We start from the raw sequence: 57,671 nt of genomic DNA, 5'->3' as shown, positions 1-57,671 counted from the left end.
ATCGATGTTCTCAGGAATATCCGGATCGACAAGCCGTAGTCGGATACGATCCGTCTCTACGTAGATGTGCGGCGGAAAAACCATCAACGTCTTTTCGGGAAATAGTGCTTGAAGCTGTTGTTGGATTTGATCCAGTTTTTCCGCATTGTCAAGTAAATTGACCTTTTTGTCTTCCGACGTTACATCCTCCTGTTTGTCGTATATATTTTCCGATGATATGTTGTCTCTTGCGATCTTCCGATTCTTCTTGCTATCATCCTGTAGACCAAATGTTTCCTTATAGGCCTGCGTGATAGCGTCACATGAAAACAGTAAAAATGAAAAGCCAATAATAAATAAAATGTTTCTTGATCTCATGTCTTTTTTCTTTCATGAGAAGTAAATCTATCAAAAAAAATCGTTTTGCAAGACTTTCTGTTGTTAAAAGGACGATTAAATTTACGCTAACACCCCGCTCCTTTTCAGCCATATTCTTTCTCGGTGAGGTACTTCCAGTACCGTTTGGGTACATGCCGCAGATGGAGTCTGAGATTACGACGTGACTCGATATTGGTACTGCTGTAGTACTGCTTCCACAACCGCTGAAAATCCCTGTCCCTGTCATCGAGGGGTATTTCTAGTGCACGTGTGTCGCCTACGCTTGTTCTTCGCCTGTTGGCTGCATGCTCTTCTTCCATAAGATGTACTTCAGTGACCTGACATTGGTCATAGAGCAGTCCATATCCCCGCTTGACATCGTAGATCAACCAGTGTTGGTCTGCGTAGCGCTTGCGGAAGAAATCAGAAATCAAGGGCAGTACATTGAAATCTGGCTCGATGGATGCTACATATAGACCATCTCTGCTCTTGTGAAAACGTACGAACGCCTTCATACGGTGCCGTTCGCGGTTTACCTTTTTGAGGGTCTGCACGAGGTAAAGCACATCGGGATGACCATAGTTTTGCCATATCTCTGGACTATACCGAAACACATACTGTATAATACTGAACAACGCTCTCCATGCCTCTCGGTCTTCCGAAAGAAATATCTTAAAGAAATCCAATGCTGTTTGCCGTCCCACCTTCTGCAACAAGGCCTGTTGTACGCGGCCCGCCTTTTCCGGTACGGTGACAATCTTCCGGGTATGGCTGAAAAAATCCGGCTGAAATTCCTCTTCCAACACCGGGGTGATCTCAAATTCCTTGCGTTCAAAACTTTCAAAAACACAACAGAGCAATCCCGGAAAGGTATGATCAAATAGATAATACATCACGAAAAAAGAAGCAATTGTCCTTGGCCGATCTTACCTTTATATTTGCTGTTGCCCTTACTGAGAATATGCCCCCTTACGGTCTCCATGCTTGGAGTGCCGAGGGAAACAACCGAATCGGCACAAACCATAAAATGCCGGGCACGATTGAAGGCTATGCCCATTTTCTTCAATTGGTACTCCCGCAGTTTTCCAAATTTTCGGGCCTGCATGATTTTCAATGCCGACTGCCGACCAACCCCCGGTATACGGATGATCATCTTGTAGTCGGCGGTATTGATGTCGATCGGAAAGTATTGGGGATTTCGCAGTGCCCAGCTCAACTTGGGATCCACCTCCAGATCAAGGTGGCTATGCTCGGCATTTAGGATTTCATCCAATCGAAAATCATAAAAACGCAGCAGCCAGTCCGTTTGGTAGAGGCGGTTTTCACGCAATAGTGGAGGTGCACTGCCTATGCTTGGCAGCAGACTGTGCTCTTGATGTATAGGCACAAAACCACTGTAATACACTCTTTTCAGCTTATAATCTTGATAGAATGTATTAGCCACGGACATAATCTGCAGATCTGTCTCCGGTGTTGCGCCGATGACCATCTGTGTACTTTGTCCTGCCGGGACAAACGAAGGGGTGTGTTTGATCATCTTGGCTTCGGATCTGAGTTGCTGTATCTGTTCTTTGACAAAAGCCAAAGGCTTCTTGACCGAATCGTGATCTTTCTCTGGAGCCAATAATTTTAACCCTTCCTCCGTGGGCAATTCCAGATTGATGCTCATCCTGTCCACATACAGCCCGGCTTCCCGGATCAGCTCCTCGCTTGCTCCGGGGATGGTCTTCAGATGGATATATCCATTGTAGCGCTGCTCGGTTCGTAGTTTTTTGACGATCAACAGCAGTCTTTCCATTGTAAAATCAGCATTCTTGAATATGCCCGAACTCAAGAATAAACCTTCTATATAATTGCGCCGGTAGAAATTCATGGTCAGATCCACGACTTCCTCTACGGTAAAAGCCGCACGTTTGACATCGTTGCTCCGACGGCTTACACAAAACGCACAATCATAAATGCAATGATTGGTCAACAGGATCTTCAACAAGGAAACACATCGGCCATCCTCGGTATAGGTATGGCAGATCCCTCCAAATGAGGCATCCCCTATCCCACCTGTATTTTGTCGTTTACTTCCGCTGGAACTACAGCTCACATCGTACTTGGCTGCATCAGCCAATATTTTCAGTTTTTCCTCGATCCTATCCATAAGACAAAAATATGAAAAGAAAAATATTTTACTAAATATTTTAGTAAATAAGTAAAGGCGCGATTAATCGCGCCTCTACATGATAATAATAGATACCGTTTAAAAGCAAAAAAAGCAATCTTACGATTGCTTTTTTTGCTCTTTCTTGGGGAACCCCGATCTAAAGATCACATCCCATATGGCCGAACTGACCCCGAATCCTTTCTCCGGATCCGAATAATGATGAAGCATATGATGGTCTTTTATTTTTTTGAACCAGCCTGATTTGAAATTGGCATGGTGCATGGCATAGTGGCACTCGTCGTAGATTAGGTACCCCAATAGGAAACCTGCGAAAAAGCCCGCCAATACGAATTCGGAAAGGAAGATATAAAATATAAAATAAATAATAGTAGCCAACGGAATACTGGCGGACAAAGGCATGACCAAACGTAAGCGATCTTTCGGATAATCATGATGTACCCCATGAAAGATAAAGTGGATACGTTGCCCCCAATTGCTCTTGGGTTCATAATGGAAGATCCAGCGGTGTAGTACATATTCTGCCAAGGTCCAAAATGCCAAGCCAAGTAAAAAATACAGCACGATATTGCTTGGGGACATCTCACCCACAGTATAGGCTTTCCAGATGAAATATATAATCACAGGTACCCAAAAGATAATCGGCACCATATAATGTACTTTGGTCAATGCCTCCAAAAAATCATTCTTAAACATCCGAGTCGATTCCGTAGAATTCGAAACATAATTCCGCTTTGCCATAACTATTCTTCTCTGTTAAGTAATTCCGGTAGACTGGTTACAAATACCGTCAGTACAAAATTAATATTATATCCCTAGACAAAAAAAGTACATTCGTCATTTTTTTGTACAAATTTTGACTTTTATACTGAATTGTTCAAAAAATATATATGTTATTTGGAGTTTCTTATTGTCATACTGAACCTTGGTGAAGTATCTGTTCGTATAATTTAACAGATTGGAGTTGCATCAGCCCCGCAACCCCCAACACATCCCTGATGCCTGCTTAGCAGTCGGCAAGCCTCAACATGACAATCTTTACATTTGTAAAATATAAAGTGACGGAGGTGATGATAGTGATGTAGTTATGAAGGCAAAACGTATACCTTCATAACCTACTTCACCCCCATAACTTACATAACTTTAAAATAAAGTTGATAATGGTTATGGTCGTTGCGGAGGTTATGAAAGTGACGAAGGCTCATGGCCTCTATAACCACTGTAACCTTTGTCACCATCATAACTTTAAAATAAAATTTAGAAAATCAAACAGGCTTTAAGATAACAACGATTTTTTTCCTTTCACATTCGTGAATGCAAAGCATTTTATCTAAGTTTGCATAATTGCAAAAAAAGTTTCTTTTACCGTATACACAATCAATTAAAGTAGCTTAGATGATTGACGAAACGAACAATTCAGAAGAAAACAACATAGACGACACACCGGATACAGAACAAACCAGCAACACTATCCCACTTTCGGGATTGTATGAAAACTGGTTTTTGGACTATGCGTCCTATGTCATTTTGGATCGTGCTGTACCGCATATCAACGACGGCTTCAAACCGGTACAACGCCGTATCCTCCATTCGCTAAAGGAAATGGACGACGGACGTTTCAACAAGGCGGCTAATGTCATCGGCAACACCATGAAATACCACCCGCATGGAGATGCCTCTATTGGGGATGCCATGGTACAACTGGGCCAGAAAGACCTGTTGATCGATTGTCAGGGCAACTGGGGCGATCCCGTCACTGGAGATTCGGCAGCAGCCCCCCGCTATATAGAAGGACGTCTTTCCAAATTTGCCAACGAGGTTGTGTTCAATCCCGATACCACAGAGTGGCAGCTCAGCTACGACGGCCGAAATAAGGAACCCATTACCTTGCCCGTAAAATTCCCTTTATTACTGGCGCAAGGTGCTGAGGGTATAGCCGTAGGGTTGGCGACCAAGATCATGCCGCACAATTTTATTGAATTGATAGACGGTTCGATCCAGGTGCTTCGGGGCGAGCGTCCAAATATTTTCCCCGATTTTCCTACAGGAGGATTGGCCGATGTATCCAATTACAACGAAGGACAACGTGGGGGTAAGATCCGTGTTCGGGCCAAGATCGAAGAACGGGACAAAAAGACATTAGCCATTACCGAGATACCTTTTGGCACGACCACGGGTGCACTGATCGAAAGTGTCGTATCGGCCAATGATAAAGGGAAGATCAAGATCAAGAAAATCGAGGACAACACGGCCGAAAATGTCGAGATCATCATACACCTTGCTCCCGGCATATCGCCCGATGTCACCATCGATGCCCTATACGCCTTCACTTCCTGCGAATCGTCCATCTCACCCAATACATGTGTCATCAAAGACAACAAACCTCATTTCATGAGTGTCAACGATGTATTGATCGAAAACACGAAGCAGACCAAGGCCTTATTGAAGCAGGAACTGGAAATTCGCCTACGCGAACTACAGGAAAAAATCTTCTTCAGCAACCTCTTGAAAATATTTATCCAAGAGGGTATGTACAAACATCCCGACTATGAAAATGCAGGAGATTTCGAAACGGTGGTGCAGGTATTGAATACACTATTCACACCGTTTTTTGACCAGTTTTATAGAGCAATCGTTGCCGAGGACTACAAAAAATTGATCGATAAACCCATGAGCAGCATCACCCGCTTTGATATCAAAAAGGCGGATGAGCAGATGAAAGCGCTGGAAGATGAGATCAAGGAGGTCAAGAAAAACCTGAGACATCTGACCGAATATGCTATAGCTTGGTTTGAACGTCTCCGTACCAAATACGCCAAAGGACGCGAAAGGAAAACGGAACTTCGGGTATTCGACAAGGTAGAAGCAGCCCACGTAGCTTTGGCCAACGCCAAATTGTATGTCAATCGGGCTGAAGGCTTTATCGGTACAGGCATGAAGAAGGATGAATTCGTGACCGAATGTTCGGATATAGACGATATCATTGTTTTCCGTGAGGATGGTAAATACAGCGTGACCAAAGTACAGGACAAGGTCTTTGTCGGAAAAGACATTATCCATGTAGCCGTATTCAAAAAAGGCGACGAGCGGACGATTTACAATACCATATATAGAGACGGCACAAACGGTACGACCTATGTCAAACGTTTTGCCGTGACAGCCGTGACCCGAGACAAAGAATACGATGTCAGCAAAGGAACCAAAGGCTCGAAAATACTCTATTTTACGGCGAATCCAAACGGCGAGGCCGAAACCGTCAACATTCAGCTCAAGCCACATACCAAACTCAGAAAACTGAATTTTGATCTCGATTTTGCCGAAATAGCCATCAAGGGAAAAGGCTCTCTGGGCAATATAGTATCCAAATATCCCGTCAAGAAGGTTATGTTCAAGAGTGCGGGAGTCTCTACGCTGTCCGGACGCAAAATCTGGTATGACGATGTCCTAAAACGCCTAAATGCGGACGAAAGGGGCAAATATTTGGGCGAATTTGACGGAGACGACAAGATACTGATGGTCTTCCAGGATGGTTCGTACGAACTTTCCAACTTCGACTTGAACAATCATTTCGACGAGAAGATGATACGTATCGAAAAACATCTTCTCGACCATGTATATGCTGCTGTACATCAAGACGGAAAGTCCGGTACGTATTATGTCAAGCGGTTTACCTTTGACGATATCCCCTTGGGAAAACGGGTTACATTCATCAACGACGAGCCAGGTTCCAAACTCATCCTGTTGACCAACAATCCTGAACCTGTCGTCAAGATAGACCAACTCAAAGGAAAGTCGCAAACGCCGGAAACCATCGAACAGCCTTTGAATGAGCTGATCGATATCAAAAAGATCAAAGCCCAAGGTAATAGATTATCATTCCATAATGTACAGGAAGTACAATTGTTGACAGCCGATATTGATCTGACTGTGGAGAAGGAAACAGAAACGACAGCACAAGAGTCTCTGTCTACAGAGACAGCTTCTGCTAGTGACAGTTCTTCTGTTTCTTTCGAAATAACCAATCCCGACGATATACAAGTTGATGATGGTGGACAGATCGGTCTGTTTTAATCTGAACACATGACAAAAATAAATTCCATTCTGGAGCGACTGCGTATCGAACAACTGAATGACATGCAACAGGCTGTCATTCAGTCATTCGACACGGAGAAAGATTTCATTCTTCTATCACCCACGGGATCAGGTAAAACACTGGCTTTTGCCTTGTTGATAGAACAACTGCTCCAAGAGCAAAAACAGGGAATCCAAGTCATTATCGTCATTCCTACCCGGGAGCTGGCCCTGCAGATCGAGTCAGTGATCCGAAAGGTCACCAAAGGGCAAAAGATCGTATGTTGCTATGGTGGCCACGACAGCCGGTCGGAAAAGAAATCCTTGGTCGATCCACCGAGCATCTTGATCGGTACTCCCGGACGGATCATCTATCACATCGAGAAGGGGCATATTCAAACCGCAGATGTCCATACTTTGGTTTTGGACGAATATGACAAATGTCTGGAACTTGGTTTTCAGGAGCAATTGGAAATCATCATGACTGCTTTACCACAAGTCAGCCGGAAGATTTTGGTTTCAGCCACGAAATTAGTAGAGCCTCCTCCCTATTTTTCGCTCCAAACACCTGTTACGGTCGATTTTCTAAACCACGAACAAGGTCAGCCAAACATACAATTCAAAAAAGTCATCAGCCCTGCCCAATACAAGCTCAAAACTTTGTTCAGATTGATATGTAGTCTGGGCAACAAGAAGATATTGATCTTTTGCAATCATAGGGATGCCGTAGATCATATCAGCGAGTTGCTGGATGATAGAAATCTGATCCATGATATATTTCACGGTGGGCTGGAACAACGGGATCGTGAACTATCCTTGCTCAAATTCCGGAACAACAGCAACAGGATACTCATCACGACAGATTTAGCTGCCCGCGGTCTGGATATTCCCGAAGTCGATACCATCATCCACTACCAACTTCCGATCAAAGAGGAAGCCTTTGTCCATAGAAATGGGCGTACAGCTCGTATGCATGCCTCCGGAGAGGTCGTACTCCTGCTAAAACCGGACGACAGTTTCCCTTATCTTCCTCATGACACCGAAGAAATTCTGCTTGAAGAAGAATACGATTTGCCACCGAATACACCTTTTTCTACCTTATATATCCCATTGGGACGTAAAAACAAAGTCAATAAGATCGACATTGTCGGTTACCTACTTCAATCCAAAGATATCCAAAAGGAAGATGTCGGATTGATAGAAGTCAAGGACAAAGAGAGCTTTATTGCCGTACGTCGGGAAGTCGCCTCCAAGATCATCCAGCAGTATAGCAATGGTAAGATAAAAGGAAACAAGGTCAAGTTTTATCGGACTTAATAGGCTGCCTCAAAAAAAGGAATCTATATTAGACAATATCATGATATTTTCCTTTTCGCTTTAACATATTATAATGGCTATCTTTGCCGAGTTTCAATGTTGTCGACAATATTCAGGACATATATTGGGACTTTTGCAAGATTGGAAATTAAGAGATGAAGACTATTTTTTCGACGAAAGCCGTACCTACACCTGTAAACCAAACGGTTTATGCTATTTTGTTTGCCATCAGTTTTTCACATTTATTGAATGACTTGATCCAGTCAATCATTCCGTCCGTGTACCCGATGTTCAAGGAAAACTTTTCCTTAACCTTTTCCCAGGTAGGTTTGATCACGATGACTTCGCAATTGTCTGCCTCGGTGCTCCAACCTTTTGTTGGGCTCTATACGGACAAGCATCCCAACTCAAAATCCTTGGCCATCGCCATGAGCATTACATTGATTGGACTTATCTGTATTTCATTAGCGCCAACCTTTCCTATATTATTGGCATCCGTAGCTTTGATCGGTGTTGGATCAGCTATTTTCCATCCCGAAGCTTCACGGGTCGCACATTTGGCTTCAGGAGGAAAAAAAGGATTGGCACAATCTGTTTTCCAGGTTGGAGGCAATGCAGGTACTTCTATAGGCCCGCTATTGGCTGCTCTGATCATTATCCCCTACGGACAACAATATATCGGTTGGTTTGGGGTTGTAGCTTTGTTGGGAATTGTACTATTGAGCCTGATCGGAAGATGGTATGGAGCAAACCTGGCCAATAATACGGTACTGATTTCCAAGACTGCTCAAAATAAGGAGTCTTCGTTAAGCCGTAGCAAAATACTTATATCCATGCTTATCCTGATGTTGTTGATCTTTTCAAAATACATCTACATGGCCTCGATGACCAATTATTTCACGTTCTATCTGATAGATAAATTTGGTATATCCATCCAACAATCCCAACTGTATTTATTTGCCTTTTTGGGCGCTATTGCAGCAGGTACAATTATCGGAGGGCCGTTAGGCGATCGATACGGACGAAAACTCATTATCTGGATATCTATACTGGGAGCCGCTCCATTTACGTTGTTGCTGCCCCATATGGATCTGGTCGGAACGGTCGTACTGGCGATCATCATCGGGATCATTATTTCATCTGCGTTCTCTGCGATTCTGGTGTATGCCACAGAACTTGTCCCCGGCAAGGTTGGTATGATATCCGGTATGTTTTTTGGTTTTGCGTTTGGTATAGCGGGTATTGGCTCGGCTATATTGGGCGAACTGGCCGACCATACGAGCATAGCACATGTTTTCTCACTGTGTGCGTACCTGCCTTTGATCGGTATCATTACGGCTTTTCTGCCCAATATCGAACCCAAAAGAAAGATGATAAATGCTCAGAACAATGAAAAAGTATAATCACCTGCTGTTTGATCTGGACGGGACATTGACAGATCCTTCCGAGGGGATCACCAAATGTATTGCCTATGCTCTGCAACATTTCGGTATTGAAACATCCGATTTGACAGCCTTGCAATCGTGGATAGGCCCTCCCATCAAACAGTCATTGATGGATATACACCATTTTGATGAGGCAAAAGCTGATCTTGGAGTAGAGAAATACAGAGAACGCTTTGCCGAAATAGGGCTCTACGAAAACAGGCTTTTTGACGGAATACCCGAGTTATTGGAATCACTAAAGAAACAAGATTATAGATTATATCTCGCCACATCAAAGCCGACCATATTTGCTGAGCGTATCCTCGATCATTTCGAAATATCCTCTTATTTTGATTTTGTTGGTGGCAGCTGTCTCGATGATTCACGCCCCACCAAAGCCCATGTGATCCGCCACGTGCTTGATGAAACAGGAATAACCGATACGGACAAAGCTTTAATGATCGGTGATCGAAAATACGATATACTCGGAGGAAAGACGTTTGCTATAGATACCGTGGGCGTACTGTATGGATTTGGCTCCCGACCTGAGCTAGAACAGGCCGGTGCGACGTATATCGTCGATAGCATTGCTGAGTTGGAAGATTTGTTAGTGGTATAATGTATCTTTTACTATGTGCAGTGTTCAGCGGAGCCATTTCTCTGAACTTCCTTGTCTGAAGATATAGGAAGAGTATCCTGTACTATAGCTGAAGAAGAATTGCTGTCATAATATCGTCTGCTCATAATAAGTACTCTTCCTCTTTTGTTGTATCTATTTTCGTATGGACAATAATGATACAAATTTATATTACCCAATATACGCATATGTAATCCCATCTCCTCCACGGTCGGCATGTTCGTCCTCAAAACGGCTCACATGATTATACTTACGTAGATAGTCCCGTATAAATCTACGCAAGATACCATCTCCCTTGCCATGGATGATCTTGAGGGAAGGATAACCTATCATGACAGCCCTATCCAATACCAATTCTATTTTCTGCAACGCATCTTCTGTACGCATCCCACGCACGTCCACTTCGGGATGAAAGTCTGCTATGGATTCGGATGATAGGATAGTCTGGCGTTTGACAGCCTTGGATTTTTCCTTGCTTTTTAGTTTAGTTACACGGTTCTTTTTAATGACAGTACGAAGGCTACCTAAAGATATGATTAAACTATTGTTGCGTGTGATTTCCAAAATTTCTCCTTCGGAACCTGTATCCTCTATCCGAACCCAATCTCCTACCTCCAATTCAGTATTGGTAACATGTTTACTCGATTTAGGAGATACGCTACTCTTTAAAGCCTCCGCATGCTGGTCAAGGGTCTGGTTCAATTTTCCACGTATTTCTTTTGTTTTTTCCTTATCAGCTTTGACGGATTTGATTTCGGAGATTGTGTTTTCAATCAGTTTATTTGCATCTTGGAGGATTCCTTTAGCTTCTTCTTTCGCTTTACGGAGTATCTCCTTTTTGTTTTCTTCTATATGGCTTTTCAGCTCTTCATACTTCGCTTTGAGTTCTTCCAGTTCCTTTTCTCTTTTGTCTACGGCCACCTTGGTCTGATAGATTTCCTTCTTGTCCCGTTCGAGATCCACCAAAAGGCTATCCACCCTATTCTGTTGTTTTCCGATCTTTACCTTAGCCGAATCCAAAATTTCCTTGGGCAAGCCTATCTTTTGGGCAATTTCGAAAGCATAGGAGCTACCGGGTTTACCCATCTGGAGGATGTAAAGAGGCTTCATCTGCTGATTGTCAAACAGCATGGAGGCATTCTGGATCCCCTCCGTATTGTTGGCATAGAGCTTTAGGTTGGAATAATGTGTCGTGATCACTCCCCTAACCTTCCTTTTGTTCAGCTGTTCCAATACAGCCTCGGCAATAGGCCCTCCAAATTGCGGATCCGTGCCTGTACCAAACTCGTCGATCAGCACCAACGTCTTCGCTTGGGCGAATGTGGAAAAATACTTCATTTTTGAAAGATGCGCACTGTACGTACTCAGATCACTTTCTATGGATTGGTCATCCCCTATATCGGCAAATATCTGTTTGAAAATGCCTATGGACGAAGTTTCATCTGCCGGTACCAACAATCCCGATTGTACCATCAACTGGAATAGACCTACCGTTTTCATACAGACCGATTTACCACCGGCATTGGGGCCAGATACCAATACGATCCTATCCTGTTGATCGATTTTGATATTCAGTGGAACTACCGGATGCGAAGCATCCTGCTTACTGTTGAGATACAATAAAGGGTGCCGCGCATTGACAAGGCTAAGCTCGGGTGCGGCAAGCAAGATTGGCATCGTAGCCTCAATGTCTATTGCAAAAAGTGCCTTTGCCCGTACAAAATCGAGCTTGGCGATCAGTCCATGGTAGGAGAGCAACAAGGGCACATGTGGACGTATCTCATCGGTCAATTCGACCAATAACCGAATGATCTCCCTTCTTCTTTCGAATTCCAGATCGCGAACCTTGTTGTTCAGGTGGAACACTTCTTCCGGTTCAATAAAGGCTGTCTGTCCTGTAGCCGATTCGTCGTGAATAAGTCCTTTGACCTTACGTTTGTTTTCGGCCAGAATCGGGATACACAACCTTCCCTCCCGGATCGTAATACCTCCATCGGCTGTCCAACCATTGGCCTGAGCATTCTTGAATACCGTATCCAGTTTCTTACGTGCTTCCTGTTCGCTCTTAGCGATCTGTTGGTTCAGATCCAACAGCAACTTGGAAGCATTTTCTTTGACCTTACCCCGATCATCGATGACCTGCTCAATAGACCGTACCAAAGACTTTTCAATAGGTAGGTGCTCAAATAACAATTCTAGATAAGCATACTGTCCTTCCCTTTCGTTGAAATAACGAATGATAGCGTAAACTGTCCGCAGGGATAACAGCAGACGGAAAAATTCTTCTTCGGACAAAAAGGCTCCCTCTACTTTGGCCTTTTGGGCCAGGGGTTTGATGGCATAGATATGATCCACAGGTAGCGGCGTATCGTGCAACAGCAAATTCTTGAATTCCTGTGTCTGCCGCAGAAACCGATCGATCTGCTCATATTTGGTCTGTGGTTGTATTTTGGCAACCATAAGCCGACCTGCCTCACTCAGACACTTTTCTTGAATGAGGTTCCTGATTTCCGAAAACCCCAACTTATCTACCGCATTATCCGGATATATCACAGCTTTGATCTTTGTTTTATTTCTTTCAATCGCATCCTTCGTTGTACTTCCTTGGCATCTATTCTCCTTTCGATGATCTCATCGTGCAGAGGTGCCACGGATTGATTCGAATCTATGCTTATATGTTCCTGTTCCGAAGCCTCATTCTCCTCGTCCTCGCTGACCTCCGCTGCATCTGCTTCTTTAGGCATAGGCTTAGTCAATTCATGACGCTGTACAGATAGGCCTGTATATTGGAAGAAAGCCGAATTATTTGCTTCAAAAGTGTATTCGGTCGTATCCAGATGAACCTCCAAAATCAGCCTTTTCATCTCATCTGCCTGCTGCTGCAACTTCATTACCCTATGTGTACTATCGCGGATATGGGCTTGTTCTATGGAATCGACACGCAAAGCTTCTTTTTCATAACGGCTTAATACATCCTTGACCTTGTCGTTTACCTTTTCCAGTTCGACAGGGTTGCCGTAATAATAATCAAGATTCTTTATGAATGTGGTCGAATCCATCTTGAACTTGTCAAACAGCTGTTGATAAAGTACCGGCATAACCTTACGGCCACTGTCAATGGGCATATTGTTCAGGTAACTGTCCAAGATATACACCTCGGTCATCAGATCGGACATTTCCTTGTCCGAAAGAATCCCCTTCGGTCTGGACTTGGAACAAGCCACAACCAAAAAAAACAGCGCTGCTATGACGAAGAATAAGCGTTTCATTTTGTAATTTTGCACAAAAATACAAAATGCCGCTGTATTCGGCGTCTTTATTAGGAGTATTCTACACGAAATGAGATATAAATGAGTATTGCATCGAATATACAAACCTTACAACAAGAACTAAATCCCATCGGCGTACAACTGGTAGCGGTCTCCAAGACCAAGCCTATCGAAGATATACAGGAAGCCTACGAAGCCGGACAGCGTGTGTTCGGAGAAAACCTCGTGCAGGAATTGGTCGAAAAACAAGAAGCACTGCCCAAAGATATCTCCTGGCATATGATAGGTCACTTACAGACGAATAAAGTCAAGTATATTGCTCCTTTCGTCACACTGATACACGGTGTGGACTCGTACAAGCTGTTGAAGGAAATCAATAAGCATGCCCTCAAAAACAATCGGATAATAGACTGTCTTTTACAAATCTATATCGCCGACGAGGATTCCAAATTCGGTCTGGACCATGTAGAGCTCATCGAGCTGTTAGAAAATCCGGAATTCAAGACATTGGAAAACATATGTGTACGAGGACTCATGGGGATTGCTACCAATACGGACAATCCAAAGGTGGTCAAAGAAGAATTCTACGAGCTGAAAATGTTGTTTGACGGGATAAAAGTCAGCTATTTCCGTCAAGAAAGCAGCTTTGACACACTATCTATGGGTATGTCGTCAGATTACAAGATCGCTATCGAACAGGGAAGCAATATGGTCAGATTGGGGAGTACCATTTTCGGAAAACGGGTCATCAAACATTATAAAGCACAGTAAATGGAGTGTCAGATACGTCCGGCCAATGCCGCAGATTGTCTCCAAATGATGGAACTGATCCACGAACTGGCCCTTTTTGAAAAAGCACCCCACGAGGTCACGGTAAGCCTCGAAGAGTTTGTCGATGCAGGATTTGGCAAAAATCCGGTATGGGGAGCCTTTGTTGCGGAGATCCAGGGAATGATTGTCGGTATGTCGCTATACTACATACGATATTCTACCTGGAAAGGACGAAGGCTGTATCTGGAAGATCTTATTGTGAATGAGCCCTATCGCGGCAAAGGGATTGGAAAACTCCTTTTGGACAAAACCATAGCTTATGCCCAGGAAAAAAACTATAGCGGTATCATGTGGCAGGTACTGAACTGGAACGAACCGGCTATCAAATTTTATGAGAAATACCAAGCAACGTTCGATGGAGAATGGATCAATGTAAATTTAAATTTTGACAAAAAATGAAATACTTACCCTTTGTATTCCTATTTCTGATCTATGCTTGTACCCATACGAACGAACAAACTTCAAAAAAAAGTTTGTCCAATGCTTTAGATAATGACACACTATCGTATACATATCAAGAGTTTGCAAAGTCGAGTAGGTATCTTGTGGAGCACGACACCTCTGTCGACAGCACCTACTTCCGTGTTTCTTATCCCAAATTTCCAGACTCCACCATCATGGGATTAGTTCACCCTGCCATTTGGCTTGAAGGAGAAGATGGTTTTGAACAAGCAGCCCAAACTTTTATAGAGGGCTACGACGAGTTTGTGGAGGAAGAGTCTACACACCATGTTTCTATGGCTTGGTTTAAGAACATACAAAGCTCCGTCTGCTTGAATACCCCAAGACTGCTTACCCTCAAAACCACCTATCAGCAATATACGGGAGGAGCACATGGCAACACCGTAGTTGTATGGTCCAACTTTGATATTGTACAGCACCAGAAAATTCAGCTTTCGGATATCATTATCAAAGAGAAACTCCCTGCGCTAACCAAAATGGCTGAGCAGCAGTTCCGAAAGATGGAAAACCTTGCCGATACAGCCTCATTGGAAAAGGATTTTTTCTTTGAGCGCGGAATATTCGCTTTAAATGATAACTTTGGCTTGACAAAAGATGAGTTGCTGTTTTATTACAACGAATATGAAATAAAACCTTATTCGGAAGGATCTACAACGATCAAGCTTCCTTATGCTGATTTAAAGGATTTTTTAAGCAACCGAGGCAAGGAGTATGTTAAAGAAATAGAGAGAGCCGTAATAGATGGCAAAAAATGACATCCTAAAAAATATTATATTAACCATTTGAATACAATAAATGCAGGTTTTTAAATTTGGTGGAGCTTCGGTGAAAAATGCGGAAAACATCAAAAATGCAGCTTCGATCATCTCGAAATATAAATCTTCCGAACTGTTGGTCGTCGTATCTGCGATCAATAAAACTACGGACAGGTTACAAGAGGTTGTCAACAACTACACGAAGGGTCAAGGAGATCCTTTTCTGGCATTGGATGTCGTCAAGCAAGAACATAACCAGATCCTTTGTGAACTGTTTGAAGATCGCCAAGCTCCTGTCTTTGATGATATTGCCAATTGTTTTGTCGAGATTGAGTGGATCCTGGAAGAAGAGCCATTGGATAGTTACGACTATCTCTATGACCAGATCGTTTCCGTCGGCGAGCTGCTGTCTTCAAAAATACTGGCTGCTCATTGTAATCAGATAGGCATTCCGACCAAATGGGAAGACGCCAGAGATTATATCTCCACGGACAATACCTATCGTGAAGCTGTCGTGGATTGGGAACTTACCGAAGCCAAGATCCGCAGGGAGTTCCCCTTGATATTGGATGAATATGTGGTCATCACGCAGGGATTTATCGGTTCTACATCAGAGAATTTTACGACGACTTTAGGTCGGGAAGGTTCGGACTATTCAGCAGCGATCTTTGCGGCCTGTCTCAATGCCGAAGGCATCACGATCTGGAAGGATGTACCGGGTGTGCTGAATGCCGATCCAAAATGGTTTGAAAAAACCGAATTGATCCCTGAGCTGTCCTATACCGATGCCATTGAGTTGACATATTATGGGGCTACCGTCATACATCCGAAGACAATCAAGCCGTTGCAAAATAAAAAGATCACATTGAATGTACGTTCGTTTCTGCAACCGGAGCAACCGGGAACACAAATCCGTACAACCAATCAGACATTGCCTGTCCCCTCTTTTATCTTCAAGATCAATCAGGTACTGATCAATATACAGCCACGGGATTTTTCGTTTATCGTAGAGGACAATCTGAGCCATATATTCAATCTGTGTCACCTGCACCGCATAAAAATCAACATGATGCACAACAGTGCCATATCCTTTTCCGTGAGCATAGATGATACAGGTGAGAATGTCGACATGCTATTGGAAGATCTCGAAAAAAGGTATAAGGTCAACTACGAAAAAGGTTTGGAATTGATCACGATCCGGTATTATAATCAAGAAACTATTGATCGGGTATTGGTAAATAAGAAAATTATTCGCGAACTTAAGGACAGTTATACCTGTCAGATGTTAGTGAAAGAATTGAATGAATAAACATATTCTAGATAAAGACGTTCAAGAATTTATCAAAGCCAATAGGGAGCTTTCGCCAAGTACTATAGCTTTGAAAAGATCCCCTTTTTCCCATGTGACCTCCGCCGAGCTGGCCTCCCAAATTGATGGATGGCAGCGTAGCGTGCGAAAATTGCCTACATGGGCATTTTCCCCCAACATCTACTACCCCGACAAGATCAATCTGGAACAATGCTCTTCCGAACACACTGCACTCATCAAACAGACCCTTATCCATACCGGCAGCAAAGTCGTAGACGTAACCGGAGGATTTGGTGTGGACAGTTGCTATATTGCGCAAGAAGCGGAGATCGTCATTCATTGTGAGCTTAATGAAAAACTGTCCAAAATCGTTCAGCATAATGCGGCAGAACTGGGGGTCAACAACCTTGTATGCCTCGCCACAGACGGTGTAGAATATATCCGACAACAAGAGGACGATGTCTTGGATTATATCTACATCGATCCCTCACGTCGGGTCAATCATGCCAAAGTATTTTTGCTAGAGGACTGCGAACCCAATATCGTCGACTTGCAGGATCTCTTTTTCAAGAAGTCAAGATATGTCATCTGCAAACTGTCCCCACTCATGGATATTTCCACGGCATTGGGCAAACTGCGTCATGTAAAATATGTCTTTGTCATCTCTGTGGATGGCGATTGCAAGGAATTACTATTTGTACAGGACAAGTTATTTGATGGCACACCCAAAATATCCGCCATACGCCTGTTTGCCGATCAGATACAAGTGCATACATTCGGTATCGAAGAAGAAAAAAGTACCTTGATCCGAACCTCGGATCCCCTCACCTACCTCTACGATCCCGATGTATCGGTCACCAAAGCCGGAGCTTTCAAGACCATCAGCAAACGGTTTAGTCTGTTTAAGCTGCACACCAATACACATCTGTATACTGCGGAGATATTGGATGAGGAATTTCCCGGCAGGATCTTTAAAATCCAAAAAGTACAAAGTATACCCTCCTTCAAAAAGAACAATAGTCTTACCAAAGCCAATGTGGCTACCAAAAATTTTCCCATCAAGGTAGACGAAATCCGCAAAAGGTACAAGATCAAGGACGGTGGGTCAGACTTTTTGTTTTTTACTACAGATCCCGCCGGCAATCATATTGTGATACAGGGAGTGAAAGTTGTATGATTTGTCACACAAACGCCAAAAATCAGATAAAGACAATTTCCTTACAATGTCCTCCACTATTCATTGTATTTTTATGGCATGAGTAATGTCAAAATATCCCTGCTCGAGCTAGCGACGATCTGTAAAGGAAGCAATGCTACAGAAGCGATTGCTCGGGCCGTAAAAGGTGCACAGCATATAGAAGAATTGGGTTTTCATCGCATTTGGCTGGCCGAACACCATAATATGCCACATATCGCCAGTTCGGCCACAGCTGTTCTTATCGGCCATATCGCCGGACAGACGAAACATATCCGTGTAGGTTCGGGCGGTATTATGTTGCCCAATCATACACCCTTGGTCGTCGCTGAGCAGTTTGGTACATTGGAAAGCATCTATCCGGGGCGAATTGACCTTGGCCTCGGCCGGGCACCTGGTACGGATCAACTGACAGCCATGGCACTGCGCCGCAACAATCTCAATACCTCCTTCTACTTCAAAGAAGATGTCCTCGAACTACAGCAGTATTTGGACGAAAACAACTTTAACGCCAAGGTACGGGCTTTTCCGGGAGAAGGTTTGGATATTCCGATATATATTCTGGGGTCAAGTACAGACAGTGCTTACCTCGCTGCCGAACTGGGACTACCCTATGCTTTTGCAGCCCATTTTGCGCCGGCGATGCTCGATCAGGCTATGGAGATATACCGCTCCCATTTCAAACCCTCCGATGTGCTTAAAGAGCCGTATACCATCATCTGTATCAATATCGTAGCAGGTGACAGTGTGGAAGAAGCACAGTTTCTTTCCACCAGTCTGTTCAATATGTTTGCCGGAATATTGACCAATCTGAGAAAACCGCTCTCTCCTCCTACTGAAAAACCTATCTATCACGGTATTCCGGAAATAGAACAAGCTGTTCAGAATATGGTCAACTGTACCTTTATCGGGACGGAAAAGGAGATGCGTGAGGAAGTATTGGCATTTGCCGAGAAGCACCAAGCCAATGAAATCATGACCACCAACTACATCTTTGATGAAGGGAAAAGACTACATGCTTTTGATATTATCGCAAAGGCATTGATGTAAAATAAGTAGATCCGTTTTTATGCTATACCGGATCTGCTTTGAAGCCTTTACTCTTTACGATAGCTATTACTTCTTCTTCGGTAATACCTTTAGAACTTACCGTAAGGATTTTATCGGCATTGTCCGTATCCACATTCCAATGGCAGATACCCTCTGCATTATCCAGATCGGATTGCACTTTGGATACGCATCCGCCACAATTTAATGTTGTTTTGAATTTTAATTCTTTATTTTCCATGATCTTTAAAATTTACGAGTTATTTAATAGTACAAATTTCCGTACAATTCTGTTCTGTACGCTTACATAATTTTGAAAATATTTTGTAAGATTTAGGGATGCACAAGCAATGTCATTAAGTTAAGGATATATACGCCGTTCATGTCAGCTTGTGACCGAAAGTAAAGGATTCCTCCTAAAACAGCGGTTCCCCATTTAAATCGGTCGTAAGCACTTCACTCATATAATCGAAAAAAGGACGCATTGCCAAAAATGTAGCGATTACTTCTTTCTGGAAATCAGAAGAAAAAACCTCATTATCAGAAAGAGCTCTCATGACTACATACTGTTTTTTCTTAATCAGATCAATAGCAGGATGATTTTTGTCAAATCCTTTCGGAGCCATTTTTACGCCATCTTCTCCTTTGAGCACCCCGAAATATTTTATGAAAGTTTTATCCGAAGTGATTTTTTCGATTTCGGTTGTATCCATTTCAAACTCTTTGCGGACACGAAATAAATCCTCACTGTTCGGCGCCCAAAAACCTCCTCCGACAAAACTGTGACCGGGTTCCAAATGAAGATAGTATCCTCCTCTGAGCATAGGTTTTGTTCTAGAAAAACTGACTCCAAAATGGGTTTTATAAGGTGTTTTGTCCTTGGAAAAGCGAACATCTTTATAAATCCGGAAAATATGGATTCCTTCTAAGCTATCGTGCTTTTGAAGCTCGGTATAAATTCGGTTGAAAAAAATCTTGTTTTCTGCTACGACCGAATCAAATTCCGATTTATGTACGGAGAACCACTCGCGGTTGTTGTTTTCTTGGACCTGTTTCAGAAATTCAAATGCTTTTTTCATAATATTGTAACCGAATAAATTTACGTTGGACATGTTCGTTGTTGTGATTCTCGGAATGGGTGCAGATAAAGCTACTTATCGCGGTCTGTTTTGAGGGTGTCTAAAAAGGTCTGGCAATTCATATAATCGTCATTTCGAACGAAGAGAGAACCGAGTGAAACGAGCTCTCCGCAGGAAAATCTATGGATGAATTAGAATTAACTAATTTTCAACAAGTTGAAAAACTGCTTAACCATAGATTTCTCCTCGTACCTCGTCGAAATGACGGTATGATTGGCTTTTTAGACACCCTCGTTTTTCTCTTTCATTTTTAAGAAATTCAAAGGTGTCATCACCGCGATTGAAGAATTTCTGTAATCTTTTATATTTCGGGCAATAATCGTATCCAAACCTTTTATGGTTAGCGCGGATGAATATTGAACAGAATCTTCATAATCAGCAAAGTCATTTTTTAATGCCTGTATGATTTCTGATTTGGTTGTTCCGATTATCTCGGTCATTGCGGTCAGAGCCTCGACACCTTCCAATGTTTTCTTGTTGCCTAAAAATTTTCTTACGATACAGTAAATGTTATTAATACTTACAGCCGAAAGATATAATTTCACACTTCCTTGTTCGCTGAGTTCAAAAAGTTCACTTGCAGGATTTGCGTGAGGCTCTCTGTCTGTGAAAAAGTACAAAAAGCTTATACCCCATATTTTTTTGAAAGTTCCTCTGTTAAGATTTGTTTATAGTCAAGATTGTCATCTGTTTTGATTATTCCTTTTAGTTTTCTGACTTTGGGAGAAAGTTGCTTTTCTTTGATTTTTTTTCGATCTACGGTGACAAATTTGAAATAGTTTTCAACCATTTCAGAAAGGCTTTGGCCTTTTTCTTTTGCATATTCTTTAGCAATATCTATGACTTCCTTTTCAATTGTCAATGTCAATTTTGTATTCATTTCACTTTCTTTTACAACAAATATACGTGTTCATTTTTTACTTTATAACACGCTCTCAATTACTTCTTCCACTTCAACCTCAAACTGTTACTGACCACACTGACACTGCTCAATGCCATGGCCGCACCGGCGATCATCGGATTGAGCAGGAAACCGTTTATCGGATAGAGAATACCCGCTGCAATCGGAATACCGATGAGGTTATAGATAAATGCCCAAAACAGGTTTTGTTTAATTGTCACAACGGTCTGTTTGGACAAACGTATAGCTTGCGGTATTTTGGTCAGATCGGAGGATATGATGGTCATTTTGGCCACGTCCATTGCGATGTCCGAACCTTTGCCCATTGCTATACTGACATCTGCTGTCGCGAGTGCCGTACTGTCATTGATACCGTCCCCGACCATAGCCACCACCCTGCCTTGTTGCTGTAGTTCCTTGACAAAATCAGCTTTGCGCTGTGGCAACACCTCGGCTTTGTAATGCTTGATACCGGTCTCCTCCGCAATGGCTTTTGCTGTGGCTTCGTTATCGCCTGTAAGTATATACAGATCAATGCCCATTTCCTGCATTTCCTTGATAGCTGCTACCGAGGTTTCTTTGATCTTGTCGGATATGGCCAGCACGGCCAAAGCTTGTCTGCTGTTCGAAAACCAGATGACGGTATTAGACTGTCTGCTCCATTCATCCGCCTGCTGCTGCAGATCCGCTGTAATAGCTATGGCTTTTTCGGTCAACAACACCCTATTGCCTACATAATAAGTTTCGTTGTCGTGGACAGCTTTTACGCCTTGACCGGTGATGCTGTCGAAATCAGACATTTCAGCGTTTCCTGCATCAACTTTGGAAAAGTTTTCGTTCTCGAAATGTTTGACCACAGCCTCTGCCAAAGGGTGTTCCGATTGTCTTTCTATACGCAACAGGATATCTTTGGTAGCATTGTCATTATTCAACCATCGGATACCGGTGACTTCGGGTCTACCTTCGGTAATGGTTCCTGTTTTGTCCAATATAACAGCGTCCACTTTCTTGGCCAATTCCAGACTTTCGGCATCTTTGATCAGTATACCATTCTCTGCCCCTTTGCCCACACCGACCATAATGGCCGTAGGCGTAGCCAATCCCAAAGCACATGGGCAGGCGATAACCAAGACCGTCACTGCAGCCAATAATCCTTGTACCAAGCCATTGTCCCCACCTAAAGCCAACCATAAGGCAAATGTCAAGACAGCGATACCGATCACCGTAGGAACAAAGATACCCGCGATCTTATCGACCAATTTCTGAACAGGTGCTTTGCTTCCTTGTGCATCCTGTACCATTTTGATGATTTGGGCAAGCATGGTTTCTTTGCCCACCTTAACGGCTTTGAACCGGAAACTGCCTTTTTGATTGATCGTTCCTGCAAATACTTTTTCGTTTTCTTTTTTCAGTACCGGAACGGGTTCTCCGCTCAGCATACTTTCGTCCACATACGAATTGCCCGATATGACCATACCATCCACCGCAATTTTATCTCCGGGTTTGACTAAGATCACGTCTCCTACATTTACCTCCTCTATAACGGTTTGCTTTTCTGTACCATCTGCCTGCACGACTGTAACGGTTTTGGGCTGCAATCCCATGAGTTTTTTGATAGCCGTAGAAGTATTGCCCTTGGCTTTTTCTTCCAATAGCTTCCCTAATAGAATAAACGCGATGATGACGGCAGCAGCTTCAAAATAAACATGGGCATGTAATCCCCGCTGGTGCCAAAAGTCGGCAAAAAACATGTTAAACACACTGAATATGTAAGCAATACCTGTACTCAATGCCACCAAAGTATCCATATTGGCCGAACGGTGTTTGGCCTGTTTCCACGCATTGATAAAGAAGTCTCTACCTAGCCATAGCACCACAGGGGTAGAGAATGCCCACATGATTTCATTGCCATAAGGCATATCCATAAAGAACATACCGATAATGACTACAGGCAAGGACAGTATGATTGCCCAGATGGTTTTGGTCTTTAATTGTTGAAATTTCTTCTCGTGGAGAGCTTCCAGGGTTTCCTGCTGTTTGGTTTCATCTTCGATCAATAGATCGTACCCAACACCTTGCACCGCTTTTTGCAATTGGGAAGCATTGGTCATATTGGGAAGATATTCTACCGTCAGGTTTCCCGTCGCAAAGTTGACCGAGGCATTGACTACGCCAGGTTGATGACGGACAATACTTTCGGCACTTCCGGCACAAGAGGCACAGGTCATTCCCAAAACCAGAAAAGTGCCTTTGGCCGTCGTAACTCCATAACCGAGATCCTTGATAGTTTTTGTTGCTTCGGCAACAGTTTCATTATTTTCTACCGTAATAGCAGCTCTACGATTGTTCAGCTCTACCTTGTGGCTTTCGATACCTTTGACCTCTGCCAGTCCTTTATCGACGATCAGGGCGCAGTGTTCACTTTCTACCCCTTCCAGGGGAAGATAGATAGTTTCTTTATTGTCGTTATTCGTTGCCATATTTCGATTGCTTTAAATATACAATACAAAGGTGGCCATAAAAAGAGAATGCTGTGTTGTAGTTTTATGGAATTGGTTTGTAAGATTTACCTTTTTTGTGAACCATTAAGAAGTTAACATCAAGACTTAACTCTCCTTCATTCCTTAATGGTTCTTTTTTTACACCTCATCCAGTGGCTTCCTTTTGTCTGCGCGGATCTGTTTGAAATGGCTAGGCGTCAATCCCGTTACTTTCTTAAATTGGTTACTTAGGTAGGCTACACTTGAATAATTCAGACGGAAAGCGATTTCACTTAAAGTCAATTCATCGTACACCAACAGTTCTTTTACCTTCTCCACCTTTTGGGCAATGTAATATTTCTCAATGGTTGTGCCTTCCACCTCCGAAAACAGATTGGACAGATAGTTGTAATCGTGTTGCAATGTATTACTGAGGATATCGGATAGATTGTATCTTGCTTCATTGCTATCTTGATAATGCACCAGATCGATGATAACATTCTTTATCTTCTCGATGATACGGCTTTTTTTGTCATCTATCAGTTCAAAGCCCAACGGGATCAATGCTTCTTCAAACCTTTTCTTTTCTTCGGGTATAGGTTCTTCTTCGAGGGTAACCTCTCCCAGTGTGATGTTTTTAACACCCAATCCTAATTTATCCAGTTCATTTTTCACCACCAGGATACAGCGGTTGCAGACCATATTTTTGATAAAAAGTTTATGCATGTTCAATCCTATTTGATAGTTTATATTTCAAACATAAAACCAAAGTCTTTGTTTGACAAATGTAGGTTATTTATGCCAAGGTGCTGATGATCAAAATCACACTGACACCGATTAATCCCCAATACACATATCGGAAAAATGTATTGTCTTTCAACCGATGATTGAGGTATCGACCTAAGAATATCGCAGGAATAGTCGTAAGCAGAGAGAGCAAGAAGTACATATTGACCTCTGCGGTAATAAGGCCCTTTGCATAGTACCCAACAACACTTATCAGACTGACGGGCAAAAAATACGCTTGAAGCGTAGCCCTAAAATGTTTTGCACTCCACTGTCTCAGATTCCCGTAGACAACCAACGGTGGGCCATTCAGCCCATATGCTCCACCCAATACTCCGGACAGAAACCCACAGACAAAGGACCAGAGTGTATTGTCTTCCTTTAGCACCTTCTTGTTTTTAGAGAAAAGCGAGTAAAGGGAATACAATATAATGAGTACACCAAGTCCTGTCTTTACAAATATCTCATTCCCATATAGAAGCATCACAATACCCAGAGGTACACCAAGTATAGCGTAAAAGATCAGCCATTTGGCACTCTTGAAGTGAATCTTGCTATGGTCTTGCACGACGATAATGAGGGCTATGACGACCGATAGCATAACAGATAAGGGAACGGCAATATTGACCGGCAAAAAAAAGAGAAATAACGGTACGGCAATCAATGACTCGCCAAAGCCTAAGGTAGAACGAACCAAAGAAGCAATAAAGCTAATGATAAGAATGAATAAAATCGTCAATATAGAATATCTTTTGAGGATGATTTGTTGAAACGTCAAATGTATAAAAAATCGGGAAGAATAATTAAATCAGTAAGGGCGAAAGATTTTTCGCCCAACTGACGCATAGTATTTTTCTTAACGTCTCTGCGAGAGATTCTGAGGTGCAGAGGTGTATTTGTCGTATACCTCAACATTTTATAATAAAAAGGTTCTTAATCGTTTTGCTTATCTTTGTGTGTTAATCATATTTTTGAAAAAGTACGCACATATGAAAGCAAATCTGAAATCTCTCCTAGTAGCAGCAGTCCTTATATCGTCCATCTTTAATTTTTCCGCCAAAGTACCTGACGAAGGGATGTTCCCTTTGAGCGAGCTCAGCCGTGCGGGATTGAAACAAGCCGGACTCAAAATCAGCGAAAAAGACATATACAATCCCGGACAGATAGGATTGGTAGATGCTTTGGTACAGGTCAGCGGATGCTCAGGCTCTTTCATTTCACCAAATGGGCTCGTCATTACCAACCACCACTGTGCCTTTAGCGCTGTACAGTTGGCTTCCACACCAGAGCACAATTACCTGGAAAACGGTTTTGTGGCCCACTCCCGCCAACAGGAAATCGAGGCCAAAGGATTGACTATACGCATTACCGATTCATACGAAGATGTTTCGGACAAAATATTGTCTGCTGTAGCGCAGGTGAGCGATCCTGTCGAACGTATTCAGATCATCAACAAAAAGAGAAAAGAATTGGCCAGTGATGCTGAGCAAAAAGACCCTAGCATAAAAGCTGAGGTTTCAGAAATGTTTATCGGCAAAAGTTACGTACTCTTTCGGTACAAGACGATAGAAGATGTCCGTTTGGTCTATATTCCCAGACAGGATATCGGCGAGTTTGGAGGAGAAACAGACAACTGGGTTTGGCCACGTCATACCGGTGATTTCTCTTTCTTAAGGGCTTATGTCGCTCCGGATGGTTCTTCAGCCAAATATTCCAAAAATAATGTACCCTATCAACCCAAAAAACACCTTAAAATCAATCCAAAGGGTGTAGATGAAAATGACTTCGTCTTTATCCTCGGCTATCCGGGACGAACATTCCGTCATAGACCGTACCAATATTTGGAATATCAACAGCAATATTTATTACCTTTTACTTCCGAACTGTACGATTTTCAAAACCAACAGCTCTATAATGCAGGCAAAAACGACAAAGCAATCGAGCTGGCATTGGCCACCCGGATCAAACGCAATGCCAATGTGATGAAAAACTATCGTGGTAAATTGAAAGGTCTGCGGAATATCGACCTGGTCAAACAAAAACAACAGGAAGATCAGGCTCTGGCCGAATTTATTGCCAAAAGTCTGGATCTGAAAGCACGTTATGGCACATTGCTGCAAGATATCGACGCTCATTATAAAACCGTATTTACAGATGCAGAAAAAGAATTATGGTTCAACAACTTATACTCCGGTATTCGAAGTATTCATATAGCAAGATTGCTCAATTCGTTCAAAGATGCATTGGCCAAATATCCTGCCAAGCAACAGCGAAGCAAGATCTTCACGCTCAACATCGCTAAGGTCAAAGAGCAACTAGAAAAAATCTATGAAAGCTATCATGCAGAAGCAGATAAAAATATAGCCAAACATCAATTTGCTTTGGCCTATCAGTTCAAGGATCAAAATACCGTTTCGACGATACAGCGTAAAAATTTCAGTAACGTAGAAGCAGCGCAAGCGTATATTGAAAAAGCCATTGATCAATCCAGGATAAACGATAAAAACAAACTGTTTTCCGAAGTACTGAACGATGCGGAATCATTGGTAGCCTATCAAGACGAACTGCTGACGCTTCAAAAGCAATTTGCAGAAGAAATCGAACCTTTCAGCACCGAACTGATCAGAAGAGAAGGTGTGTTGAATAAGTTGATGGCCGACTATGTCGCTGTAAAGGAAACGTTCCAATCGAAGAATTTTATTCCCGATGCCAATTCTACCTTACGACTGACCTTTGGTTATATCAAAGGCTACAGTCCGGCCGACGCAACTTACATGACTCCGTTTACAACCATCAAGGGGTTGATCGAAAAAGGTAATTCTGGTGATGCCGAATTCCGCTATCCCGAAGCTATTAAACAAGCCTGGTTGGCAAAAAACTTTGGGGCTTACTACAAGAAAGAAATAGACGATGTGCCTGTCAACATCCTGTACAACATGGACACCACCGGTGGCAATTCGGGCTCTCCTATCATGAATGCTTATGGCGAACTGATCGGTGTCAATTTTGACCGTGCCTACGATGCCACGATCAACGACTTCGCATGGAACGAAAGTTACAGCCGTTCGATTGGGGTGGATATCCGCTATGTATTGTGGATTGCAGATAAGATCGACAATGCACAATTTATATTGAAAGAAATAGGAATATGATTTTTTAGATAGGTGTCTAAAAAGCCGTCATCCGCCGGTAGTCGGACAAGTTGTTGAGCGAAGTCGAACACATCTCATTTTAGTACAGCATTTACTATAACAAGATCCTTCTCCGCCAGTTGGCGGATCGAGGATGACGAATTAAAATCGGGACTTTTTAGACACCTCCAATAAACACCATCACATGAACACAACCACACTCATCCTAGCCGTGCTCTTCGGGAGTACAGGCATTACCCTCGGTGCCTTTGGTGCCCACGCCTTCCGAAAAATCCTTTCAGAAGAAAAACTGGCCTCTTTTGAAGTTGGCGTGCGTTATCAGATGTACAGTGCCTTTTTTCTGCTGATCGTAGGATTTCAGTTTGATTTTGTGCAATATGCAGAACGTCTAGCCGTGTACGGTGTCGCCATAGGTACCCTACTGTTTTCCGTAAGCATCTATTTCCTGTCCTTTGCCGAATACTGGAAAAAGAACCTAAGGTTCCTTGGCCCGATCACACCATTGGGTGGACTGTTGATGATCATAGGTTGGCTAGCAGCATTGGTATCCTTTCTTTAATACCTGGAGCAAATGTTCGAAACACTTTCTCTATCAAAAAAAGACATACTCGTTTGGATAGCAGTCCTTTTGCTAGTATCGTTATGCGCAGGTGCTACATCAGCTTTGTTTTTACATGCATTGCAATGGGTAGGTGAGTTTAGAGAAAGCCACCTTTGGATTATCTGGGGGTTACCCGTAGCCGGTATTCTTATCGTCTACCTGTACAAAACATACGGTTCGGAGGCCAACAAGGGCAATAATCTCTTGTTTGAAAAATTCTACCGTCCCAAAACTGCTATTCCTTTTATCATGGCTCCGCTCGTGGTCGTCGCTACGTTGTTGACACATTTATTTGGTGGATCTGCCGGTCGCGAAGGTACGGCTGTACAATACGGAGCGACTTTTGCCGATTATTGGGCCAATAGGTTTCAGCTCGATAAGCGAAAACAAAGGATAATACTCATTGCAGGTATCTCTGCTGGATTTGCCTCCTTATTTGCTACCCCTTTGGCGGGGGCTATATTTGCTGTCGAGATGTTTCGCATGGGTAAAATTCGCTATACAGCGCTCATTCCTGCTCTATTGACGGCCTATCTGGCACATTACGGCTGTACGCTCTTTGGCGCACCACATACCCATTATCCTACCATACAATATCAATTGGGATTTTCCATGGATATACTATGGGCTATCGTCGTAGGAATGCTCTGCGGTTTGGCTACCAGATTGTTTGTCGCAAGTGATTATGTATTCAGCAAGCTGTTCAAACGTATTGCCCATCCTTACCTGCGTATTGTCATTGGCTCTCTCGTCATTATGACAGCCATTTATCTCTTGGGTACAACAAAACACATCGGATTGGGTATGTCGACGATCGTGGATTCATTTTATCATGCACAAAACAGTTATGACTTTTTTGTAAAAATCCTGTTGACGACTTTGACCTTGAGCATTGGCTTCAAAGGAGGCGAAGTCACTCCCCTGTTTTTCATTGGCGCGACATTAGCTGCCGCGATAGCGCCTTATATTCCTGTACCTTGGATGGTCGTTGTTGCCATGGGTTTTGTATCCGTATTTGCAGGTGCCACCAAAACACCTTTGGCCTGTGCGGTCATGGCGGCCGAATTGTTCGGATTTTCTGTCCTGCCCATTGTTCTGCTAGCCACCCTTGCCGCATATTTTATCTCCGGCAAAAAAGGCATATACAGTGCCCAACGCAATTTTAGGATCCTGTAGAAACACAATGCATTGTGCCTCTACCACATTTCCATCATCAAAATTTTACACTCGCCTTTCGCCAAAGCCCTTTCAAAAGGATAACTTAGCGGCATAAAATATTATCCATGAAATACTATATCTTAGGTCTGTTATTTATATCCCTGCAACTCGTAAAAGGACAGGAAAGAGAATCGGCGAAGCCCAATTATCAACTCGCAGCAAAGTTTTCTCCTTCAAAGCTGAGCACCATGATATTCTCTACCGAAGTACGTCCCCGTTGGATCAATTTCAGTGACAGGTTTTGGTACGAATATTCGACCCCTGATGGCAAAAAATGGTATATCGTCGATCCAAAAGCCAGAAAGAAAAGTGAATTGTTCGATAGAGCCGAAATGGCTGCCCAAATTACCCGTATCGTCCAAAACCCATTCGATGCCCAGCACCTTGCCCTTGAAAATCTGAAATTTGTAGACCATAGCGAACATCTGATCCGCTTTCAGGTCAAAAGCACCAAAGACACCATAAAAAGTAAGGACGAAATCAAAAAACTGACCAACAAGAACGATACATTAAAGAAAAAAATATTCTACTTTGAATACGACATCCAAAGTCAAAAACTCAAGGAAATCAGCGATACGACCGAAGGCAAGCCCAAACCATCGTGGGCAAGTTTCAGTCCCGACACATCACGTGTATACTTTGCAAAAAACTACAACCTGTATTGGATGGACTATGCCAATTACAAAAAAGCATTGAAGGATGAAAAGGACTCCACAATCGTAGAGCACCAGATCACAACGGATGGGGTACAGTATTACGCTTGGGGCGGCGATCAGTACAGTGTCACGACGAGAAGCCAAAAAGAAGAAGAAGAGGATAGACAAGAACGGAAAACGGTATGGCTGTATTGGTCTCCCGATGGCAAGCACTTTGTATTGACACGCAAAGACAACCGGGATTATTCAGATCTATGGGTCATTAACAATGTTGGCGGGAAAAGACCTACGCTGGAAACCTACAAATACCTCATGCCGGGAGAAAAGGATTCTACCGAAGCCGAATTGTACATCTTTGACACCGCACAGCACAAACCCAGACAAATACAGGTAGCGGCATTCAAGAATCAAACGCTCAGCCTATGGAATAGACATTCCTCTAAGGAAAACTACACGGGCAAGTACTACATCAACTACTGGCTAGGCGATGAAAAGGAGTTCTATATGGCCAGGTCCAGCCGTGACCTCAAGAAGATCGACATCATCGCCGTCTCGGTGGATGGTCAAGTCAGAACATTGGTCGAAGAGCGATCTAATGTCTATCTGGACGTCAAAAAACCGTATATCATCAAGAACAGCAAACAGTTCATCCACTGGTCACAGCGTGACGGTTGGGGGCATTTCTATCTGTACGATTTACAGGGAAAGTTGCTTCACCAAATTACGAAAGGCGAATTCCATTGTGACGAACTGGTCAAATACCATGAAGCCACCGGAACACTGTATTTCAATGCAAACGGTAAAGAAAAAGATATAGACCCCTATTACAATTTCTACTATGCCGTCAACAAAAACGGCGGGGTCGTCAAATTGTTGACCGCCGGAAATTTTGATCATCAGATCAATGTTAGCGAAAGCGGAAATTACTTGGTAGACAACTTTTCACGCGTGAATACCACTCCGGTATCCAATCTATACAATGCTACGGGGCAACTGATCATGAAGCTGGAAGAAACGGATCTATCCCAGTTATTTGCAACCGGATACAAATTTCCCGAACCGTTCAAGGTCAAGGCTGGGGACGGTATCACAGATCTCTATGGTGTACTATACAAGCCATACGATTTTGACTCGACAAAGACCTATCCTATCATCGAGTATGTCTATCCGGGGCCGCAGACCGAAGCGGTCAATAAAAGTTTCGGAAGAAGTATGGACAGAATTGACCGCTTGGCACAGATGGGCTTTATCGTCGTATCCGTTGGCAATCGCGGTGGCCATCCCTCCCGCTCAAAATGGTACCATACCTATGGGTATGGCAACCTGCGGGACTATGGATTGGAAGACAAGAAAGTCACAGCCGAGCAATTGGCCGCCAGATATGACTTCATCGACCTTGACCGTGTAGGTATCACAGGACATTCGGGTGGAGGTTTTATGTCTACAGCAGCGATGTTGGTTTACCCTGATTTTTTCAAGGTGGCTGTATCGGGTGCAGGAAACCACGAAAACAACATCTACAACCGTTGGTGGAGCGAAAGGCATCATGGCGTGAAAGAAATTATCTCATCAAAGGGAGACACGACTTTCAGCTATCAGATCGAGCGAAATTCTGATCTGGCCAAAAACCTAAAAGGCAAGCTTTTGCTCGTCACAGGCGATATAGACAACAATGTGCATCCAGCCAACTCCATCCGTATGGTGGAAGCACTGATCAAAGCCAACAAACGCTTTGACTTCCTACTGTTGCCCGGACAACGGCATGGATTTGGCAATATGAGTGAATACTTTTTCTGGAAGATGGCCGATTACTTTAGCGAGCATCTGTTGGGTTCGTCCAGGATGGATGAGGTCGATATGGTAGAAATAAACAAGGAAAAGCCATTGAAAAAGTAAACCGCTTTTTTGTCATTCTGAACAAAGTGAAGAACCACGAAGTGCTCATCGAAGATAATCTGAAAATCCTGTCTACCGGCAGGTACACAAACATGAATAGCACGTATACATATCCCCCTTTGGAGGCTATCGTGTGTACACAAATAGTAAGCTGTGTATTGGCGTGAGAAAGGTAACACGCTTGGTTGTCCCCCTCTCGAGGGGGCGCGGTGGGCAAAGAGCGTTGGGAGGGGGAGGGATACTGCTATAACACGCTGTTTATTAATTGTTTGTGTTCTTTTCCTCCCCCTACCCCCTCGGAGAGGGGGACAGTGATTAACAACGGTATCATGAAAACAAGTAGAGTGCAAATAACAGTCGTAAGATACTGAATAACAATAATAATAAAAGATTCAATGTTGCATCAGCGGGAAATTAAAATATGAACAAGCAATACAAAGACGGTTTAGCTAACGCATTATTGGAAAACAGTGCCCTAGACTTATATGCACATATTCTAAAAGAATATACAGTAGAAGACCTGTTGGCATTGTGCCATCAGACCGCACATTACAGGCTGGCTTTTCGGGCAGCATGGACATTGGAACATGTACTGCTAAAAGACAAAGTGCTATTGTCCAGATATACGCCCGAAGTCATCGAACTCTATCTGATCACTGACAATGACAGCAGCTTGCGTAGTATCAGTAAGCTCATCATGCAATTGCTAAAAACCTCTCCCGCTTCATTCACTCCGCAACATCAAGAAGACATACTCTCCAAGACATTCCGGCTCATCGAAAAGGAAGACTGTCCGGTAGCTTTACTCGTCAATTGCTGGGATATATTGTACGTATTGAGTAAACAATACGATTGGATCACGCAGGAACTCCAATTGCATATCCTCTTTCATCTCGAAAAAAATCCTACCCCGGCAAGCAAAAGTAGAGGAAACAGAATATTGAATAGGCTACATTAGTCCCCATTCCAACCGATCGTGGATTTGTAAGCCGTGCCTTAGTCTACCGTCTAATTTTTCAATAACTGGTATTTTTTTTGTGATATAAAATTTAAAAAACACAGAAAAATGAAACAGTTGCTCTTATTATTGAGTACCCTCGTTGCTTCAACAGCATTTGCTCAAGTAAAACCGGGAAAAATACCTCCCCCTCCCCAACGCATAAAGCTGGAGGAAACACCACAACCCCATAAATCGGAGCCCGTGGATAATACCAAAAAATGTTTTGGCTATAATACTGAAACGACAAAAGGAGATACGACATTTGTAAAAGAAAGCCTATTGGAATTTGGCGGCAATGGCAAATTGGGCAGAATCGTCATCACGACTTATGATTACAATACAGAAGAAAAAAAGAAAGCCAAAGAAAATGGCCGCATATTTGCACCATCACAGCAATTGCAATTTATAGAAGGTAAGTACAAGATCGAAGGAAAAATGCTCATCTTCACTCCTGACAAGACAGACAAATTTCCAGTCCGGAAGTTTACTCTCCAGATCAACCCAAACTCCAATACCGTTGAAAAGGTACTCGACAATGACAAGAACGAATGGACAACCGCAAATTGTTTTGAGCCCATAATAAGCCTTTAAAGGAGAAAAGATATTTCGATATGCTCAACACAGCCCATCCGATCGCTAGCGGATGAGAGTCTAAGCTTCTTTAACAAATAATATACGACAACTAACTAATTTCTAATAAAACAAACGAATCGTAAAGCATTCCATACAAATCAAAAACCAAAATTGGAAAACTCAAAGTTTCTTCGTTATTTTCAACGATCATATCAATAATAGCTATCATGTGTCAGCAATTAAAATACTATTTGGTTCTTTTGTTTGTAGGATCTACCCTATTTCTACATGCTCAAGATGAACACTACTACCAGATGACCGAAGAGGACGTCGCCTATCGCGAATTCAGACAACGGTCAACGGTTCCCCCCTATGGATTGTACAAAATAAAAGAATTGATAAAAACCCTTCAATACAAGGCACAGGAAGATGGTGATGCAGGTATTACAGCTTTGACAGCAGCGCAGTTTAAGTCCCTCTCGCTTCGGGAAAAATTCACCTATAGCCTGATACACCCCGAAATGTATGCGCAAAACTGTGCTATATTCATGCCCCAGGCAGATGAGCAGAAGAAAATATTCAGCCACTTGATGTCCTGGATGGATGAAAACCAATGGAGTGATCGGCAGATCGATTTTCTTCGGGAAAATAGGGACTCCGTCATGTCTATTATCCAGGAATCAACCCTACGGAGCGGACATATGGGCGTCAATTACAAAAATGCCATAGAAACTATAAATGGATGGGAAATGATTCCGTTTATTATCGATTATTACAAATCTAACTCCAAGGATAAAGACGCGCTTACGCTCTTACTGTTATTGATGAAAAAAGGAGAATATGTAGAGTTTATCCAATCCTCCTCGTATAGACAGCTCTATGGCAGTGATTATAACTACGAGTCTTATATCCGATTCAATACGGCCAATCAGGATCTGGTTATCAACCGGGCAATGGCGTATTATGGGGAGAAAAGCAGTAAATGAGAACATCATTGCAAACAACTAGTTTACCAATAACAAATTAGTATGAAAACACCTTTGCTTTGGATTTTTGTTTGGATATTGCTTCCATTTACAGGTTTTCCGCAAAATGAAAATTACGTCTATGTATCCAAAGGAGAGTACACGATTGGAACAAAACAATACTTGGAAAACCCATTGCGGCAAATTCGCACAGACGGATTATATATCGCCAAATATGAAGTCACCAACAAACACTTTGCACAGTTTGTGGAGGCTACAGGCTATAAGACATTGGCCGAACGATTTCACAATGCGCAGGTGTTCGAGCCAGGTCTGGAAGAGTTTCGGTGGCTGAGCGATAGTACAGCCTATTGGCGATTCCCCAACGGGATTTCGCGAGGAGGAATCGAAAACAAAATGGATCACCCGGTGACCTGTATTGCTTATCAGGATGCCGTAGCCTATTGCCAATGGGCCAAGGTGCGGCTACCTACCTTGGAAGAATGGGAAATTGCAGCCAAGGCTGGTTCACAAGGCAAATATTTTGAAGGTGCCTCCTTAGAAAATATAGGAGACTATGCCAATATCTGGCATAAAAGGGATCATCTCTCGGCCGATATGTCCGATAGCTACATGTACACCGCTCCTGTCGGAAGCTTTCTGCCCAATCCCTGGGGACTGTACGATATCTTTGGCAATGTGTTTGAATTTTGCGAAGGTACATTGCCCCGTGACAAAGAACGAAAGGTCGCCCACGCCAGAGGAGGATCATGGTGGTGTAGCAAAAACAGTTGTGCCGCTTTCAATACCGTCTTTATTGGTTCAGTCAATCCCAATGCCTCATTCAGCAACCTTGGATTCAGAGTCGTCCCGATAGAAAACAGTTCTGCCACTTCGTCCCATGCCTATCGATGATTTAATTCTTGTAGATTTAGGAAACCGACAAATTCGTACCTACCTATAGGCAACGATCATCGTCACTTCGACGACGCTAGGAGGAGAAGTCTATGGATAGATTTTGCTTCGCAGAGCCCTTCGGGGTTCTCGTTGTACCTTCCCGATACATCGGGACAAGCTCTCGAAAGGACGACATAGTTTATTAAAATTTTGATAAGTTTATTATTTTTTGAAATTAATACTTACCTTGTTTTTGGTAACGTAACCGTTTTATGATGAAAAACAAGATCAATCACATTTTAGTCTTCCTTTTTGTTTGCTCCATCTGTTTAGGGCAACAAAATTCCCAAACAAAAGACATAGATCCAAAAAATTGGAGAATAAGCTTTGCCGGATCCTCAGTCACCTGGGGAGATGGTTATTTACAATCCGGATTAGTAAAAGAAGCTATTTTGAATATCCAGAGAAACAAGTCTACGACCGTAGAACCGGATATGGTAGAGGTAAAAGGAGATAAATCCTATCTGGACGGAGTCAATGATCGCAAATACTTTGGAGGTAAAGCCTTAAAAATCACCGGTACAAATTCAAGTATTAAATTTTCTATCACAGGAGATGAAATTACACTCATTCAAGGCATCGAAAGAGATAATAGTTGTGCATCAGAAATTGAAGTATATATCGATGGCGTTTTGCACGATACCATGAATAATTGGAACAACAGCCCCATCGGGATAGATAGGCTGGAATTTGCAGGAGATGGCACCACCAAACAGTTTGATCTGGGAAGGGCCTTCACATTCGGACATCAAATACGTTTAAATGACAAGTTTCTCAAAGGAGATCACAATAAGGGAGGCTATGGAGGCGGAGCAATCCCCAATGATCTGGATTACCTCGTAATCAGAAAATACGGAACAGACAAAAATGGAGATCCAGAAGTCCATCATTGGATTTCTTTAAAAAATGCGCCTGTCAAAGGAGATAAAGTAGAGATTACGTTTTCCTACGGTGAGGAGATCACTTACGAAAAAACGACGATAGGCAAATCGAGTAAAGGAGAGTTGGAAAGTCCATTTGGAGATGGCGACGTGTCATTTGATATTACCAGACCCACGAGAGTCTCTAGTGGATTGGACTTCCGCGAAACAGACGATAGAGCCATCAAAACGTACAGATTTGACAACAGTAAAAAAAGAGAGGTCGAACTGAAGATAAAAGGCAATTATAAAGGAACCAAAGGTATTCCCTACTTTATATTCAACTTCGCAACGAATAGATTTTTTCATTTCCAGAATGCAGGTATTGGAGGATGGAAACTGACTTTCTTTAACAATCCGAAAGAGTTTCATCGGGGATATAAAAAGATTGCGGCTTTCTCGCCAGATATTCTATACTTCGAAACGACTCCAAATGACGATTGGGGTGTAAAGGGATACAAGCTTTACACCGAGTACCCTAATTTTTCATTACCTGAGTTACAATCCATCAGAACACTGCCGATCAAGTCCATGCAGTATAATGCTGGGTCGGACACCTATAACTTTCAAAAATGGGTTGGAAAAATTGATAAAATAACCCCGAATACAGTTACTTTTCTGACCGACAGTCAGCATAAGATAGACACCCCGCCCCAAAAAGGAGATTATGTATTTGTCGGCGGATATTATTCCAACAATAAGGAGTATGTCGTGAGAAAGGTTGAAAAATACGATAAAACTACCCATCAGATATTTTTTGACAGACCCATTACACCGGACGAACTGATCTATAAGGACATCAGCGTTCTCCAAGGCATGGAGGTCAGGGTTCGCTCCTTTGCTGCTTTTGAGAAAGAGTTTAGAGAATTTATAGGGCATATCAGAAAACTCAAACCCGAAATAACCATAACAACAATGGTCAATCCCCTTCCGATTATCGGTGCGCGGGAACTGTGGGGATATTGGGATCTGATGAATGATATTGCAAGAGAAACAGCAGTCGAAAATCTGGAAATCAAACCTTTTTATGACTATCAGTATTCCCAAACGCGGGATAAAGAAGTTTTCGTAGATGCAAGTACATTAAAAGCGAATCCACTGACCGGTTATATGGAAGCCAAGATAAACGGATTGGATGGCAAAAACCGCCAAAATTATGAAGTGATTGTCAACGGAAAAGATGTTTATGGATCAGATGCCGTCGTTAGAAATCCATATGCTTATGGCGTAGATACAGATCTAAAAAAAGAAGAGCTTAACATGGACTACCGAAAAGAAGGAGTTCGGGCAAAACAAAAGATCAATCAAAAAATGGAATTGGTTTTTCTGAAGAATCCACCCAAGTCGGGTCAAATACACATTCGGTTTTCGACAAAAAATTGGAGTGGTGATGGCTGTCATGTGAGAACCGGAGACGAAGGTTCTAAAATATACGGTGCCATTTATTACGACTATTTCAGTAAATTTATTTCAAATTTGAAATAATGTCGTGACGATAACAGGCAGTGTCATGAAGACGATTTGATACTGCCTGTTATCGAAACATACAATATGGGGCAGGAAGTCCCTCTACGAATCATAAACCATTTCCGCCAAATTTAAAACTGATTTCAGGCTCCCCTATCCTATTGATTATCTTTATTCAAAAGTAAGATATGAAACGGGCAAAGAAAATAGCGATTGTTGTCGGTTTGTTCCTCACCATAGGCGGAGTGTACTTTGCAAGCCGTCCCGCCATTCATCTACACAACCAACTATACTCAATAAACGAATCATAAAACAAATACTGGATGATTTTCGGAGCCATATTGACAGTCAATCCAAATGCATTTGATAAGAAAACAGAGCAAGCTGACTCCATTTACATACCGGCAAACGGTGATATACTCAATGAAGGAACGAAATAACTAAAGCGAATACCTTATTCCTAACGAATAAAAGCTGTAATAGTCATTGCTCGTCCCTAGCCTTGTTCCATCACCTTTCAAAGGAACATAACCATCCATATCGTCGTTGTCTGCAAAGTTAAATTGCCCGTTGATCACGAGACTCCAAAGACCTTTGTTCCGACGAAATGTATCTTTGGTAAAAGGAATAGAAAACCCAGTATTCAATACGGGCAACAGCAGAGAGCCCGTCCGTTGCCTGAGTTCTCCATTACTATCAAGAGGGCCAAATGTCGAAGGATTATTCGGATCCCGATAATTACGTGCACGGTGAAAATTGTAGATAAAGCCCGCTCCGACTCCTAAGTAAAAACCTCTGGCCACCTGTTCGCCAAATGACTGCATACGTCTACCAGTTCCGAACGCCATATCAAACGGATAAACCGACATAGAAATCCCCAAGTTGGCATAGTTGCCTTTCACTGACCTCGGATCCACAAGTGTAGAATCAGCCTCCAAGGATCCGATTTGTCCTTCACCTCCTATATTCAATCCTCTTATGATTGTATAATCCAATCTGCCATAAGTACCCCATCCTGCCTTGCCGGGGTTGTCAATATCACCATAGAGGCGGGTAAAACCAGCACCCAGAGTCATATGAAATTTTTCAGACACAGTACTACCCCCAGCCACCGGAGGACAATTCAATTGACCGAATAATAGGACACATGTCATGTTTAAAAATAGCAGTAGTAAGTATTGTTTCATCGTATTGTCAAGCTAAAAAAGTGTATTGCCTTTGTTATAATCGATTCTCCCCAAGTGTCTAAATGCCGTCTCCGTACATTCACGTCCCCTTGAGGTGCGCATAATATATCCCTCCTGTATCAGAAAAGGTTCGTAGACCTCTTCAATAGTACCTTCATCCTCACCTACTGCTGTAGCGATGGTCTTCAAGCCCACAGGTCCCCCTTTGAATTTATCGATGATCGTACTCAATATACGGTTGTCCATTTCATCAAGTCCATGTTCATCTACATTGAGCGCATGGAGCGCATACTGCGCAATAGCCTTATCAATATGGCCATCTCCTTTGATTTGAGCAAAATCCCTTGTCCGGCGCAATAGCGCATTAGCGATACGGGGAGTTCCTCTACTCCTTCTTGCTATTTCAAAAGCCCCTTCCTCACTGATGGTCGTATGTAAGATATCTGCAGAACGTAGTACAATCGTCGTGAGCAATTTCGCATCGTAATATTGAAGGCGGGCATTGATACCAAAGCGTGCACGTAACGGAGCTGTCAATAATCCCGAACGTGTAGTCGCACCAACCAATGTAAAAGGATTGAGCGAAATCTGTACAGAACGGGCATTAGGCCCTGTCTCCAACATGATATCGATCTTAAAATCCTCCATCGCAGAGTACAAGTACTCTTCGACAATAGGCGACAGACGATGTATCTCATCGATAAACAGGATATCTCCCTCTTCCAGATTGGTCAGCAGACCCGCCAGATCTCCGGGCTTGTCCAGCACAGGTCCCGAAGTGATCTTGATCCCCACTCCCATCTCATTCGCAATGATATGGGACAAGGTTGTCTTGCCCAATCCCGGAGGACCGTGCAACAAGACATGATCCAGTGCCTCTCCACGCAGTTTTGCCGCTCTGACAAAGATCGATAGATTGTCCAGTATCTTTTGTTGTCCCGTAAAATCGGAAAAGGTCTGAGGACGCAAAACCCGTTCCAATTCCTTGTCGGTTGGATTCAAACGTTCTGGATTGGGATCTAGGTTCTCGTTCATATCACTTACGCTTTTTAAACAGACTCTCCAACTTCAACTGTATTACACCCCAAAAAGCCTCTTTAAATATTTTGGTGCTCATCTTGGATTCGCCCATCGTTCTGTCCGTAAATATAATAGGAATTTCAATAACATTGAAACCATATTGTATCGCTTTGAATTTCATCTCGATCTGAAAAGCATAGCCCACAAAGCGTACTTCGTCCAAACCGATCGTCTCCAATACCTTCCTACGGAAACAGACAAAACCTGCCGTCGCATCCTGTATTTTGATCCGTGTAATAAGCCGAACATAGACAGATGCAAAATAAGACATCAATACACGGCTCATTGGCCAGTTGACCACATTCACACCTTGAATATAGCGCGAACCGATGACCATATCAGCACCGCCAATAGCCGCCGCTTCACGAAGCCGGATCAGGTCTTCGGGATTGTGGCTAAAATCGGCATCCATCTCGAAGACATATTGATAATCCCTTGCCAACGCCCATTTAAACCCATGTATATACGCTGTTCCCAAGCCCAATTTACCCTTTCTTTCCTCGATATGCAATTTACCCGCATACGAGCTGTGCATCAGACGTTTTACGGCATCCGCTGTACCATCCGGCGAACCGTCGTCTACAACAAGAACATGAAAATCAACGGGAAGAGAAAACACTTTATGCAGAATACGTTCAATATTTTCGATCTCGTTATACGTAGGGATAATGACGATACTATCAGACACCATTTATTTGTTTAATATGCAAAAATAACAATTATACACGTAGAGGCAAATAATCATTCACCTTCCCCGTAGAGACGTGATTTATCGCGTCTCCCCATAAGATATTTCTATTTCACTCCGTGCATCAACCGTTTTATAACAGGATTCAATATAATGACCAATAGACCCGCTGCAGCTGGAATAATTGTAAACAAAAAGAAAAAATGACTCAGCGAATAGTTTTCCTGAATGGTCTCTACCTGTCCACCCAAAATAGCCGCAAGCTTCTGTGCTATGGCTATGGCCAGATACCACATGCCAAACATAAAGGCCAGCATCCGTGCGGGGACTAGCTTAGAAACATACGAGAGACCAACCGGAGAGATAAACAATTCGCCAAGTGTATGAAATAGATACGTCAATACCAGGAAGATCATCGAAATCTTCATACCCTCACTCGCACCCAACGAGCCAGACCCTAAAATTAGAAAGCCTATAGCCACTAAAATCAATCCATATCCGTACTTCATAGCCGCTGGAGGATTGTATTTCGATTCCCAGATTTTAGATACCGAAGAAGCCAAGGCTATGATAAAAAACGAGTTTAATATAGAAAACCACGAGACCTTGATTTCCGATTTCTCTGCCGTAAATTCACTGTAAAGCATCCAAATGCCTGCGATCCAGATCAGCACAAAACAAATGAACAAAATAACATTTGACCACGCGATTTTATCCCACGTCACTTTGGCAAGACGGATCAGTACCCAGGAGATAATGATCAAAGGCACGATAGTCAGCAAAGTGTTGACAATATTGAAGATCAACAAACTATTTCCGGTCAATTCCCTATCTACGTAATCACGCGCGACCAAAACCAAAGAAGTCGCCCCCTGCTCAAAGCTCATAAAGAAAAATATCAGAAAGAAAGCCAACAGGATAACACCGTACATCCTATCACGTACTACTTTTGCATAACGTCGAATCCTAAGGATTATCAAGACCAGAAACAGCACCAATGCACCGATCACCATGATATTCTGGCCACGTAAAACCGATGTATCCAAAAAGGCAAAAACATCCAATACGTGATTCTTGGAAAGCGGGTCATTGAAAGCATATACAAAACCGATCACACCCACGATCACCATCAGTACGGTATCGATCCAGGTAAAATTATTGTGTTTCGTCTCGTCCTCTTCCAGATCGCTTTTTACCTGTTCATTTTCTTTTTTCGCCTTATCCAAAACCCCTAATCTCCCCATCAAGGGAGCAGCCAGCCAAAACTGTAAGGTTCCCAAAAGCATGAAAATCCCGGCAAGACCAAAGCCCCAATGCCAACCAATCGTTTCAGCCAGATAGCCACAAAGCATCATGCCAAAGAAAGCCCCCGCATTGACTCCCATATAAAAAATCGTATAGGCTCCATCCTTCTTCTCAGGCAACGACTTGTACATCTCGCCCAGGATAGCCGGCATATTGGGTTTGAAAAAACCTGTACCAATGACCAAACAGGCCAAACCAATAAAAAACATGATGGAAGAATCAAAGGCCATAGAAGCATGTCCGAGGGTCATGATAGCTGCACCAATGATCACGGCCGCCCTCGAACCAATATATTTATCGGCAATGACACCACCAAAAATCGGTGTGATATACAGCAACATCGCATACGTTCCATACAATGCCCCGGCTTGTTCTGCTGTCCAGCCCCAACCGGGATTTTGTCCCAGAACAGAAGCTGTCAGAAACTGCATCAACAAGACTCGCATCCCATAAAAGGAAAAGCGCTCCCACATTTCCGTAAAGAACAGCACAAACAACCCAGACGGATGGCCTAAAACCATACGACCGTCTTTCCCCTCTTGGCGTAATTCTCCGGCAAAATTACTATCAGAAAGTTGACTCATAATTATTTTATTTGATGGCACAAAAATACAATTTCATTTCGACAAAGACGGTAAGCACCAAATAAAAGGCCGGGATGCTTTTGCACCACGGCCCTTTCCAGCTTTTATAAAATTTAATTAATGAATACCGTGCATCATCTTGCGTAGTATTGGCGACAGTAATATCAGTATCAAAGCCACGACAGCCGGAATCACAGCAAATATGCCGAAGAAATGTGTCATTGAATAGGTCGAACTGATATAATCGATAGTTGACCCCAACATACTTCCTGCAAAGTTTGCGATCGCAGATGAAGCAAACCACAATCCAAAGATCAGACCTACCAAGTTCTTAGGAGATAACTTTGAAACATAGGACAATCCTACAGGAGACAAACACAATTCACCGGTCGTATGGAAGAAATAAGCCAAGATCAACCAAACCATACTGACTGATGCCGTTTGGGCCCCTTGCGGAATATCCTTACACCCATACGCTAATACCGCAAAACCTACACCTAACAAAATCAATCCCAAGGCAAATTTGATAGGTCCCGACGGATTCCAGACCTTTTCCCACAGCTTGCTGAACAGGGTAGCCAACGTAATGATAAAGAATGAATTTAGAATCTGAAACCAAGAGGCCGCCACTTCGGTCTCTATCGCAGTAAATTCTCTTTGGATCTTCCAAATACCCAGACCCCAAATAATGACGATACTGATGACAGTAGATATAATGGTCAGTGGATATTTACTAAATATCTGCTTTGCTAACCCCAGCAGTACCCACGAAACAATTATTAAGGGAAAGAGTGTCAACGCCGCATCTACCCATTTAAAGGTCGTCGCAGCATTTCCCTCGAGCACACGTTGCGTATAATCTAATGCAAATACATTCATGGATCCTCCAGCCTGTTCGAAAGCCAGCCAGAAAAAAGTACTAAACAAGATCAAAACTCCAATGACGATCAATCGGTCACGTTTTACATTCCCAGGCGTGGTGTCCTCTTCCGCTTCTGTTTTCATCTCACTGCCATGGTGCTTGGAAGGAGATTCACCAATCACACCAAAATATTTTTGGGCAAAATAAAACTGTAGCATACCGAAAAACATAAAAATACCGGCTAATCCAAAACCATAATGCCAACCAATTTTCTCACCGATATAGCCGCACAGCAACATCCCCAGAAAAGCACCAGCATTGATACCCATATAAAATATAGTATACCCAGCATCTTTCTTAGCAGAATTGTCCGGATAGATCTGACCAACTATCGAAGAAATATTGGGCTTGAACAGACCGTTACCTATGATCATTAATGCAAGACCAAGATAGAAAAAGCCTGCAGAAAATCCTTCAAGAGCCATAGAGCCGTGGCCTAATGTCATTACGAGAGCTCCCCACAATATCGCTTTACGGTATCCAGTCAGTTTATCGGCGATAATACCACCAATGATTGGTGTCAAGTACACCAAGCCAGTATACAAGCCATAGAGCTGCAAGGCTTCAGATCTGGTCCACTCCCATCCGCCACTAGCTAGGGAGCTCACCAAAAACAACGTCAACAAAGCACGCATTCCATAATAACTGAAACGTTCCCACATCTCCGTAAAAAATAAGACAAAAAGTCCGGCAGGATGTCCCATGACCATCTTATCATCAACACCTCTTTTGGCTAAATGATTTACCAATAATTCATCTTTTTCTTCTACCATAATTTAAGTTCAGTATGTGTAAATTCAATTATTAATAACACAAAGAAAATATTTTTTTTCAGAATATGGAGACTTCTCTATAAAATAGTTACACGGTCAGAGTCCACTTTTCAGTTTCTTAGGCGGTTGCAAAGGGTCTATATATAGGTTCTCCTTTCCACTCTCCGCATTATGTACTTCTATATTCTTTTTAAAGATCAGTCGTCCATCTTTGATCTCATAGCCATCATGTGTGAGGTCCGGGCCATAATATTTAAAATTTCCTTCGTGCTGCGGAGCAACAGGCACGATATGGTCAAAGACTATGCTATTCAGTTTTTTATCGAATTGCAGGTACATGGTGGCATTTTTGGTATAGGAAAATATCTTCCGGACCATTTTTGGATCGTCGCTGAATACAGGTGCCCCCAGTGTCACTTCCCCTGTGGGCGAGACATGCAATATCTCTATGACCTTGTTGGTATATTCGGCATGATGCCCCTTCCATCCCAACAGGACAAACTGATGTTTGGAAATTGGGATAATATCATAATATTGAGCACCATACCACGTATTGTTTGAAGTAATGTCTTGTGTAGGATTTTGGATTTCAAAGGTCTTGTCCAACAACGGTGTGAGCTTCAGTTTGCCTCCAGCCACTTTATACTGAATACTGCCGTAGTAGAGGTATGACCCGTCCTGCAACGGTATATTCCACGAAAATATACGGAAGCTATTATCCGGAGCAGAGATTACCGAAATCATGTCCAGCTTGTCAAAAGCATAAAAATAAGAATTCGGTTCTTTCAAGGCCGACACCAAAGTCTTGACAAAAACAAAATTGCGTTCTATCCGTTCAGCTTCGCCCTCACTTTGAAACATTTGCCGTCCCACATGCAGCAAGCTATCCTGCCATATATTCATTTTTTGAATATTCTGGGCAGTCCCCGTACCGACACCTATTGCACATACGATTAGCAGAACGTAATATTTCATCCAAAAAACTATTGTATCCTTATGTTGGGTTCTCTGTAAAAGAAATCTAAAAAGTCAAATATTATCGTCATTTCGAGGAGGTACGACGAGAAATCTATGGTTAAGCAACTTTTCAACTTGTTGAAAATTAGTTAATTCAAATTCATACATAGATTTCTCCTCATTCTTCGTTCGAAATGACGATTAGGGATTCTCAAACCTTTTTAATCCCCTTACCTATATTTCTCCAACAAGGCCTTTGTCAATTTGATACCCTCTATCTCAGGTAGGTTTTTTCCCTCGTACTCGATACCGACGTAGCCTCTGTAACCTGCCGCCTTGACGATGTCGAGCATTTTGGCATAATCAATGTTTTTTTCCAATCCATTTGCATCAAAATCATGTGTTTTGGCACTTACTCCTTTGGCATATGGCATCAGATCCGTCACGCCCTGATAACGGTCGTATTCGTAAAAATTGCCAAAATCAGGCAAACTGCCGGCATTCTTGTGATTGACCTGGCGCAACAGATCTGCCAGCCAATCTCCGTGTGAGGACATGCCACCGTGGTTTTCGATGATGACATTGATTTTTGCTTTCTTGGCATAATCAGATAGGGTGACCATGCTTTCTACCACACGCTTTTTGACCTCTTCAGCCTCACCTTTTCCGGCTGCATTGACACGTATAGCATGGCAACCCAAGTATTTGGCGGCATCTACCCATTTATAGTGATTTTCGACTGCGGTAGCCCGTCTAGCTTTATCTTCATCGCCCAGTTGTCCTTCTCCATCCACCATGATCAATACATTTTTGACGCCATTGTCCTTAGCACGTTTTTTCAGCTCTTTAAGGTAGGTCAAATCCTTAGCCTTATCCTTGAAAAACTGATTGACGTACTCTACGGCACGGATATCAAATTGGTTCTTGGCAAATGCCGGAAAGTCTAGATTGTCCAAGTCCCCTTTACGCAAAGTGCGGTGAAGCGACCATTGCGCCAAAGAAATGTCAAACCATGACTTCTTTGCGGCAAATGCTTCCATTCCGGGAGCCAAAACTACTCCTCCTGTAATTAAACTTAAAGTTTTGATAAATTCTCTTCTTGTATTCATTTTCAATTATTTGTTTTAAAGTTACGTAAGTTATAGAAGTGAAGATAGGTATACAGGATCTATCCAAATTTCATAACTATATCACTATCATCACCTCCTTCACTTGTTTTAGATATTTGCCCAACCACTAGTCAAGACGTCCACAAGATGCAACGTCTTTATAGGGATCTGGTGTTTATTGATATAAGCCTGTACATGAAGCAGGCAAGAGGCATCGGTCGAAATGATATAATCCGCATGCGCCGCTTGCGCATTTCTCACCTTCTGTTCGGCCATAGCAGCCGAAATACCTTCAAACTTGACAGCAAAAGTACCTCCAAATCCACAACAAGTATCTTGATCTCGCATATCAACCAGTTCCAAACCACCCACATGGGACAGCAATTTTCTAGGTTCCTCCTTGATATGGCATTCGCGTAGTGCAGCGCATGAATCGTGGTACACAGCCGTACCAACCAGTTCGGCACCAAAATATTCTTTTTTCAGCACATTGACCAAAAAATCCGAAATCTCGAATATATGGCGCTGCATATTCCGGCACTTATTGTGTTCTATAGAGTTCGTAAACAGGTCATTGTAGCCATTCCGAATCATCCCTGTACAGGAAGCAGACGGCGAGACGATATACCGATCTTCTCCAAAACTATTCAAAAAATGCCTCCCCACTTTTTTGGCCTCGTCCCAAAATCCCGCATTGTACGCCGGCTGGCCACAGCAAGTCTGTTTTGGATTATATACAACCTTACACCCTGCCCTTTCCAGTAATTTTACCGTATTAAAAGCCGTTTCGGGATAAAGTTGATCCACAAAACATGGAATAAACAATTCGACCTCTTTACTCATTTTCCCAAAATCAGGATTCCAAACCCTTATTGAACTTCAACATCCTAAACATCAAAATCAGGCTCAATATAAAAAAAATTGACAAAGATAATGCGGAAAATCTGATATTGTGTGTGATCTGCTCGATAAAACCAAAACTGAATAACCCTACCACGATAGCCAGTTTTTCGGTCACGTCATAAAAACTAAAAAAAGACGTGGTATCTTCCAGATCTTCCGGCAATAGCTTGGAATACGTAGACCGCGACAAGGACTGGATACCGCCCATCAATAGGCCGACCATCACAGCTAGAACATAAAATTGGATCTCATTGTTCAAAAAGTAGGCATACACACAGATACATACCCAAAAGAAAATAACGCCTATCAGCACTTTGATATTCCCCAATGTGCGCGTAAGGATGGACATGAGATAAGCCCCGCCTATCGCCACAAGTTGGATACAGATGATAGTGGCAATCAGCTTGGTCGTACCCAACTGCAAGACCTTCTCTCCGAATGGCGTAGCAACGATCATAATTGTCTGTACGCCTACGGCACTGAAAAAATAGGCCGGAAGAAACTTTTTGATGCTTTCGATATTTTTGATCCTTCCAAGTACATGTATAAATTCCTGGCGTACCCGGCCGCCTAGGCTCAAACCATTCTGCACAGAAGGAGCATTCGGAGGCAGTGCCCGAAAGGGTATCTGCGAAAAACCCAACCACCATAGCCCTACCAGAAAGAATGAAATCCTAGCCGGAAGCGAAGGATCCTCTATACCAAACCACTCTCTCTTAAAGATGATCACAAAACAGATCAACTGCAACAGCACACAGCCTACATAACCATAAGCAAAGCCCTTTGCACTGACCTCATCCTGCTGATCCGGCGTAGCGATGACAGGAAGATAGGAATTGTTCATGGCCACGCCACCGATATATCCCATAGCAGCAAGGGCAAAAAACACGATACTGATTTCAAGAGTTTCCAATTTGAAAAAGAAGAGTCCCATACAGGATGCCGCACCGATATAGGTAAACAGTTTCATCAATGATAGCTTCTTGCCATTGGCATCAGCGTAGGCCGATAGAAAAGGCAGGGCCAAGGCCATAACAAGATAGGCAAATCCCAAGGCATAGTTGGAAAGTACCGTATTGATGACTTCCCATCCAAAGAAGCGAACCATATCCCCATGCTCTGCCGAGGAGGTGACGATCAAGTAATAAGCCGGAAATATCGTGGAGGTGATCACCAGGTTGTAAACTGAATTGGCCCAATCGAACATTGCCCACGAGCGAATCAGTTTCTTATTGTTCTTCTGTAGTTGTTGCATACCGTTTCGTAACCCACGAAGATACTGATGTCAAATTGAAAAGTAAAAATTATCTGAAGATGGTATTGCTAAAGCTTGGTTAAAAAGACAAAAAGGTGTCTTTAACACAGTCGAAGTTTTTGAAACACAGCTGACGCAAGCGTGTCGCTTGTGACCAAAATTTGTAAAAGAAATCAAGTCATAAGCCCGTCTCGAAAAAAATCATCCGACGTGTAGCTATTTTACTTTCAGTTCCGTTATGGAAATATACAAGAAAAGAAAGTAAGATGAAAAAAGTATCTATGTTCAAATTATTTGGTTTATTCATGGGAGCCTTGGTTTTGGCCACGTTGGGAAGTTGTATGAAGGACAACGATTACGAAGAGGTACCCGTCGCGGTGGTTACCATGGTCAATGGATTTGTGTCCTCCAATGGGGTGCGCTATGCAGCGGACAACAACTACATACAACCCCAAGGATATAATCCCTTATTCTATCAGGAATATGGCTATTTTAGGTTATTTCCAGGAAGTAGACGGATTCGGATTTACAACGATACCAACGAGGTATTGACCGATGACAGCTACACCTTCAAAGAAAACACCTACTACACCTCCTTCATTTATGGTTGGCAGGATGACATTCAGCACTTGCTGACAGAGGATAAGCTATTGGACAATCTTGGTGACAAAAGTGCCTTCCGTTTTCTGCATCTATCGCCCAGCGAGGGTCTGGTCAACGTGTATCTGAACAATACGGAGACCCCATTGTATACAGACCGAGCCTATGAAGGCAATGATGAAGAGGCAGCAGAGGAAGAAAATGAAAACATCACATTTGTTCCTCAAAACAGCGGAAAGCACACCCTTATCGTGACCAACGCCGATGGCGAAACATTAAAGGAAAGGGAGTACACGTTTGAAGCCGGGAGACATTATACACTCATTCTGATCGGAGACGGTTCTATGGCACGTCCTCTATATCTTGGCATCGTACCACAGTACTAAATAAATATCTTGGTTACAGTCTTCGGGATCACAATGAACCAAAGACTGTAACCTCACTCAAATACCCAATTCCTTAGCCTCTTTCCAATACACATCCATTTCTGTGAGTGTCATGTGCTGAATCTCTTGGTTATTTTCGCGGGCACGGTTTTCCACATGCGTAAAACGCCGTATAAACTTTTTATTCGTTCGTTCTAAGGCCGTATCTGGATTGATACCGATATGCCTGGCATAGTTGATCAAGGAAAACAACAGGTCGCCAAACTCTTGTTCAGCCTTATCTTGATCAATAGCGCCATCATCTTCAATATCAAACTCTGTCTTGAATTCGGCAAGTTCTTCTTCTACCTTTTCCCACACCTGCTTTTTGTCTTCCCAATCAAACCCTACACCCCGTACCTTATCTTGAATACGAAAGGCTTTGACCAGCGAAGGAAGCCCGTTTGGGACACCGGCCAAAACAGATTTGTTGCCGGCTTTTAGCTTCAGGCTTTCCCAATTCTGCTTGACATCATCTTCATTATTGACCTGTACATCTGCATAGATATGCGGATGCCGTTCTACCAATTTGTCACAGACCGCATTGAGTACATCCCTAATGTCAAAAGCCCCCTGTTCTTCCGCGATCCGGGCATAGAAGACCATATGCATCATAAGATCACCCAATTCTTTTTTGATTTCCTGTGTATCTCCTTCTAGAATAGCATCAGCCAGCTCATACATCTCTTCGATTGTCAAGTGTCGGAGACTTTGCATGGTCTGCTTTCTGTCCCAGGGACAATGCTGTCGAAGCGTGTTCATGATTGTGACCAATCTTTCAAAAGCTGTAGAAGTAGTCAATCCTTTTTCTGGTGCTTGATGTGCCATAAATATATTGTTGTGGTCAAATTTACTTTTTATTTCATAGACTTGCGACATGACTTGTTTTTTTGACAGGGCAAAAGTCTGTCTGGTCGGGTAGGCAGGTATAGATAATACGGAGGTTTACCTTAAACATATCAATTTCCTATCTCCTACACGATCCATTCGGCCTCTATGCCGGCCGGGCATCCGACTTGGCAAGGCCCCTTGTCCAATCAATGTGGTATGTCGCACAGGCCAGTGCTCACGGCAACAGATACAGTTAAGGTTGGGAAGAATTCCGAAGCCTTAGGATGGAGCTTCGGAAATATCCCCTAGGCCTTGTCCGACCCACCATCCCCGGTATCTGCTGTCGTCTGCCACCACTTGTGATTGGACGGAGCGCATTCTACATCCGATAGCTTATCCCTACATATAACGTACTGATGTGCCCATGTTAGCGCACGAATCCTTTCGTGTGCTTGTTATTTATAGACACACGAAAGGATTCGTGCGCCAGCGTTAGGCATAGAACGCACTGATATGTAAGTAAGGAGAATCCGTATTAGATTGCAAACCGTCCATTTCATCAGCATCGGGAGAAATAGCCCTGCAACGGGAGGCTGTGTGGTGGGATGCCCCTAGCTCCGTTCAGTTTTGCTGATGGGCTTCGCTATGGCCCTAGGGAAGCAAAACCAAGGGCAGCCAGTTGCAGGGCTATTGAGTGAGGGCCTGTGCGACAGGATGCCTTGAAATGGACAAGCCTTTTGGTAGTTATGGATCAGTGTTTGTTTTCAATGGAATCCATGAGCTCGCTCCGCTCGGTTTTGGGCTTCAAAAGTCACGAGGCCGTCCGCCGATGAGGACGGAAAGGTGGTGGGATGGAAGAATACAAATCATGGATTAAAATAATCCTCCCTTTTATCCCAACATCATTCTGTTTCAAAACAACAATTTTAGATGCCCTGCCCTTATCTTAGACACCAATCTTTTTTTTCGACAATAATCCGTGCCGAAATCTGCACAATCCCGAGATCGGGACAAGTCCTGCGGGACAAAAATAATAAAGTCACAAACAACATCCCCATCTTATATGTTCTTAATAATAAAAAGGAGCAACAATATGAAGACGATATTCAATTATGATTCACCTAGTATAGCACTCGAAAAGCTGAAGGAAAAAGGATATACAAAAGATTTCAACAAAGAGTTTGACGAACTGTTTGAATACACAGACGACTATACCATCGACTATTTGTACAGATACGAAGGAGCCACCGATCCCAGTGATGAATCTACAGTGTACGGTATCCGAAACGAAATAACCGGTACCAAAGGCGTATTTGTAGCCGGAGATCTGTCACTCATTGAAGGACGTAAGCGGGATATCATTATCAATCTTGAGATCCGTGCCAAAAAAGGAAAAGAAAACCACGAATAAGGTCGAAAAATAGGACTGCGACATACATCTATATCCTATCAACACCTGGTAGAGAAGTAGCTGTATCGCTACATATTCCTTATTCATTATATACAAACTTGTTTGGAATATAAAAAAAGTAAGTATATTTAAATCAAGTAAACGTATTAATTTATTTCAAAACTAAAACTAAAATGAGTAAGTTAGAAGAAAAAATAGCAGCCTACGTTGCTGAAGCAAAGAAATTGAAGCTTGACCTAGATGAAAAGTTGATCGCTGCTGTCGCCAAAGGATTGGGCCCTTCCATTTATAATGCCGATGCCGAAACAGTTGCTGCTTCGGACAAAGCTGAACTTGATCGATTGAAAGCTAACTTTTTGGTGAAAAAGTTAGGTCTTAAAGATGACGCCAAGTTAGATCAAGCTATCGAAGAGGTTATCGAAGCTGTAGGCAAGTCCAATAAGAACAAATACAGAGTAATTGTGTATGCATTATTGGTCAAAAAATTCAAGAAAGAATCCGTTTACAAATAAAAATCAAAAACGTATTCTTTCCTGCTAGCCCGGTACTTAACTATCCAAAGATCAGTTCTCCAAAAAACGCAGGCTGATGAAAGTTAGGTGTCGGGCTATCTATGTTATGCCAAGATAGGTAGTGTGGTCTAGGCAGTCCATCTCCGCATTTATAGAAGTTGGCATACGCGGTATCTCCCGTTTTGATCTCTTGGTTCAATATAGTTTTGGGAATAGAAAGGATCATAACCCATTTTTTTCCGCCATCCACTTGCCAGACTTGCGAATAGGTATCGACCCGTTCAACGGTCGATGGATCCAACCGCCGCCGTTCGGCCTTTACAGCACCCCCGTAGCTGATCAGTCCCGTGCCCAATACATTGAATTCAAAATTATAATAGGTCTGTCTAGCATCCAAAGAGATAAAAAATTCCACACAACTATCCTCAAAAACATTCTCATTGGGACAGATATACTGTGCTTTTATAAACTCCTCCTCTACTTCATAGCGGAGGTATATCCTATTATCCGAGTGCAGGATCTGAAATTTCACATTTGGTTTATAAGGAAATTGAGCCTCCCATGGACAACAAGCCATATCATGCCAATCGGCAGAAGAAAATAGCTCATTTATCTGCTCATGATCCCATAAATGAGCATCCGAATTAATTTTTTGTACTTTCAAAACAGTTTTCATATTGTCACTATCGGTTAACCAAACTTTTATTCAAAATACCCTCCAATTCTTCTTCATGCCTTTCCAGCTCATCCACCAGTTTCAATTGAGCTTTGGTACGAACCAGGTTATGGTCAGGATAGTGTATCTTATAATACGTATCCCCCTCCAGGTAGTCTGTCAAAAACCTGACAGCCTGCATATAAGGTAGCAGAAGAGCACCATACAGCAACGAATCGACTTCATCATTCGTCAGAAAATCCTTAGCTTCACTTAGATAGCCTTCGGTATAAGCTTGAAAAAGAGGAATATTAAGGACGATCTTACTCGTCTCCGGTTCATCCTCCGCCGCCGAATTGATGATAGTGCGGATGGCGTCCCCAAAATCGTACGCTACATAGCCCGGCATGACTGTATCCAAGTCAATCACACACTGTACATTATCATACTGGTCGAGCAATACGTTGTTGAATTTTGTGTCATTGTGCGTAATCCGCAAAGGCAAACGGCCGCTCCGGGCCAGTTTGATGACCCTACGCATCTTGTCCTCCCGGTCGAATATATAGCGTAATATGTCCTGTACTTCGTGCACGCGACCTGCCGCATCTTTCGAAATAGCTTTTCTCAGATTATCCAGACGAAAGTCGATATTATGAAAATTGGGCAAGATCTCCACCAACTTGGTAGCATCCAACGACGCCAACTGCTTCTGAAAACGTCCAAATGCCTGCCCTCCCGAATAAGCCTGTTTGGTCGTCTCCACGATATCATAGCTCTTTGTACCGTCCAACAGCACAAAGATACGCCAGTACTCCCCTTCCGGAGTAACATGGTACAATCTCCCGTCCTTCGTAGGAACGATCGTCAATGTATGCTTATCCACATCCTCTACATAGCCTCGCAGCACATCCTTCAAGTGATTGGTCACCAAAGAGATATTGTTCATCAGCCCATCTATATCCGTAAAGATATGATGGTTTATCTTTTGCAGAAGGTAAGATATATCCTTCGGCGAGTCGACCGTCAGTTTATAGGTATCATTGATATGCCCCGAACCGAACCTTCTGATATCCAATATTTCACCCTCAACATCAAACTGCTCAGCGATAGCTTTTATTGCCCCTTCTGTATTTACCAAAGACATGAAATTTAAGTTATTCAAAAAAAATGTAAAAATTTGAAGCAATATCTGCAAAAATCAATACAAATTAAAACAATTATTGACAACAATCGATTGCGCTTTTTAGCATTTATGACTTTTATAATAATTCTCTACTATATTCTCTAAAAATTTGTATAAATTTAGAGTATCATAAAAACATCATCTATGATGACCGAAATAATCATTATTATCTTCTTGATTTTGCTGAATGGAATTTTGTCTGCTTCTGAAATAGCTATCGTATCGAGTAGAAAGGCAAGACTACAAGTCTGGAGCGAAAAAAATCTGGGCGCCAAAACAGCTCTAAAACTCAAGGAACATCCGAACCAGTTCCTATCCACCATACAAATCGGGATTACCTTGATCGGTATATTGACCGGTTTTTTCTCCGGTGGCACATTGTCCAGCTATCTGGCGGAACAGTTCAATAAAGTGCCTCAACTGGCTCCCTACAGCGAGAGCCTGTCCATCGTCGTTGTCGTACTGATCATTACCTACCTCTCTCTGGTCATTGGCGAATTGGTACCCAAACGTATCGGCATGGCCATACCCGAAAAGTATGCCTCCTTCATTGCCCTGCCCATGAGCTTCCTAAGTAAGCTAGTCAAGCCCTTTGTCTGGATATTGAGTGTGTCGACAGAACTCATTGTGAAGCTGTTCAATGTACAATCGGGAAAGAATACCGTGACCGAAGAAGAAATAAAAGCTCTGGTGGACGAAGGCGTGGATAGTGGTGTCATCGAAAACTTTGAGCACGACCTCATGGACAGGTTGTTCGATATCGGAGACAAGAAAGCCATCCATATGATGGTACATCGTAGCAATATTACGTATTTAGACCTGCAAAATACCTTTGCCGAAAACAAGAAGTATATCCTGGCCAATGAGCATACCGAATATCCCGTATGTGATGGCAATTTTGACAATATACGCGGCATCATCCATGCCAAGACCTTGTTGAAAAATTATATCCGAAATCGAGAGATCGATCTTGAAAAACTGATCCAGCCTATTCCATTTGTCAATGAAAACAGCAGCATATACACCGTATTGGAAATGTTAAAGAACAATAAAGTGTTGCAAGCCATTGTCATCGACGAATACGGAAGTCCCCAAGGACTTATCACCATGAAGGACATCATGGCAAGCCTGGTAGGCAATTTTGACGCACAGCAGCAGAAAAACAACGGCACCGTCCGGCAAAGGGAAGACGGTTCTTTTGTATTGGACGGATGGTATCAGTTGGACGCTTTTCTGGAAAGATTCAACATTCTCTTATCCGAGGAGGAAGAAGAAGAATACAGCAACATTACAACGATAGGTGGTTTGGTCTTTTTGACGCTCGATCGTGTACCCGTCGAAGGCGACCATATCTTGTTCTATGGCCATAGGCTTGAAGTCATCGACATGGATGGCAATAGGATCGATAAGATCGTGGTCTTCACCCCTCCATCAAGCTGAATCTGGCGCACGCGTGCCGTGTGTGCCTTCTTAGGAACATGACAGAAGCTGTCTAGGGATCTGTAAACTACTGTACATTTCCCTCACCTCATACATCAACGGGCCCTCCGTTCAAAAGGTACACACAATTCCTCCAAGTCTTCTATCTCTCCGTTGAACATGTTCAGATCCACATGCCCTTTGATCCCTTTCACCTTTCCTTTTTCTGAGAATTGCCAAAAATCCCAATGCTCTTTCGGTTTTTCGACCCAAAAATTATAGTTGGCAATCCATAGCGTATAGTCACCAAATTCCTTTTCCAAAAAATCCGTAAAATAGCTATCCCCCGAATACATAATGGGTCTGATCCTGTAGTGCTTCTCCACCCTGTCCAACCATCGTTTGAGTCCCACGCGCAGACTGTCCATAGGCTGGGTTCGGGGACGTTCTTCGATATCCAATACCGGAGGCAGATCGCCCGGTTGCAGTTTTACCGTCCGGATAAAATTCTCGGCCTGACGAATAGAGTTCTCATTAGGTCTAAAATAATGGTAAGCACCGCGTAAGCGCGAAATGCGTTGTACAGATTTCCAATTGCGGGCAAACTTTTTGTCCTTGCCATCGGCTCCCATCGTAGCCCGTACGAATATAAAATCAACCGGAAAACGCTCGTGGATCAAAGAGACGCTATCCCAAAGAATGTTCCCTTGGTACTCGCTCACATCTATCCCAAAGATCCGGTCCTCATGGCGGGACATCAGCAATACATTGTGCGTTTCATGTTTGCTGTCTCCTTTTGTGCCCACATCCGTCACGATAAACAAGGTTTTGAAATAGTAGCCTATTCCCTTCCGATAATGCCATATCGCAAACAGCAAAACCATAAAAACCGGAATCAGTATGCTCCATAGCAAATAACGTTTGCGCTCTTGCACTGCCGTTAATTTTTTCCGTGGAGGAGCCTTTCTGGGTTTTGCCATATCGGAGTCGAAAATAAGTGATTTCAATTTGAGAAACAACTTAAATCCGTCCCTGATTTTTGTCTAGGGACTAAGGTTTAAAAGTTGAAAGTTAAAAAATTAGAAAAAAGCAGAGACAGTTATAAATCTACTTTAAATATGTATCAAATATTTATATATAGATAATTAAATACATGATATTCAATTTTTTATAAAAATAAATTTCAGAAAACAAAATTTTATTTGGTTAATATGCTAAATAGACGCCAATCCAATGTCGCAAATATAAATAATAAGATTAATATAAATATTATAATATATTGATAAATAAATAATTATATATATTAACAAAATTTTATTTGGTCATCAGATTTACCAAATAAGGCACACCTTCAGTCGCATTTTTATCGATATACTCTACATCCCCTTCTATCCGATGACGATTGGCTTGCGGGTCTATGACCACAATCTTACATTCTCTTTTCGTTTCGAAAACAAGTTGGGCTGCCGGGTACACCTGTAAGGATGTCCCCACCATGATCAACATATCTGTGTATTGGACAATTTGCAAGGCTCTTGTCATATTTGGCACGGTCTCTCCAAACCATACCACGTGCGGTCTTAGCTGCGATCCCAATGCACATCTATCTCCCATTTTTATTTCATCCCCTTCTATGGGGTACACCAATTCCGGATCCAGAGAAGACTGTGACTTGACAATCTCGCCATGCAGATGCAAGACCTTTACACTCCCTGCACGCTCATGTAGATCATCTATATTTTGTGTGATGATATCGACGTCGTAATACCTGGACAATTTCACCAATGCATCGTGGGCTGCATTGGGCTGTGCCTGTAGACATGACTTCCTACGTTCATTGTAAAACCGTTGAACCAATTCCGGATTCCTCTGCCACGCTTCCGGTGTAGCGACATCCTCTATTCTATTTCCTTCCCATAGACCGTCGTGTCCTCTAAAGGTCTTCAGTCCACTTTCCGCAGAAATACCTGCTCCGGTAAATACCGTGATATGTTTGATATTCGTATCCATCATGATGCATAAAAAAAGGACAGAAATTACAAAATCCTGTCCATCGTTAATAATTAAAGTTTTATGTCCGTATCACTTGACGAAATAACGGTGCTCTACGACCGTGACATTTTCCTCATCCGTTATTTTGTCCATAACCTTTTTCATCGAGCTATGTCCTGTGATCCCACGGTACAGCATAGCCCCACCGACAGCTATTCCTGCGCATCCCGTTATGGGACGCTTCCACAGGGTTTTGATACTCATGCCCAAGACCAGACTGCCCGAAAAAACAGACAATACCCGTTCGGACAGACCAATATTG

General features: G+C 42.7%; 51 protein-coding genes (2 of these 51 cut by a window edge). 23 read left to right on the top strand and 28 right to left on the bottom strand.

Annotated elements, in window-relative coordinates; translation table 11 throughout:
• The 4 genes from G5B00_RS06285 to G5B00_RS06270 form a co-directional block, all read right to left on the bottom strand.
• Positions 1-357, bottom strand: partial view of a hypothetical protein gene (locus G5B00_RS06285; protein ID WP_163872418.1) — the 5' portion only. 300 nt of this gene lie to the left of the window's left edge; 357 of the gene's 657 nt are visible here — the first part of the coding sequence; its start codon is at positions 355-357; the stop codon falls past the left edge of the window.
• Between the two features lie 104 nt (positions 358-461).
• Positions 462-1,250: a TIGR03915 family putative DNA repair protein gene (locus tag G5B00_RS06280; RefSeq protein ID WP_163872417.1), complete on the bottom strand. Its 789-nt coding sequence runs from the start codon at positions 1,248-1,250 to the stop codon at positions 462-464.
• Complete coding sequence (locus tag G5B00_RS06275) at positions 1,250-2,509, bottom strand: putative DNA modification/repair radical SAM protein (protein ID WP_163872416.1); 1,260 nt, start codon at positions 2,507-2,509, stop codon at positions 1,250-1,252. Before G5B00_RS06275 ends, G5B00_RS06280 begins: the two co-directional genes overlap by 1 nt.
• Before the next feature lie 120 nt (positions 2,510-2,629).
• Complete coding sequence (locus G5B00_RS06270; protein ID WP_240894408.1) at positions 2,630-3,271, bottom strand: sterol desaturase family protein; 642 nt, start codon at positions 3,269-3,271, stop codon at positions 2,630-2,632.
• A 654-nt stretch (positions 3,272-3,925) separates the two neighbouring features.
• Between G5B00_RS06270 and G5B00_RS06265 the strand changes: the two genes are divergently transcribed.
• The 4 genes from G5B00_RS06265 to G5B00_RS06250 all read left to right on the top strand — a co-directional run bounded on the left by G5B00_RS06265 (position 3,926) and on the right by G5B00_RS06250 (position 9,961).
• Positions 3,926-6,601 carry a DNA gyrase/topoisomerase IV subunit A gene (locus tag G5B00_RS06265; protein ID WP_163872415.1) on the top strand — a complete coding sequence of 892 codons (2,676 nt, stop codon included), beginning with the start codon at positions 3,926-3,928 and terminating at the stop codon, positions 6,599-6,601.
• 9 nt (positions 6,602-6,610) lie between these two features.
• The gene (locus tag G5B00_RS06260; protein WP_163872414.1) at positions 6,611-7,918 is read left to right on the top strand and encodes a DEAD/DEAH box helicase; all 1,308 of its coding nucleotides are present in this window, start codon (positions 6,611-6,613) and stop codon (positions 7,916-7,918) included.
• A gap of 155 nt (positions 7,919-8,073) precedes the next feature.
• Entirely contained in the window at positions 8,074-9,321 is a 1,248-nt protein-coding gene (locus tag G5B00_RS06255; protein WP_163872413.1) for an MFS transporter, read from the top strand.
• Positions 9,308-9,961 (top strand): HAD family hydrolase, encoded by a 654-nt coding sequence (locus G5B00_RS06250; RefSeq protein WP_163872412.1) that lies wholly within the window; start codon positions 9,308-9,310, stop codon positions 9,959-9,961. Before G5B00_RS06255 ends, G5B00_RS06250 begins: the two co-directional genes overlap by 14 nt.
• A 189-nt stretch (positions 9,962-10,150) precedes the next feature.
• On the opposite strand, the gene G5B00_RS06245 is transcribed toward G5B00_RS06250, so the two are convergent.
• On the bottom strand, positions 10,151-12,532 hold the full coding sequence (locus tag G5B00_RS06245; protein ID WP_163872411.1) for an endonuclease MutS2: 2,382 nt from the start codon (positions 12,530-12,532) through the stop codon (positions 10,151-10,153).
• Positions 12,529-13,248 carry a DUF4296 domain-containing protein gene (locus tag G5B00_RS06240; protein ID WP_163872410.1) on the bottom strand — a complete coding sequence of 240 codons (720 nt, stop codon included), beginning with the start codon at positions 13,246-13,248 and terminating at the stop codon, positions 12,529-12,531. Before G5B00_RS06240 ends, G5B00_RS06245 begins: the two co-directional genes overlap by 4 nt.
• Positions 13,249-13,329: 81 nt before the next feature.
• Between G5B00_RS06240 and G5B00_RS06235 the strand changes: the two genes are divergently transcribed.
• From G5B00_RS06235 to G5B00_RS06210, 6 genes are all read left to right on the top strand, one after another.
• Positions 13,330-14,019, top strand: coding sequence for a YggS family pyridoxal phosphate-dependent enzyme (locus tag G5B00_RS06235; protein WP_163872409.1), 690 nt, complete (start codon positions 13,330-13,332; stop codon positions 14,017-14,019).
• Positions 14,020-14,478: a GNAT family N-acetyltransferase gene (locus tag G5B00_RS06230; protein WP_163872408.1), complete on the top strand. Its 459-nt coding sequence runs from the start codon at positions 14,020-14,022 to the stop codon at positions 14,476-14,478. It begins immediately after the preceding gene.
• Positions 14,475-15,296: a DUF3298 and DUF4163 domain-containing protein gene (locus G5B00_RS06225; RefSeq protein WP_163872407.1), complete on the top strand. Its 822-nt coding sequence runs from the start codon at positions 14,475-14,477 to the stop codon at positions 15,294-15,296. The genes G5B00_RS06230 and G5B00_RS06225 overlap by 4 nt, the downstream gene beginning before the upstream one ends.
• 40 nt (positions 15,297-15,336) lie before the next feature.
• The gene (locus tag G5B00_RS06220) at positions 15,337-16,605 is read left to right on the top strand and encodes an aspartate kinase (RefSeq protein WP_163872406.1); all 1,269 of its coding nucleotides are present in this window, start codon (positions 15,337-15,339) and stop codon (positions 16,603-16,605) included.
• Positions 16,598-17,782 carry a THUMP-like domain-containing protein gene (locus G5B00_RS06215; protein ID WP_163872405.1) on the top strand — a complete coding sequence of 395 codons (1,185 nt, stop codon included), beginning with the start codon at positions 16,598-16,600 and terminating at the stop codon, positions 17,780-17,782. Before G5B00_RS06220 ends, G5B00_RS06215 begins: the two co-directional genes overlap by 8 nt.
• A gap of 78 nt (positions 17,783-17,860) precedes the next feature.
• On the top strand, positions 17,861-18,850 hold the full coding sequence (locus tag G5B00_RS06210) for an LLM class flavin-dependent oxidoreductase (RefSeq protein ID WP_163872404.1): 990 nt from the start codon (positions 17,861-17,863) through the stop codon (positions 18,848-18,850).
• Positions 18,851-18,872: 22 nt separating this feature from the next.
• Here G5B00_RS06210 and G5B00_RS06205 read toward each other — a convergent pair whose 3' ends face one another.
• From G5B00_RS06205 to G5B00_RS06175, 7 genes are all read right to left on the bottom strand, one after another.
• Positions 18,873-19,088: a heavy-metal-associated domain-containing protein gene (locus G5B00_RS06205; protein WP_163872403.1), complete on the bottom strand. Its 216-nt coding sequence runs from the start codon at positions 19,086-19,088 to the stop codon at positions 18,873-18,875.
• Positions 19,089-19,263: 175 nt separating this feature from the next.
• Positions 19,264-19,926, bottom strand: coding sequence for a DUF2461 domain-containing protein (locus G5B00_RS06200; protein ID WP_163872402.1), 663 nt, complete (start codon positions 19,924-19,926; stop codon positions 19,264-19,266).
• Between the two features lie 281 nt (positions 19,927-20,207).
• Positions 20,208-20,606 (bottom strand): PIN domain-containing protein, encoded by a 399-nt coding sequence (locus tag G5B00_RS06195; protein ID WP_205966324.1) that lies wholly within the window; start codon positions 20,604-20,606, stop codon positions 20,208-20,210.
• 5 nt (positions 20,607-20,611) lie between these two features.
• Positions 20,612-20,866: a DUF6364 family protein gene (locus G5B00_RS06190; RefSeq protein ID WP_163872401.1), complete on the bottom strand. Its 255-nt coding sequence runs from the start codon at positions 20,864-20,866 to the stop codon at positions 20,612-20,614.
• A 59-nt stretch (positions 20,867-20,925) separates the two neighbouring features.
• A complete protein-coding gene (locus G5B00_RS06185; RefSeq protein WP_163872400.1) occupies positions 20,926-23,367 on the bottom strand; it encodes a heavy metal translocating P-type ATPase in 2,442 nt (813 codons plus the stop codon).
• Between the two features lie 159 nt (positions 23,368-23,526).
• Entirely contained in the window at positions 23,527-24,093 is a 567-nt protein-coding gene (locus G5B00_RS06180; protein ID WP_163872399.1) for a helix-turn-helix domain-containing protein, read from the bottom strand.
• Positions 24,094-24,163: 70 nt separating this feature from the next.
• The gene (locus G5B00_RS06175) at positions 24,164-24,892 is read right to left on the bottom strand and encodes a sulfite exporter TauE/SafE family protein (RefSeq protein WP_240894407.1); all 729 of its coding nucleotides are present in this window, start codon (positions 24,890-24,892) and stop codon (positions 24,164-24,166) included.
• A gap of 250 nt (positions 24,893-25,142) precedes the next feature.
• Here G5B00_RS06175 and G5B00_RS06170 point away from each other — a divergent pair, with 250 nt between their 5' ends.
• The 9 genes from G5B00_RS06170 to G5B00_RS06130 all read left to right on the top strand — a co-directional run bounded on the left by G5B00_RS06170 (position 25,143) and on the right by G5B00_RS06130 (position 37,576).
• Positions 25,143-27,305 carry a S46 family peptidase gene (locus G5B00_RS06170; protein ID WP_163872398.1) on the top strand — a complete coding sequence of 721 codons (2,163 nt, stop codon included), beginning with the start codon at positions 25,143-25,145 and terminating at the stop codon, positions 27,303-27,305.
• Between the two features lie 184 nt (positions 27,306-27,489).
• The gene (locus tag G5B00_RS06165; RefSeq protein WP_163872397.1) at positions 27,490-27,864 is read left to right on the top strand and encodes a DUF423 domain-containing protein; all 375 of its coding nucleotides are present in this window, start codon (positions 27,490-27,492) and stop codon (positions 27,862-27,864) included.
• 12 nt (positions 27,865-27,876) lie between these two features.
• Positions 27,877-29,082 carry a chloride channel protein gene (locus G5B00_RS06160; protein ID WP_163872396.1) on the top strand — a complete coding sequence of 402 codons (1,206 nt, stop codon included), beginning with the start codon at positions 27,877-27,879 and terminating at the stop codon, positions 29,080-29,082.
• A gap of 107 nt (positions 29,083-29,189) precedes the next feature.
• Complete coding sequence (locus G5B00_RS06155) at positions 29,190-31,676, top strand: S9 family peptidase (RefSeq protein ID WP_163872395.1); 2,487 nt, start codon at positions 29,190-29,192, stop codon at positions 31,674-31,676.
• Positions 31,677-32,097: 421 nt separating this feature from the next.
• Entirely contained in the window at positions 32,098-32,634 is a 537-nt protein-coding gene (locus G5B00_RS06150) for a hypothetical protein (RefSeq protein ID WP_163872394.1), read from the top strand.
• Positions 32,635-32,742: 108 nt separating this feature from the next.
• A complete protein-coding gene (locus G5B00_RS06145; RefSeq protein WP_163872393.1) occupies positions 32,743-33,267 on the top strand; it encodes a hypothetical protein in 525 nt (174 codons plus the stop codon).
• A gap of 209 nt (positions 33,268-33,476) precedes the next feature.
• Positions 33,477-34,235: a hypothetical protein gene (locus G5B00_RS06140; RefSeq protein WP_163872392.1), complete on the top strand. Its 759-nt coding sequence runs from the start codon at positions 33,477-33,479 to the stop codon at positions 34,233-34,235.
• A 42-nt stretch (positions 34,236-34,277) separates the two neighbouring features.
• Positions 34,278-35,129, top strand: coding sequence for a formylglycine-generating enzyme family protein (locus G5B00_RS06135; protein WP_163872391.1), 852 nt, complete (start codon positions 34,278-34,280; stop codon positions 35,127-35,129).
• A gap of 434 nt (positions 35,130-35,563) precedes the next feature.
• Complete coding sequence (locus tag G5B00_RS06130; protein ID WP_163872390.1) at positions 35,564-37,576, top strand: hypothetical protein; 2,013 nt, start codon at positions 35,564-35,566, stop codon at positions 37,574-37,576.
• A gap of 422 nt (positions 37,577-37,998) precedes the next feature.
• Here G5B00_RS06130 and G5B00_RS06125 read toward each other — a convergent pair whose 3' ends face one another.
• The 9 genes from G5B00_RS06125 to G5B00_RS06085 all read right to left on the bottom strand — a co-directional run bounded on the left by G5B00_RS06125 (position 37,999) and on the right by G5B00_RS06085 (position 48,321).
• Complete coding sequence (locus G5B00_RS06125; RefSeq protein WP_163872389.1) at positions 37,999-38,634, bottom strand: hypothetical protein; 636 nt, start codon at positions 38,632-38,634, stop codon at positions 37,999-38,001.
• 123 nt (positions 38,635-38,757) lie between these two features.
• Entirely contained in the window at positions 38,758-39,780 is a 1,023-nt protein-coding gene (gene ruvB / locus G5B00_RS06120; RefSeq protein ID WP_163872388.1) for a Holliday junction branch migration DNA helicase RuvB, read from the bottom strand.
• A gap of 1 nt (position 39,781) precedes the next feature.
• Positions 39,782-40,513, bottom strand: coding sequence for a polyprenol monophosphomannose synthase (locus G5B00_RS06115; RefSeq protein ID WP_163872479.1), 732 nt, complete (start codon positions 40,511-40,513; stop codon positions 39,782-39,784).
• 107 nt (positions 40,514-40,620) lie between these two features.
• Positions 40,621-42,402 carry a peptide MFS transporter gene (locus G5B00_RS06110; protein WP_163872387.1) on the bottom strand — a complete coding sequence of 594 codons (1,782 nt, stop codon included), beginning with the start codon at positions 42,400-42,402 and terminating at the stop codon, positions 40,621-40,623.
• A gap of 117 nt (positions 42,403-42,519) precedes the next feature.
• A complete protein-coding gene (locus G5B00_RS06105; protein WP_163872386.1) occupies positions 42,520-44,097 on the bottom strand; it encodes a peptide MFS transporter in 1,578 nt (525 codons plus the stop codon).
• Between the two features lie 96 nt (positions 44,098-44,193).
• Positions 44,194-45,072, bottom strand: a complete 879-nt coding sequence (locus tag G5B00_RS06100; RefSeq protein WP_163872385.1) for a hypothetical protein — start codon at positions 45,070-45,072, stop codon at positions 44,194-44,196.
• Between the two features lie 212 nt (positions 45,073-45,284).
• Positions 45,285-46,163: a sugar phosphate isomerase/epimerase family protein gene (locus tag G5B00_RS06095; RefSeq protein ID WP_163872384.1), complete on the bottom strand. Its 879-nt coding sequence runs from the start codon at positions 46,161-46,163 to the stop codon at positions 45,285-45,287.
• 108 nt (positions 46,164-46,271) lie between these two features.
• Complete coding sequence (locus G5B00_RS06090) at positions 46,272-47,006, bottom strand: (Fe-S)-binding protein (protein ID WP_163872383.1); 735 nt, start codon at positions 47,004-47,006, stop codon at positions 46,272-46,274.
• 10 nt (positions 47,007-47,016) lie between these two features.
• A complete protein-coding gene (locus G5B00_RS06085) occupies positions 47,017-48,321 on the bottom strand; it encodes an MFS transporter (protein WP_163872382.1) in 1,305 nt (434 codons plus the stop codon).
• A gap of 266 nt (positions 48,322-48,587) precedes the next feature.
• Between G5B00_RS06085 and G5B00_RS06080 the strand changes: the two genes are divergently transcribed.
• Positions 48,588-49,307 carry a DUF4397 domain-containing protein gene (locus G5B00_RS06080; protein ID WP_163872381.1) on the top strand — a complete coding sequence of 240 codons (720 nt, stop codon included), beginning with the start codon at positions 48,588-48,590 and terminating at the stop codon, positions 49,305-49,307.
• 57 nt (positions 49,308-49,364) lie between these two features.
• Here the strand turns inward: G5B00_RS06080 and mazG are convergent, their stop codons facing one another.
• Positions 49,365-50,174 (bottom strand): nucleoside triphosphate pyrophosphohydrolase, encoded by an 810-nt coding sequence (mazG, locus tag G5B00_RS06075; protein WP_163872478.1) that lies wholly within the window; start codon positions 50,172-50,174, stop codon positions 49,365-49,367.
• Positions 50,175-51,270: 1,096 nt separating this feature from the next.
• On the opposite strand from mazG, the gene G5B00_RS06070 reads away from it, so the two are divergent.
• Together G5B00_RS06070 and G5B00_RS06065 are read left to right on the top strand one after the other, a co-directional pair.
• Complete coding sequence (locus G5B00_RS06070) at positions 51,271-51,588, top strand: hypothetical protein (protein ID WP_163872380.1); 318 nt, start codon at positions 51,271-51,273, stop codon at positions 51,586-51,588.
• Between the two features lie 173 nt (positions 51,589-51,761).
• Positions 51,762-52,100 carry a DUF2853 family protein gene (locus G5B00_RS06065; protein WP_163872379.1) on the top strand — a complete coding sequence of 113 codons (339 nt, stop codon included), beginning with the start codon at positions 51,762-51,764 and terminating at the stop codon, positions 52,098-52,100.
• 40 nt (positions 52,101-52,140) lie between these two features.
• On the opposite strand, the gene G5B00_RS06060 is transcribed toward G5B00_RS06065, so the two are convergent.
• Both G5B00_RS06060 and G5B00_RS06055 read right to left on the bottom strand, forming a co-directional pair.
• On the bottom strand, positions 52,141-52,776 hold the full coding sequence (locus G5B00_RS06060; RefSeq protein ID WP_163872378.1) for a carbohydrate-binding family 9-like protein: 636 nt from the start codon (positions 52,774-52,776) through the stop codon (positions 52,141-52,143).
• A gap of 7 nt (positions 52,777-52,783) precedes the next feature.
• Entirely contained in the window at positions 52,784-53,899 is a 1,116-nt protein-coding gene (locus tag G5B00_RS06055; protein ID WP_163872377.1) for a phosphotransferase enzyme family protein, read from the bottom strand.
• 183 nt (positions 53,900-54,082) lie between these two features.
• Here G5B00_RS06055 and G5B00_RS06050 point away from each other — a divergent pair, with 183 nt between their 5' ends.
• Positions 54,083-55,378, top strand: a complete 1,296-nt coding sequence (locus G5B00_RS06050; protein WP_163872376.1) for a hemolysin family protein — start codon at positions 54,083-54,085, stop codon at positions 55,376-55,378.
• Positions 55,379-55,473: 95 nt separating this feature from the next.
• Here the strand turns inward: G5B00_RS06050 and G5B00_RS06045 are convergent, their stop codons facing one another.
• From G5B00_RS06045 to G5B00_RS06035, 3 genes are all read right to left on the bottom strand, one after another.
• Positions 55,474-56,337 (bottom strand): glycoside hydrolase family 25 protein, encoded by an 864-nt coding sequence (locus tag G5B00_RS06045; RefSeq protein WP_163872375.1) that lies wholly within the window; start codon positions 56,335-56,337, stop codon positions 55,474-55,476.
• 334 nt (positions 56,338-56,671) lie between these two features.
• Positions 56,672-57,370, bottom strand: coding sequence for an SIR2 family NAD-dependent protein deacylase (locus G5B00_RS06040; protein ID WP_205966321.1), 699 nt, complete (start codon positions 57,368-57,370; stop codon positions 56,672-56,674).
• A gap of 69 nt (positions 57,371-57,439) precedes the next feature.
• On the bottom strand, positions 57,440-57,671 hold the 3' portion of the coding sequence (locus tag G5B00_RS06035) for a DUF2892 domain-containing protein (RefSeq protein ID WP_163872374.1). The gene runs 68 nt beyond the window's last position; only the last 232 of its 300 coding nucleotides appear in the window; the start codon falls outside the window, past its right edge; its stop codon occupies positions 57,440-57,442.

The organism is Parapedobacter sp. SGR-10, assembly GCF_011030405.1.
GTDB lineage: Bacteria > Bacteroidota > Bacteroidia > Sphingobacteriales > Sphingobacteriaceae > Sphingobacterium.
The sequence above is the reverse complement of the archived record's forward strand: the minus strand, read 5'-3'. Positions and strand labels throughout refer to the sequence as shown.

What these genes read in the sequence shown, in the direction of transcription:
- G5B00_RS06280 (WP_163872417.1), bottom strand. Translation starts at nt 1,250, where the DNA reads ATGTATTATCTATTTGATCATACCTTTCCGGGATTGCTCTGTTGTGTT.
- G5B00_RS06275 (WP_163872416.1), bottom strand. Translation starts at nt 2,509, where the DNA reads ATGGATAGGATCGAGGAAAAACTGAAAATATTGGCTGATGCAGCCAAG.
- G5B00_RS06270 (WP_240894408.1), bottom strand. Translation starts at nt 3,271, where the DNA reads ATGGCAAAGCGGAATTATGTTTCGAATTCTACGGAATCGACTCGGATG.
- G5B00_RS06265 (WP_163872415.1), top strand. Translation starts at nt 3,926, where the DNA reads ATGATTGACGAAACGAACAATTCAGAAGAAAACAACATAGACGACACA.
- G5B00_RS06260 (WP_163872414.1), top strand. Translation starts at nt 6,611, where the DNA reads ATGACAAAAATAAATTCCATTCTGGAGCGACTGCGTATCGAACAACTG.
- G5B00_RS06255 (WP_163872413.1), top strand. Translation starts at nt 8,074, where the DNA reads ATGAAGACTATTTTTTCGACGAAAGCCGTACCTACACCTGTAAACCAA.
- G5B00_RS06250 (WP_163872412.1), top strand. Translation starts at nt 9,308, where the DNA reads ATGAAAAAGTATAATCACCTGCTGTTTGATCTGGACGGGACATTGACA.
- G5B00_RS06240 (WP_163872410.1), bottom strand. Translation starts at nt 13,248, where the DNA reads ATGAAACGCTTATTCTTCGTCATAGCAGCGCTGTTTTTTTTGGTTGTG.
- G5B00_RS06235 (WP_163872409.1), top strand. Translation starts at nt 13,330, where the DNA reads ATGAGTATTGCATCGAATATACAAACCTTACAACAAGAACTAAATCCC.
- G5B00_RS06230 (WP_163872408.1), top strand. Translation starts at nt 14,020, where the DNA reads ATGGAGTGTCAGATACGTCCGGCCAATGCCGCAGATTGTCTCCAAATG.
- G5B00_RS06225 (WP_163872407.1), top strand. Translation starts at nt 14,475, where the DNA reads ATGAAATACTTACCCTTTGTATTCCTATTTCTGATCTATGCTTGTACC.
- G5B00_RS06220 (WP_163872406.1), top strand. Translation starts at nt 15,337, where the DNA reads ATGCAGGTTTTTAAATTTGGTGGAGCTTCGGTGAAAAATGCGGAAAAC.
- G5B00_RS06215 (WP_163872405.1), top strand. Translation starts at nt 16,598, where the DNA reads ATGAATAAACATATTCTAGATAAAGACGTTCAAGAATTTATCAAAGCC.
- G5B00_RS06210 (WP_163872404.1), top strand. Translation starts at nt 17,861, where the DNA reads ATGAGTAATGTCAAAATATCCCTGCTCGAGCTAGCGACGATCTGTAAA.
- G5B00_RS06205 (WP_163872403.1), bottom strand. Translation starts at nt 19,088, where the DNA reads ATGGAAAATAAAGAATTAAAATTCAAAACAACATTAAATTGTGGCGGA.
- G5B00_RS06200 (WP_163872402.1), bottom strand. Translation starts at nt 19,926, where the DNA reads ATGAAAAAAGCATTTGAATTTCTGAAACAGGTCCAAGAAAACAACAAC.
- G5B00_RS06190 (WP_163872401.1), bottom strand. Translation starts at nt 20,866, where the DNA reads ATGAATACAAAATTGACATTGACAATTGAAAAGGAAGTCATAGATATT.
- G5B00_RS06185 (WP_163872400.1), bottom strand. Translation starts at nt 23,367, where the DNA reads ATGGCAACGAATAACGACAATAAAGAAACTATCTATCTTCCCCTGGAA.
- G5B00_RS06180 (WP_163872399.1), bottom strand. Translation starts at nt 24,093, where the DNA reads ATGCATAAACTTTTTATCAAAAATATGGTCTGCAACCGCTGTATCCTG.
- G5B00_RS06170 (WP_163872398.1), top strand. Translation starts at nt 25,143, where the DNA reads ATGAAAGCAAATCTGAAATCTCTCCTAGTAGCAGCAGTCCTTATATCG.
- G5B00_RS06165 (WP_163872397.1), top strand. Translation starts at nt 27,490, where the DNA reads ATGAACACAACCACACTCATCCTAGCCGTGCTCTTCGGGAGTACAGGC.
- G5B00_RS06160 (WP_163872396.1), top strand. Translation starts at nt 27,877, where the DNA reads ATGTTCGAAACACTTTCTCTATCAAAAAAAGACATACTCGTTTGGATA.
- G5B00_RS06155 (WP_163872395.1), top strand. Translation starts at nt 29,190, where the DNA reads ATGAAATACTATATCTTAGGTCTGTTATTTATATCCCTGCAACTCGTA.
- G5B00_RS06150 (WP_163872394.1), top strand. Translation starts at nt 32,098, where the DNA reads ATGAACAAGCAATACAAAGACGGTTTAGCTAACGCATTATTGGAAAAC.
- G5B00_RS06145 (WP_163872393.1), top strand. Translation starts at nt 32,743, where the DNA reads ATGAAACAGTTGCTCTTATTATTGAGTACCCTCGTTGCTTCAACAGCA.
- G5B00_RS06140 (WP_163872392.1), top strand. Translation starts at nt 33,477, where the DNA reads ATGTGTCAGCAATTAAAATACTATTTGGTTCTTTTGTTTGTAGGATCT.
- G5B00_RS06135 (WP_163872391.1), top strand. Translation starts at nt 34,278, where the DNA reads ATGAAAACACCTTTGCTTTGGATTTTTGTTTGGATATTGCTTCCATTT.
- G5B00_RS06125 (WP_163872389.1), bottom strand. Translation starts at nt 38,634, where the DNA reads ATGACTCTGGGTGCTGGTTTTACCCGCCTCTATGGTGATATTGACAAC.
- ruvB (WP_163872388.1), bottom strand. Translation starts at nt 39,780, where the DNA reads ATGAACGAGAACCTAGATCCCAATCCAGAACGTTTGAATCCAACCGAC.
- G5B00_RS06110 (WP_163872387.1), bottom strand. Translation starts at nt 42,402, where the DNA reads ATGAGTCAACTTTCTGATAGTAATTTTGCCGGAGAATTACGCCAAGAG.
- G5B00_RS06105 (WP_163872386.1), bottom strand. Translation starts at nt 44,097, where the DNA reads ATGGTAGAAGAAAAAGATGAATTATTGGTAAATCATTTAGCCAAAAGA.
- G5B00_RS06100 (WP_163872385.1), bottom strand. Translation starts at nt 45,072, where the DNA reads ATGAAATATTACGTTCTGCTAATCGTATGTGCAATAGGTGTCGGTACG.
- G5B00_RS06095 (WP_163872384.1), bottom strand. Translation starts at nt 46,163, where the DNA reads ATGAATACAAGAAGAGAATTTATCAAAACTTTAAGTTTAATTACAGGA.
- G5B00_RS06090 (WP_163872383.1), bottom strand. Translation starts at nt 47,006, where the DNA reads ATGAGTAAAGAGGTCGAATTGTTTATTCCATGTTTTGTGGATCAACTT.
- G5B00_RS06085 (WP_163872382.1), bottom strand. Translation starts at nt 48,321, where the DNA reads ATGCAACAACTACAGAAGAACAATAAGAAACTGATTCGCTCGTGGGCA.
- G5B00_RS06080 (WP_163872381.1), top strand. Translation starts at nt 48,588, where the DNA reads ATGAAAAAAGTATCTATGTTCAAATTATTTGGTTTATTCATGGGAGCC.
- mazG (WP_163872478.1), bottom strand. Translation starts at nt 50,174, where the DNA reads ATGGCACATCAAGCACCAGAAAAAGGATTGACTACTTCTACAGCTTTT.
- G5B00_RS06070 (WP_163872380.1), top strand. Translation starts at nt 51,271, where the DNA reads ATGAAGACGATATTCAATTATGATTCACCTAGTATAGCACTCGAAAAG.
- G5B00_RS06065 (WP_163872379.1), top strand. Translation starts at nt 51,762, where the DNA reads ATGAGTAAGTTAGAAGAAAAAATAGCAGCCTACGTTGCTGAAGCAAAG.
- G5B00_RS06060 (WP_163872378.1), bottom strand. Translation starts at nt 52,776, where the DNA reads ATGAAAACTGTTTTGAAAGTACAAAAAATTAATTCGGATGCTCATTTA.
- G5B00_RS06055 (WP_163872377.1), bottom strand. Translation starts at nt 53,899, where the DNA reads ATGTCTTTGGTAAATACAGAAGGGGCAATAAAAGCTATCGCTGAGCAG.
- G5B00_RS06050 (WP_163872376.1), top strand. Translation starts at nt 54,083, where the DNA reads ATGATGACCGAAATAATCATTATTATCTTCTTGATTTTGCTGAATGGA.
- G5B00_RS06045 (WP_163872375.1), bottom strand. Translation starts at nt 56,337, where the DNA reads ATGGCAAAACCCAGAAAGGCTCCTCCACGGAAAAAATTAACGGCAGTG.
- G5B00_RS06040 (WP_205966321.1), bottom strand. Translation starts at nt 57,370, where the DNA reads ATGATGGATACGAATATCAAACATATCACGGTATTTACCGGAGCAGGT.